49 protein-coding genes and 1 pseudogene (1 of these 50 running past the window's edge) are annotated in these 57,671 nt (G+C 37.1%); 11 read left to right on the forward strand and 39 right to left on the reverse strand.

Features of this window, described 5'->3' with window-relative positions; genetic code table 11:
- The first annotated feature begins 328 nt into the window (after nt 1–328).
- Entirely contained in the window at nt 329–1,510 is a 1,182-nt protein-coding gene (locus SLH51_RS11945; protein ID WP_335961494.1) for a DUF418 domain-containing protein, read from the forward strand.
- Between the two features lie 254 nt (nt 1,511–1,764).
- Here SLH51_RS11945 and SLH51_RS11950 read toward each other — a convergent pair whose 3' ends face one another.
- From SLH51_RS11950 to SLH51_RS12000, 11 genes are all read right to left on the reverse strand, one after another.
- Nucleotides 1,765–2,106 carry an ABC transporter substrate-binding protein gene (locus SLH51_RS11950; RefSeq protein WP_335961573.1) on the reverse strand — a complete coding sequence of 114 codons (342 nt, stop codon included), beginning with the start codon at nt 2,104–2,106 and terminating at the stop codon, nt 1,765–1,767.
- Complete coding sequence (locus tag SLH51_RS11955; RefSeq protein ID WP_335961495.1) at nt 2,049–2,240, reverse strand: hypothetical protein; 192 nt, start codon at nt 2,238–2,240, stop codon at nt 2,049–2,051. The genes SLH51_RS11950 and SLH51_RS11955 overlap by 58 nt, the downstream gene beginning before the upstream one ends.
- Nucleotides 2,241–2,388: 148 nt before the next feature.
- Nucleotides 2,389–3,585, reverse strand: a complete 1,197-nt coding sequence (locus SLH51_RS11960; protein ID WP_335961496.1) for an ornithine--oxo-acid transaminase — start codon at nt 3,583–3,585, stop codon at nt 2,389–2,391.
- 241 nt (nt 3,586–3,826) lie between these two features.
- Nucleotides 3,827–5,206 (reverse strand): YjiH family protein, encoded by a 1,380-nt coding sequence (locus SLH51_RS11965; RefSeq protein WP_335961497.1) that lies wholly within the window; start codon nt 5,204–5,206, stop codon nt 3,827–3,829.
- 58 nt (nt 5,207–5,264) lie between these two features.
- The gene (rocF, locus tag SLH51_RS11970; RefSeq protein ID WP_335961498.1) at nt 5,265–6,170 is read right to left on the reverse strand and encodes an arginase; all 906 of its coding nucleotides are present in this window, start codon (nt 6,168–6,170) and stop codon (nt 5,265–5,267) included.
- Between the two features lie 212 nt (nt 6,171–6,382).
- Complete coding sequence (locus SLH51_RS11975; RefSeq protein ID WP_335961499.1) at nt 6,383–7,333, reverse strand: proline dehydrogenase family protein; 951 nt, start codon at nt 7,331–7,333, stop codon at nt 6,383–6,385.
- A 45-nt stretch (nt 7,334–7,378) separates the two neighbouring features.
- Nucleotides 7,379–8,923, reverse strand: coding sequence for an L-glutamate gamma-semialdehyde dehydrogenase (gene pruA, locus SLH51_RS11980; protein ID WP_335961500.1), 1,545 nt, complete (start codon nt 8,921–8,923; stop codon nt 7,379–7,381).
- Nucleotides 8,924–9,226: 303 nt separating this feature from the next.
- Complete coding sequence (locus SLH51_RS11985; RefSeq protein WP_335961501.1) at nt 9,227–10,222, reverse strand: Gfo/Idh/MocA family protein; 996 nt, start codon at nt 10,220–10,222, stop codon at nt 9,227–9,229.
- 376 nt (nt 10,223–10,598) lie between these two features.
- Nucleotides 10,599–11,771 carry a sporulation protein YhbH gene (yhbH, locus tag SLH51_RS11990; protein WP_335961502.1) on the reverse strand — a complete coding sequence of 391 codons (1,173 nt, stop codon included), beginning with the start codon at nt 11,769–11,771 and terminating at the stop codon, nt 10,599–10,601.
- A 471-nt stretch (nt 11,772–12,242) separates the two neighbouring features.
- Nucleotides 12,243–12,779: a signal peptidase I gene (lepB, locus tag SLH51_RS11995; RefSeq protein ID WP_335961503.1), complete on the reverse strand. Its 537-nt coding sequence runs from the start codon at nt 12,777–12,779 to the stop codon at nt 12,243–12,245.
- Between the two features lie 131 nt (nt 12,780–12,910).
- A complete protein-coding gene (locus SLH51_RS12000) occupies nt 12,911–14,806 on the reverse strand; it encodes a PrkA family serine protein kinase (protein WP_335961504.1) in 1,896 nt (631 codons plus the stop codon).
- A 336-nt stretch (nt 14,807–15,142) separates the two neighbouring features.
- On the opposite strand from SLH51_RS12000, the gene SLH51_RS12005 reads away from it, so the two are divergent.
- Complete coding sequence (locus SLH51_RS12005) at nt 15,143–17,002, forward strand: transglycosylase domain-containing protein (RefSeq protein ID WP_335961505.1); 1,860 nt, start codon at nt 15,143–15,145, stop codon at nt 17,000–17,002.
- Nucleotides 17,003–17,275: 273 nt separating this feature from the next.
- On the opposite strand, the gene SLH51_RS12010 is transcribed toward SLH51_RS12005, so the two are convergent.
- From SLH51_RS12010 to queG, 5 genes are all read right to left on the reverse strand, one after another.
- On the reverse strand, nt 17,276–17,833 hold the full coding sequence (locus SLH51_RS12010; RefSeq protein WP_335961506.1) for a DUF5366 family protein: 558 nt from the start codon (nt 17,831–17,833) through the stop codon (nt 17,276–17,278).
- A 323-nt stretch (nt 17,834–18,156) separates the two neighbouring features.
- Entirely contained in the window at nt 18,157–18,630 is a 474-nt protein-coding gene (gene trmL, locus SLH51_RS12015) for a tRNA (uridine(34)/cytosine(34)/5-carboxymethylaminomethyluridine(34)-2'-O)-methyltransferase TrmL (protein WP_335961507.1), read from the reverse strand.
- A 209-nt stretch (nt 18,631–18,839) separates the two neighbouring features.
- Nucleotides 18,840–19,721: an amidase domain-containing protein gene (locus tag SLH51_RS12020; RefSeq protein ID WP_335961508.1), complete on the reverse strand. Its 882-nt coding sequence runs from the start codon at nt 19,719–19,721 to the stop codon at nt 18,840–18,842.
- 124 nt (nt 19,722–19,845) lie between these two features.
- A complete protein-coding gene (locus tag SLH51_RS12025; protein WP_335961509.1) occupies nt 19,846–20,376 on the reverse strand; it encodes a methylated-DNA--[protein]-cysteine S-methyltransferase in 531 nt (176 codons plus the stop codon).
- A gap of 70 nt (nt 20,377–20,446) precedes the next feature.
- Entirely contained in the window at nt 20,447–21,586 is a 1,140-nt protein-coding gene (gene queG, locus SLH51_RS12030; protein ID WP_335961510.1) for a tRNA epoxyqueuosine(34) reductase QueG, read from the reverse strand.
- Nucleotides 21,587–21,663: 77 nt separating this feature from the next.
- Here queG and SLH51_RS12035 point away from each other — a divergent pair, with 77 nt between their 5' ends.
- Both SLH51_RS12035 and SLH51_RS12040 read left to right on the forward strand, forming a co-directional pair.
- Nucleotides 21,664–22,335 carry a B3/B4 domain-containing protein gene (locus SLH51_RS12035; RefSeq protein WP_335961511.1) on the forward strand — a complete coding sequence of 224 codons (672 nt, stop codon included), beginning with the start codon at nt 21,664–21,666 and terminating at the stop codon, nt 22,333–22,335.
- A gap of 75 nt (nt 22,336–22,410) precedes the next feature.
- Nucleotides 22,411–22,851 (forward strand): Dps family protein, encoded by a 441-nt coding sequence (locus SLH51_RS12040; protein WP_335961512.1) that lies wholly within the window; start codon nt 22,411–22,413, stop codon nt 22,849–22,851.
- A 232-nt stretch (nt 22,852–23,083) separates the two neighbouring features.
- Here SLH51_RS12040 and SLH51_RS12045 read toward each other — a convergent pair whose 3' ends face one another.
- Nucleotides 23,084–23,692, reverse strand: a complete 609-nt coding sequence (locus SLH51_RS12045) for a DUF3298 and DUF4163 domain-containing protein (RefSeq protein WP_335961513.1) — start codon at nt 23,690–23,692, stop codon at nt 23,084–23,086.
- A gap of 104 nt (nt 23,693–23,796) precedes the next feature.
- Nucleotides 23,797–24,303 (reverse strand): ferritin, encoded by a 507-nt coding sequence (locus SLH51_RS12050; RefSeq protein ID WP_335961514.1) that lies wholly within the window; start codon nt 24,301–24,303, stop codon nt 23,797–23,799.
- Nucleotides 24,304–24,489: 186 nt separating this feature from the next.
- Here SLH51_RS12050 and SLH51_RS12055 point away from each other — a divergent pair, with 186 nt between their 5' ends.
- Nucleotides 24,490–25,278: a GNAT family N-acetyltransferase gene (locus SLH51_RS12055; protein ID WP_335961515.1), complete on the forward strand. Its 789-nt coding sequence runs from the start codon at nt 24,490–24,492 to the stop codon at nt 25,276–25,278.
- A 208-nt stretch (nt 25,279–25,486) separates the two neighbouring features.
- Here SLH51_RS12055 and SLH51_RS12060 read toward each other — a convergent pair whose 3' ends face one another.
- The 3 genes from SLH51_RS12060 to SLH51_RS12070 form a co-directional block, all read right to left on the reverse strand.
- On the reverse strand, nt 25,487–27,847 hold the full coding sequence (locus SLH51_RS12060) for an FdhF/YdeP family oxidoreductase (RefSeq protein WP_335961516.1): 2,361 nt from the start codon (nt 27,845–27,847) through the stop codon (nt 25,487–25,489).
- Between the two features lie 160 nt (nt 27,848–28,007).
- The gene (locus tag SLH51_RS12065; RefSeq protein WP_335961517.1) at nt 28,008–28,370 is read right to left on the reverse strand and encodes a Na-translocating system protein MpsC family protein; all 363 of its coding nucleotides are present in this window, start codon (nt 28,368–28,370) and stop codon (nt 28,008–28,010) included.
- A gap of 64 nt (nt 28,371–28,434) precedes the next feature.
- The gene (locus SLH51_RS12070) at nt 28,435–29,679 is read right to left on the reverse strand and encodes an L-lactate MFS transporter (RefSeq protein ID WP_335961518.1); all 1,245 of its coding nucleotides are present in this window, start codon (nt 29,677–29,679) and stop codon (nt 28,435–28,437) included.
- A gap of 556 nt (nt 29,680–30,235) precedes the next feature.
- Here SLH51_RS12070 and fdhD point away from each other — a divergent pair.
- Both fdhD and SLH51_RS12080 read left to right on the forward strand, forming a co-directional pair.
- On the forward strand, nt 30,236–31,027 hold the full coding sequence (fdhD, locus tag SLH51_RS12075; RefSeq protein ID WP_335961519.1) for a formate dehydrogenase accessory sulfurtransferase FdhD: 792 nt from the start codon (nt 30,236–30,238) through the stop codon (nt 31,025–31,027).
- A 57-nt stretch (nt 31,028–31,084) separates the two neighbouring features.
- On the forward strand, nt 31,085–31,315 hold the full coding sequence (locus SLH51_RS12080; protein ID WP_335961520.1) for a hypothetical protein: 231 nt from the start codon (nt 31,085–31,087) through the stop codon (nt 31,313–31,315).
- Between the two features lie 169 nt (nt 31,316–31,484).
- Here SLH51_RS12080 and moaD read toward each other — a convergent pair whose 3' ends face one another.
- The 5 genes from moaD to moaA all read right to left on the reverse strand — a co-directional run bounded on the left by moaD (nt 31,485) and on the right by moaA (nt 35,063).
- Nucleotides 31,485–31,718 (reverse strand): molybdopterin converting factor subunit 1, encoded by a 234-nt coding sequence (gene moaD / locus SLH51_RS12085; RefSeq protein WP_335961521.1) that lies wholly within the window; start codon nt 31,716–31,718, stop codon nt 31,485–31,487.
- Nucleotides 31,711–32,187 (reverse strand): molybdenum cofactor biosynthesis protein MoaE, encoded by a 477-nt coding sequence (locus SLH51_RS12090; RefSeq protein WP_335961522.1) that lies wholly within the window; start codon nt 32,185–32,187, stop codon nt 31,711–31,713. Before SLH51_RS12090 ends, moaD begins: the two co-directional genes overlap by 8 nt.
- Nucleotides 32,168–32,638 (reverse strand): molybdopterin-guanine dinucleotide biosynthesis protein B, encoded by a 471-nt coding sequence (locus SLH51_RS12095; protein ID WP_335961523.1) that lies wholly within the window; start codon nt 32,636–32,638, stop codon nt 32,168–32,170. Before SLH51_RS12095 ends, SLH51_RS12090 begins: the two co-directional genes overlap by 20 nt.
- Before the next feature lie 32 nt (nt 32,639–32,670).
- Nucleotides 32,671–33,951, reverse strand: coding sequence for a molybdopterin molybdotransferase MoeA (locus tag SLH51_RS12100; protein WP_335961524.1), 1,281 nt, complete (start codon nt 33,949–33,951; stop codon nt 32,671–32,673).
- 95 nt (nt 33,952–34,046) lie between these two features.
- Entirely contained in the window at nt 34,047–35,063 is a 1,017-nt protein-coding gene (moaA, locus tag SLH51_RS12105) for a GTP 3',8-cyclase MoaA (protein ID WP_335961525.1), read from the reverse strand.
- A 130-nt stretch (nt 35,064–35,193) separates the two neighbouring features.
- Between moaA and SLH51_RS12110 the strand changes: the two genes are divergently transcribed.
- From SLH51_RS12110 to moaC, 3 genes are read left to right on the forward strand one after another with little or no spacing between them, the layout of a single operon-like run.
- Nucleotides 35,194–35,688: a MogA/MoaB family molybdenum cofactor biosynthesis protein gene (locus tag SLH51_RS12110; protein WP_335961526.1), complete on the forward strand. Its 495-nt coding sequence runs from the start codon at nt 35,194–35,196 to the stop codon at nt 35,686–35,688.
- Nucleotides 35,685–36,278, forward strand: a complete 594-nt coding sequence (mobA, locus tag SLH51_RS12115; protein ID WP_335961527.1) for a molybdenum cofactor guanylyltransferase — start codon at nt 35,685–35,687, stop codon at nt 36,276–36,278. The genes SLH51_RS12110 and mobA overlap by 4 nt, the downstream gene beginning before the upstream one ends.
- Complete coding sequence (moaC, locus tag SLH51_RS12120; RefSeq protein ID WP_335961528.1) at nt 36,275–36,760, forward strand: cyclic pyranopterin monophosphate synthase MoaC; 486 nt, start codon at nt 36,275–36,277, stop codon at nt 36,758–36,760. Before mobA ends, moaC begins: the two co-directional genes overlap by 4 nt.
- Before the next feature lie 252 nt (nt 36,761–37,012).
- Here the strand turns inward: moaC and SLH51_RS12125 are convergent, their stop codons facing one another.
- The 5 genes from SLH51_RS12125 to SLH51_RS12145 all read right to left on the reverse strand — a co-directional run bounded on the left by SLH51_RS12125 (nt 37,013) and on the right by SLH51_RS12145 (nt 43,519).
- Complete coding sequence (locus tag SLH51_RS12125) at nt 37,013–38,542, reverse strand: bifunctional metallophosphatase/5'-nucleotidase (protein ID WP_335961529.1); 1,530 nt, start codon at nt 38,540–38,542, stop codon at nt 37,013–37,015.
- A gap of 806 nt (nt 38,543–39,348) precedes the next feature.
- The gene (locus SLH51_RS12130) at nt 39,349–39,534 is read right to left on the reverse strand and encodes a hypothetical protein (protein ID WP_335961530.1); all 186 of its coding nucleotides are present in this window, start codon (nt 39,532–39,534) and stop codon (nt 39,349–39,351) included.
- Between the two features lie 1,263 nt (nt 39,535–40,797).
- On the reverse strand, nt 40,798–41,676 hold the full coding sequence (locus tag SLH51_RS12135; protein ID WP_335961531.1) for a sugar phosphate isomerase/epimerase family protein: 879 nt from the start codon (nt 41,674–41,676) through the stop codon (nt 40,798–40,800).
- Between the two features lie 87 nt (nt 41,677–41,763).
- Nucleotides 41,764–42,207: a hypothetical protein gene (locus tag SLH51_RS12140; RefSeq protein WP_335961532.1), complete on the reverse strand. Its 444-nt coding sequence runs from the start codon at nt 42,205–42,207 to the stop codon at nt 41,764–41,766.
- Entirely contained in the window at nt 42,164–43,519 is a 1,356-nt protein-coding gene (locus SLH51_RS12145; protein WP_335961533.1) for a glycoside hydrolase family 125 protein, read from the reverse strand. The genes SLH51_RS12140 and SLH51_RS12145 overlap by 44 nt, the downstream gene beginning before the upstream one ends.
- Before the next feature lie 413 nt (nt 43,520–43,932).
- Between SLH51_RS12145 and SLH51_RS24465 the strand changes: the two are divergent.
- A pseudogene (locus SLH51_RS24465) lies at nt 43,933–44,079 on the forward strand (glycoside hydrolase family 38 N-terminal domain-containing protein); the annotation flags it as partial.
- A gap of 507 nt (nt 44,080–44,586) precedes the next feature.
- Here SLH51_RS24465 and SLH51_RS12155 read toward each other — a convergent pair.
- From SLH51_RS12155 to SLH51_RS12190, 8 genes are all read right to left on the reverse strand, one after another.
- Nucleotides 44,587–46,215, reverse strand: coding sequence for an extracellular solute-binding protein (locus SLH51_RS12155; protein ID WP_335961534.1), 1,629 nt, complete (start codon nt 46,213–46,215; stop codon nt 44,587–44,589).
- 83 nt (nt 46,216–46,298) lie between these two features.
- Entirely contained in the window at nt 46,299–47,207 is a 909-nt protein-coding gene (locus tag SLH51_RS12160) for a carbohydrate ABC transporter permease (protein ID WP_335961535.1), read from the reverse strand.
- A gap of 13 nt (nt 47,208–47,220) precedes the next feature.
- Nucleotides 47,221–48,186, reverse strand: coding sequence for an ABC transporter permease (locus SLH51_RS12165; RefSeq protein ID WP_335961536.1), 966 nt, complete (start codon nt 48,184–48,186; stop codon nt 47,221–47,223).
- 289 nt (nt 48,187–48,475) lie between these two features.
- The gene (locus SLH51_RS12170; protein ID WP_335961537.1) at nt 48,476–50,632 is read right to left on the reverse strand and encodes a helix-turn-helix domain-containing protein; all 2,157 of its coding nucleotides are present in this window, start codon (nt 50,630–50,632) and stop codon (nt 48,476–48,478) included.
- Between the two features lie 161 nt (nt 50,633–50,793).
- Nucleotides 50,794–51,465: a YesL family protein gene (locus SLH51_RS12175; RefSeq protein ID WP_335961538.1), complete on the reverse strand. Its 672-nt coding sequence runs from the start codon at nt 51,463–51,465 to the stop codon at nt 50,794–50,796.
- A 465-nt stretch (nt 51,466–51,930) separates the two neighbouring features.
- Nucleotides 51,931–52,614, reverse strand: coding sequence for a copper homeostasis protein CutC (locus SLH51_RS12180; protein ID WP_335961539.1), 684 nt, complete (start codon nt 52,612–52,614; stop codon nt 51,931–51,933).
- A 149-nt stretch (nt 52,615–52,763) separates the two neighbouring features.
- Complete coding sequence (locus SLH51_RS12185) at nt 52,764–55,058, reverse strand: glycoside hydrolase family 3 N-terminal domain-containing protein (protein WP_335961540.1); 2,295 nt, start codon at nt 55,056–55,058, stop codon at nt 52,764–52,766.
- 63 nt (nt 55,059–55,121) lie between these two features.
- Nucleotides 55,122–57,671, reverse strand: the 3' portion of a protein-coding gene (locus SLH51_RS12190) for an alpha-mannosidase (protein ID WP_390183816.1). The gene runs 567 nt beyond the window's last position; 2,550 of the gene's 3,117 nt are visible here — the last part of the coding sequence; its start codon lies beyond the right edge, outside the window; its stop codon occupies nt 55,122–55,124.

Genomic DNA, 57,671 nt, shown 5'->3' on the forward strand with positions numbered 1-57,671 from the left:
AGTCCGGTTCAATACCGTATCCATACCAGCCAATTAGCTGCTTAATATAAAACTCTAACTTTAGGGGGTCACATCAAGATCGATTTTTATCTTTTTCAGTGCCCTCGAAGCAATGAGCGTAGCCGTTGCCTTGTTTTAAAGCCTTCTATGAGTGGGTTTCTCATAGAAGGCGCGCAACCTGCGGAGCCATTGCCACTTCCTTGAGTAACTTTCAAAGGGTTTTTCAGTGACCTCCAAGTACAACGCTTTGTTCCTTTGCAAAATAGTCTTGTGACTTATTTGGAAATCACTTACAATTGTAAAAGAATAGATTGCTAGGAGGTTAGCTATGAATAAGCGCTCAGCTCCTCTAAATGAGGAGAACCGGATTCTCTCACTTGATCTTATGAGGGGTCTTGCTTTACTTGGTATTTTATTAGCTAATAGTTTGCATTTTCAATATGGCCTTTTTCTCATCCCAGACATTCATCATTATTATCCTTTAGGTTGGCTAGATCACATGGCAGAAGGGTTTATTCGTACCTTTGCTACAGCTAGTTTTTATACGCTTTTCTCTTTTCTTTTTGGCTATGGGATGGCCTTTTTAAAGGAACGTCTCGAGCAACAGAACAAGCCATTTAGCTCACTTTACGTTCGCCGAACACTTATTTTGCTTTTTGTCGGCTTGGTTCATGGTACTTTTATTTGGGATGGCGACATTTTATTTGTCTATGCTCTTACTGCCTTTATCCTGTTCTTCTTTTTAAAGTTAAAAGAAAGAGGGTTGCTCATCTGGGCCTTTGTTCTTCTTTTTCTAATGGCTCTTTCCATTGCAAGTCCTGAGGATGAATCAACAGCAGGACTTGAAGATCAGCTAATGAATTACTCGCTTGAAGAAAAAGAAGTACTGACATCTGGGAGTTATTTTGAGGTTGTTTCTTTTCGTCTTATGGCTGACCCACTTGGATTAGGGATTCTCGGTGATGTCATTCTTAATGTAACAGCTATGGTTAGTGTTCTTGGCATGTTTTTACTCGGAGCCTTTGTTGCTCGCAAGAAGTGGCTTCTAGATGTAAGCAAGCATCGAAAACTTTTTATAAGAATATGGTGGATCACGTTACTAGTTGGTTTTCCATGTAAAATTGCCTTCTTGTTTAATGATACGTACGCATATGAAATGCTGCATACAACAATCGGAGGACCACTAGTTGCGATGTTTTATGCTTCTAGTATTGCCCTTCTTGCTTCAAATCCCAAGTGGTTAAAACGCCTTCACCCACTTGCTTATGTAGGACGTTTATCTTTATCGAACTATTTACTGCAATCACTTGTCTTCACTACTTTATTTTATGGATACGGGTTTGGCCTTTTTAACAGGATTGGGATCTTTGGTGGAATGGTTCTTGCTTTTGTTTTCTTTTTCCTTCAAACCATTGCAAGTAGATGGTGGCTTAAACGTTATCATATGGGGTTATTTGAATGGTTCTGGCGTGCAGGAACGTACTTAACGATCCCTAAATTGCGGAGATAAACGAAAAAGTATCTCTAACTCATTAACTCGTTTTCTTGTCAGGCGCTTAACAAATGGAACGGTGTAAAATGAACAACGATAATCTCATAATAAAATCTCATAAACTTTCACTTCTTTAATGAGACTTTTATAATATTCAACTCAAAAAAATAGCGCAATAAGGTCTTCTTAATACAGTTTTTAGCGCGGATTAGTGCTATCTACAACAAAGAACGGTAACAGGTTCATCCCCGTTACCGTTACATGTAACTTCCTTACTGAATGGCAGCTTCTACTTCAGCAATCATTCCAGCTGTTGACGTGATTCCACCACCGGTAATATACCAATAGACTGGATCTAAATAAACAATGTTTCCATTTTCAAAAGCTTGTGTACCTTTAACTAAATCATTTTCTACTGTTTGTTGCCCTGATGATTCGCCACCAACAATTGCCCCACGGTCAACAACAAATAAATATTCTGGATTTTTTTCTGCAATGTATTCAAATGAGATATTTTGTCCATGACTAGAAACTTCAATCGTTTCATCTACAGGTGTTACTCCAAATTCATTATGAAGAATCCCAAATCTTGACCCTGATCCATAAGCACTAATTGCCCCATTATAAGCAACCCAGCAGCTTCACTTGCTGTAGCTTTTTCTTGTAATGAAGTTAATGAATCATCAATTGCGGCCAACTCCAGCTCGGCAACATCTTCTTTCCCGAAAACCTCTGCATCAATGCTCATAAATAAAGTTGTGCAATATCCCTTAGATCATCATAAGCATCTGCCGCTCTTCCTGAAATAATAATTAAATCTGGCTGAAGATCATAAATTTTTTCAAAATCTGACTCAAATAATGTACCCGCATTTTCGCAATCAGACCCGTAAGCGATTACGACTGTGGTTGAAGAACCGTTTTAATTTTTTCAATTGCCCAGTCCAATTCGACCTTTTCGATCACGAGTGGTGGTGCAAAGCGAATCACATGATGATGTGTTTCTTTACACAACAATCCTTCTTCTTTTAATTTCTCACAATATGACCTAGCTGGTACTTTTAACTCAACTCCAATAAACAAGCCTCGTCCTCTTACTTCTTTTATAAGCGGGTTATCAATCTTTTTTAATTGACTTATAAAATATGTTCCTAATTCAAGAGAACGTTCTACTAATTTTTCTTCTTCCATAACACCGAGGGCTGCGATTCCAACCGCACACGCTAATGGATTTCCACCAAATGTTGAACCGTGTGAACCAGGTTCAAATACGCCAAGAATATCGTTGTCTGCAGCAACAATTGAAACCGGAAACACACCTCCACCCAATGCCTTCCCTAAAATATACATATCAGGTTTGACCTTTTCCCAATCACAAGCGAATAGTTTCCCCGTACGTCCTAATCCAACTTGAATTTCATCCGCAATGAATAATATCTTTTCTTGTTGACACAACTCATAAGCTGCCCTAAGAAACCCTTCTGGCGGAATAATTATACCAGCTTCTCCCTGGATTGGTTCAACTAGAAATGCTGCTGTCTTCGGTGTAATTGCTGCTTTTAATGCAGTGATATCACCATATGGAATCAACTTAACCCCCGGTAACATTGGACCAAACCCGCGTTTATATTCCTCATTTGAAGACAGAGAAACGGCGGTCAAGGTTCGACCATGAAAATTGTCTTCACATACGATAATTTCAGATTGATTATCAGGTACGCCCTTACAATCATAAGCCCAACGTCGTGCTGCTTTAACTGCTGTTTCAACTGCTTCCGCTCCTGTATTCATTGGAAGAATCATGTTTTTCCCCGTGAGTGTAGAGACTTTTTCGTAAAATGGAGCCAGATTGTCATTGTGAAAAGCTCTAGAAGTTAAGGTTACTTTGTCGGCTTGTTCTTTTAATGCAGCAACAATTTTCGGATGACAGTGGCCTTGGTTCACTGCAGAATATGCGCTTAACATGTCTAAATAGCGATTTCCTTCAGGGTCTCTTACCCAGACCCCTTTTGCTTCAGAAATGACAACTGGAAGCGGGTGATAATTTTTTGCACCATATTGCTCCGTTTTTGCAATAATTGCTTTCGTGTCCATTCTAACACTTCCTCCCGTTCAAAACCGCCAAGCGGCCTTTTACTTATACATCCGAAAACGCTCACCCAAGATACATACTCTTTCTTTCATAACATGCAAAAATAGTACGAATGTTCACCTATAATTCAATAGGATCACAATATATTTGCAATCTCGCTACCATTAAAGCGTTTACATAAATGTTGAAAATTGGTCCACAAAAGGGTAAGGTTCACCTTCTATGGACACATCTTTTTAATATTTAAAAGATAAGATGAGCAATCAACACAATCACTGGTAAAGTAATAAGTGTTCGTTCAAGAAAAATAATAATCAAATCTGTGAATGTAACTGGCAGCTTTGATGCTAATAGCAGTCCACCCACTTCTGACATATAGATTAATTGTGTGACAGATACACAAGCGATAATAAACCTTGTCATTTCACTCTCTATCCCACTTCCAATAACTGCTGGCAATAACATATCGGCAAATCCAACAACCATCGTCTGGGCAGCAAAAGAAGCTTCAGGCACCTGCATCATTGACAACAGTGGAACAAACGGAGCTCCGAGCACTGCGAATACAGGAGTATATTCTGCGATAATTAATGCAACTGTCCCAAAAGCCATGACAACCGGTAGGACTCCAAACCACATGTCTAAGACGTTTTTCATTCCACCTTTGGCATTGATAAGTAGTCCATTATTTTCATTTGCACGCAGCAAAGCTTTTTTCATCCCTATTTGGAACGAATTCATATGAACTGTTAACATGTCATCATTCTTCTTATGATTCTCTATTATATACGTATCAGCCTTACGTGATAGGGGAGGAATCCTAGGACATATAATAGCAGCAATAAAGCCGGCAATTACAATCGTTACATAATAAGGAACAAATAAATGCTCTAAATTCATATACGTAAGAATGACGATACTAAACGTGATGGAAACAACAGAAAATGTCGTACCGATCACTGCTGCTTCACGTTTAGTATAGTATCCTTCTTCATATTGCTTGTTTGTTAATAAGACACCAATTGTCCCATCCCCCATCCACGAAGCCATGCAATCAATAGATGATCTGCCAGGAAGGGTAAAGATTGGTCTCATGATTTTGTTTAATAATGCACCGACTAACTCCAATAACCCAAAGTTTAATAGCAATGGTAAAAACAACCCGGCAAATAAAAAGATTGAAAATAAAAGTGGAATGAGCTCATACAACATTAAACCACCTGTATCTTCTGAAAATACCCACTCGGGCCCTACTTCTAATAATGTAACAATAGCCAAAGTAAATCCGAGTAACCTAACTATAAGCCATGCAGGATGTACGAGAAACAACCCTTTCATGAACTCATTTTTTAAAATTGCATTAGGCTTTGTTAGTGTAACCACAGTAGACAATGCTGCAACGATCAACATAAGAATCATCGCAATCATAGGTAAAACATCTATGAACAACCCTTCGACTGCCTTTGCCATTATTGCAACTGGAATCGTGATCTCGTCCTTGTACGTTAACGGAACCATAAATATAAATATTCCAAGTAATGAAGGAAGAATAAATCGTAAATAGTCAGCCAAAGATCGACTCTGAACTTCTTCTCTTCTTATTTCTCTATCTTCTATTGCCAAAATTATTCTCCTCCTTAACCAGCAAAAATTATATTATACACGTTTCCGTCATCAATTGTTAGATTAGTTTTTTTCCAAGTAAGGATGCGATTAATTCTGTTGCGATAATAGCTGTTTTATTTTTATTATCTAATATTGGATTCACCTCAACAAACTCAGCTGACGTAATGACCGCAGCTTCAGCTAGCATTTCCATTGCTAAATGACTCTCACGATACGTAACTCCCCCAAGTACCGGTGTTCCAACTCCAGGTGCATCCACTGGATCAATCGCATCTAAATCAAGACTTAAGTGAACACCATCGGTACGGGATGAGAGATATTGAATCGTTTCCTCCATCACTTGAGTCATCCCCTTACGATCGATTTCATGCATCGTAAAGATTTTTATTCCTTTTTTGCTGATTAATTCGCGCTCCCCTTCATCAATCGACCTTGCCCCAATAATCACAATGTTTTCTGGTTTAACTTTAGGCGCATATCCGCCTATTTCTGTTAATAATGGGTGGCCCAAACCTAGATTTATTGCTAAAGACATCCCATGAATGTTTCCAGATGGTGATGTTTCAGCCGTATTTAGATCTACATGGGCATCGTACCAAATAACACCTAACTCTTTATAATGTTTACTTATTCCTGCAATCGATCCTATCCCTATACTGTGATCGCCGCCCAATACTAAAGGAAATCCTCCTTCTGATAGAATCTCATCTAATTCTCTGCAAAGTTCTTCACTTGTTTTTATAATCTCGTGTAAATTTTTTAAGTTTTGTTCACGAATTGTTCCACTTGAAAAACGGTTAATCTTTAAATCCCCGTAATCTTTCACTTTAAACCCTAATCCTTTTAGTTCTTCAATTAAACCAGCATACCTCATTGCACTTGGTCCCATATCTACACCTCGACGAATTTGACCTAAATCCATCGGTACGCCTACGACGGAAATTTGTTTACGCTCCCCCATAATAAATATAACCCCTTTCATTAGTGGTTATCTCAATAATTATTTCATTATATTCAGATCCGTTAACGAAAGATCAGCCTTCATTTTATCTCTTTTTAATGAGTCATCTCATTAGCTTGCTTATACAGTTTCGTTATGTTTAAATGACGATTCTTGTACCTATTTCCCGTTTTGAAAAAGCCGTACCATCTTTGGTTACGACTTTCTTTGTCTTATTTTGAAAAGAAACCCTTTAGCGCAAACGATACATTCTGCGGTCTCTCTGCTAATCTTCGCATAAAGTATCCATACCAATCATTACCAAAAGGGACATAAACCCTCATTGTATAACCTTCTTTTGCAATCCGTTCCTGCATATCTGTACGGAAGCCATAAAGCATTTGGAATTCGAATTGAGATTTGGGAATTTGTTGTTCAATGCAAAACCTCTTTACTTTAGCAATGATTTCGTGATCATGACTTGCTATTGCCGTATAACTACCCGTTAGCAAGTGCTGCTTTATAAGTTTCATATAGTTCTCATCAATTTGTTCTTTTTTTTGATAAGCTACTTCAGGGGCTTCTTTATATGCTCCTTTCACAAGACGCAGCGGAATCCCTTTCAAACTTTCTAAATCTTTTTGTGCACAGTGCAAATAGGCTTGAATTACAGTACCAACATTGTTATATTTTCTTCTAAGCTCTCTAAAAATTTCTAACGTTTGATGATAATGTGCATAATCTTCCATATCAATTCTGATAAAATTATGATTCTTTTTTGCGACCTCTAAAATTCGAAGTATATTCTCCACACATAATTTTCGATCGATATCAAGTCCAAGCTGGGTTAACTTTAGAGATAAATTGCAATTTACACCTGTTGTGGCGATTGCCTCTAAAGTTTCAATGCATATATTAGTAGATTCAATAGCTTCCTCTCTATTTAATACGAATTCTCCTAAATGATCGACTGTGCAAACTAACCCTTTTTCATTAAGCGCTTTCACCACTTTCACTACACTAGCAACAGACACCCCGGCCACCACTTGCGCTGCACCTAACTTTAGTCCCCATCTTTTTGCACTTTTGTTCAATACCTTATTCTTTGATAAATAGAGAAAGAAGTTTTTTGATAACGTTTCAACTAACACAACAGACCCCCCTTGTACCTTTGACCTATACATTGTCAGTAGTTAAAAAAAGAAATATTACCCTTTTTAAACAACCTCTTATAGCTGCTCTGATAGTAATTTAGCCTGTGTAAACAGAAGTAAGTAATCAGGCCCGCCTGCTTTTGAGTCGGTCCCTGACATATTAAAGCCTCCAAAAGGATGGTATCCGACAATGGCACCCGTGCACCCGCGATTAAAATAAAGGTTGCCAACATAAAATTCCTGTTTTGCTTTTTCGATATGGGCACGATTATTGGTGATCACCGCTCCTGTTAAGCCATAATCTGTATTATTAGCTATCTCTAAAGCGTGATCAAATGTTTTCGCCTTACAAAACGCTACAACAGGGCCAAAGATCTCTTCTTGCATTAACCTGGCATGTGCATCGACCCCTGAAAAAATTGTTGGTTCGATGAAATAGCCTTTTGAATTATCTCCCTTCCCACCTGTAACTAACATGCCTTCCTCCTTGCCAATATCAATGTAGCTCATCACTTTATCAAAAGCAGCCTGATCATTTACCGGCCCCATAGACGTATTTTCTATAGGGTCACCTACCGTTAGCTTTTTCGTTAGCTTAATCGCTTTTTCTAACACATCATCATATACATCTTCATGAATAACCGCTCTGGAACATGCTGAACATTTTTGACCTGAAAAACCAAATGCAGATTTCACAATAGACTCAGCTGCTAAGTCAAGGTCAGCTTGATTGTCGACGACAATTGTATCTTTTCCTCCCATTTCAGCTACGACTCGCTTCAACCAAATTTGTCCTTCCTGGACTTTAGCGGCTCTTTCATAAATTCGTATGCCTACCTCTTTTGACCCTGTGAAACTAATAAAGCGTGTTTTAGGATGATCCACTAAATAGTCTCCTACTTCACTGCCGCTACCTGGGATGAAATTAACTACTCCGGCTGGAAGCCCCGCTTCTTCTAATACCTCAATAAACTTTGCTGCAACTACAGGTGTTGTACTTGCCGGTTTTAAAAGAACTGTATTTCCTGCTACAAGTGCCGCTGATGTCATCCCAGCCATAATTGCAAACGCAAAGTTCCAAGGAGAAATGACAACACCTACTCCAAGAGGAATATAGGAAAGACGATTGTTCTCGATTTTCCTGCTTTCAACTGGATATCCTTTTGCGAGTTCAATCATTTGTCGACCATAATATTCTAAGAAGTCAATAGCTTCAGCAGTGTCTGCATCAGCTTCATTCCATGGCTTTCCTGCTTCATAAACAAGATAAGCTGAAAACTCATGTTTACGGCGTCTCACAATTGCCGCTGCTTTAAATAATATTTCTGCACGAACCTCAGGATCCCACTTCTTCCATGTTTGAAACGTTTTATCTGCCACCTGCATTGCTTTTTCAGCTAAGTCTTTGCTTGCCTTAGAAACGGTTCCAACTACCTCAGATATGTTCGCTGGATTAACGGAGATAATTTTTTCTTCGGTTGTAACTTTTTTCCCGCCGATTACTAAATCGTATTCTTTGCCTAACTCTTTTTTCACTTGATTTAATGCTTTCTTAAATTCTTGAACATTTTCCTCAAAACTGAAATCTGTAAAGGGTTCATGTTTGTAAGGGACTGCCATACCAATCGACTCCTTTTCATTCGAAATAAACTACGCTTTTAGTAAAGGAACATAATTATAGGCTTAGAAATAAGCAGGATTTGGTTACACTACGGCCTGTGCAAATGTCACATTCTCCAATCTAAAGGACATACTTTGTGATGAAGTGTCAAAAAGAAAAAAAGGTCTGACTGCTAGCGTACAATTTATGGCGTGTAATAAATCGACCTCCATATATTGTTAGAAACTAGTCAAATCAGACCCTGTTTTACGTCACCTTAATTAAATGCATTACTATTATATATGCGAAACTTTCATACTATATTATAACTTCTTGCCTGCATCTGCCGGATAGCTGATGCCCATTTCTTTTCGAGCTTGCTCAAGAATAGTCGCTGTAGTTAATGATCTTTTATACGAATTAATTGATGATTCAAATTGATTATTAGTTAGTAATGTAATAAATTCCTTTACTTCATAATACATAGAATTACTCTCTTGAGATTGGCTAATATCTTCTACCGTGCCATCTTTATACCTGATTTCTACTTTTTCAGGAGTATGAATTTTATCAATTAGAATGCTACCATTTTCCCCTTGGATTTCAGAAGGAACGTACGAATTGGTAATTTTAGAATACATAATAACGGCATCCATCTCTTCATATTGTAAGATCAAGCTTCCTTCGCCATCTACACCAGTGTCTAGCTTGTAACAACGTCCTGTTATATTATTCGGTTCACCAAACAAAACAACTAGTGGATGAACAGCATAAATACCTATATCCATTAAGGAACCATTTGAAAAACGTGGGTCAAAAGCGTTTAAGACCTCCCCTTTTTTATAGCGATCATATCTAGATGAATATTGACAATAACTCGCAAAGTAGCGTCGAACTTTGCCAATTTTATGTAGGTGATCTTGGATCGTTTTAAAGTTAGGAAGGAAGGTTGTTTTTAGAGCTTCCATTAACAAAACATGATTTTCTCTTGCACATCTAACCATTGCTTCTACTTCTAGTGTATTTGATGCCAATGGTTTTTCACAAAGAACGTGCTTGCCATTTTCCATCATAAGTATTGCTTGATTTGCATGTAACGAATTAGGACTCGCAATATAAACGGCATCGAACTCTTTGCTTTTAGCCATGTCTTCTAAATTGGTAAATGTATGATCGACATTATATTTTTCTGCAAAATCCTTGGCTTGCTTTTCTGTTCTCGAGTAGACGGCTGTTAATGAAAATTCTTCTACCTTCCTAGCAGCTTCAATAAAGCTTTCTGTAATCCAATTTGTTCCGATAATTGCAAAACGTATCATTCTAGATCCCTCCAACTATTTCTGGTGCTTTTTCTTCATTTTTAATAGGTAACATAATCGTCATAGTAGTTCCTACATTTTGTTCAGTTTGAATACGCAACTCAATTATCTTTCAACTGACCATTAAGTTCAGGGCTTGACCCTATTTTTCACCTGCAAACGTTTCACCTCGAAGTATTCTAATTCCTTTTATTATAGCATTTCATTTACTAAGTTGTTTTAATATCGTGGTTGATTGAATATAGCTCACAATTAGTCATTCTCAAATGGTCATCATATTTTAGTCTTGTATAAGTAAAAAAGTAGCACAAAAGAGGATAACTCCAAGGCTATCACCTTGAGGTTATCCTAAAAAGAAACTACAGAGTACTTATCCTTACGCCATCGCTTCCTCTTCTTCTTTCTTAAAAAATGTCTTCATCGCATGATACACGTCGCCTTTTTCTTTTAAAATATGGTGGCGAAAGCGAATATCATCAATGTTTTTATAAGCACTCATAAGAGTGGAGTGGCGGCTGTATTGATTCACTTCGCCATAACCAAACATACTCGAAACATCCATAAGTTTCTCTACTAGTTTTAGACAACGTGCATTATCGGATGTAAGATTATCCCCATCAGAGAAATGGAATGGATAAATATTGTAACGTTTAGGATCATATTTTCCTTCGATCACTTCAAGAGCTTTTCGGTACGCTGATGAACAAATGGTTCCACCGCTTTCTCCTTTTGAAAAGAAGTCTTCTTCCGAGACAACTTTTGCTTCCGTATGATGAGCAATAAATTCAATGTCCACTGTCTCATATTTTGTACGTAAGAAGCGAGTCATCCAAAAGAAGAAACTGCGCGCCATATATTTTTCCCATCTGCCCATCGATCCACTTGTATCCATCATTGCAATCACAACTGCTTTTGATTCTGGCTTCGTTACTTCATTCCATGTTTTAAAACGAAGATCATCGTTATAGATTGGGATTAACCCTGGTCGACCTTCTAGTGCATTTCTTTTTATTGCTGAAAGGATCGTTCTTCGTTTGTCGATATTCCCCATTAGCCCTTTTTTTCGAATGTCATTAAAATCAATGTCTTCAATCAGTATTTCATCTTCTTCTTTCTTTTGGAGATTAGGTAACTCTAACTCTGAGAAAAGCATCTCCTGTAATTCCATAATGGATACTTCGGCTTCCGAATAATCCTCACCAGCTTGATCACCGGGGCCTTTTCCTTTCCCAGGTCCTTGTTGTTTCTGCGCATTGGGGTCTCTTGCTACAACATCCCCAACCTTACTCTCCCCATCTCCTTGACCAACATGTTTATTTTTATCATAGTTATAGCGGATTTTGTATTCATCTAGAGAACGGATCGGAATACGAATCACATCTCGACCGTTTGACATGACAATATTTTCTTCACTTACAAGATCAGGTAAATTCTTTTTTATTGCTTCTTGGACTTTTTCCTGGTGGCGTCTCTGGTCTTGATAACCTTTTCGGTGAAGAGACCAGTTTTCTTGTGACACGACAAATTGACGTTGATTGTTTTTCGTCATGTGATTCCCCTCCCTTTGTATTGTTATCGCATCATTCACATTTACTAAAAGTAAAAACTCATCGTTTTTCACACATTCGAAGAACTTTGCATACTATGGTCTCGAGTCATGTATTGATTTTTTAGCCTCAAATAAAAATGGCTTACTTTATCCTATGCAGACAGGGAGGAGAGTTGCTAATAAATTCTGACAAATCTTGCTTTTTTAAAAGTGGACAAGCAAAAAAAGCGAGCAATCATTCGCTCACCTTAATTTAAAAAATCGCTATATCAATGGTATTACATCTTAATAAATTCTCCTGAAACTTCAATCTGAAAATAACATGTCACAAATAAAAAGACTGTAACATTTTATGACGAGTAATATCAAATAAAGATTTCCTCTTGCTAGTACGAAATCGAGTGTTAGCCATACAGAACTCTATTTTCTGACTACTCATAGACAAATCCCTTTCATACGTCACATGTTTTTCTAACGGATGATACCGACTTCTTGAATTGGCCAGAATCGCCAATCTACTTTCCCTACTATTTGCTCATTAGAAATAAAACCAAGACGACGACTGTCTAAACTATTTGGGCGGTTATCACCTAGGACAAACACATGTCCTAGTGGGACAGCTTCTGGAATGCTAAAGTCATTTGTGTATAATCCCCACTTGTGATCAGCCACTTTTTGTTTTAAAAACGGTTCTTCAACAGCTCTATCATTTATGTACAATATATCATCCTGATAAAATACAACATCTCCGGGAAGACCAATTACTCTTTTTATATAGTCTTCTTCCTCATTTGCATGAAACACAACTAAATCAAATCGGTCTGGTTCTGAAAAGCCATAGCCAATTTTGTTGACGATAAAACGTTCACCATCATAAACACTTGGTGTCATTGACTCACCTTGGACTTCATAGCTTGTAAATAAAAACGTACGAATTAAGATTGCAAAAATAATAGCTATTATAAATGCCTTTCCCCATTCCACCCACTCATCGTTTTTTGTTTCCACATTTTTTCCTCCGGCTAACGTTTTCTTCAATTTACCAAAGATTTGTCATGACCACAAGTAAGAAAGGTTAGAAAGTTGTTACTATCCCCAAAAAAAGCAGCCTCGCTTTCTATGCGAGGCTGCAATGCATTTTATCTGTTTAAGAGACTTCCTACATAACGAAGAAGTTCATTCGCAGATACTGAATTATATCCATGTTCGTCTATTAACCTAGCAATAACGTCATTAACTTTCTTAAGTTGCGACTCATCAGGCGTTTTTGTGGAAGTAGTAATTTTTACAATATCCTTCAAATCAGCAAATAACTTTTTCTGAATTGCTTCGCGCAAGCGCTCATGAGAATTATAATCAAATTTCTTTCCTTTACGTGCATAAGCAGAAATTCGAATTAAAATCTCTTCACGGAACGCTTTTTTAGCGTTTTCTGAAATCCCTATTTGCTCTTCAATTGAACGCATTAACTTTTCATCTGGTGTCATCTCTTCACCAGTTAGAGGATCACGAAGCTTATTTTTGTTACAATATGCCTCGACATTATCAAGATAATTATCCATTAACGTCTTGGCAGATTCATCATAAGAATAGACAAACGCTTTCTGTACTTCTTTCTTTGCGATAGAATCATATTCTTTTCGGGCAACCGAAATAAAGTCCAAGTAACGTTCACGATCTTCTTTTGAAATTGAAGCATGTTCGCTTAACCCTTCTTTAATCGAACGCAGGACATCAAGTGCATTAATAGACGTTAATTGTTTACGAATAATAGCCGACGATATACGATTAATGACGTAACGCGGATCAATTCCGCTCATACCCTCATCTGGATCTTCGTTCTTTAATTCTTCTAGATCTTGAGTGTTGAATCCTTCTACACTTTCTCCATCATATAGACGCATTTTCTTTAAGAGGTCTACTCCCTGTTTTGCAGGCTCTTTCAAGCGAGTTAAAATGGTGAAGATCGCTGCCACTTTTAGGGCATGTGGTGCAATATGCACATGTGAAAGATCACTGTCTTGAATCATTTTCTTATAGATTCTCTCTTCTTCACTCACCTTTAAGTTGTATGGAACTTTCATCACAATAATACGAGAGTGCAAAGCTTCATTCTTTTTATTGGAGATAAATGACTTATACTCGGATTCATTTGTATGAGCTACTATGAGCTCATCCGCACTAATTAAAGCAAATCTACCAGCTTTAAAGTTCCCCTCTTGCGTAAGAGAAAGCAAATGCCATAGAAACTTCTCATCACATTTTAGCATTTCCTGGAACTCCATCATTCCTCGGTTGGCTTTGTTTAATTCTCCATCAAAACGATAGGCTCGTGGATCAGACTCAGAACCATATTCAGCAATCGTAGAGAAATCAATACTACCTGTTAAGTCAGCGATATCTTGAGACTTTGGATCAGATGGACTAAATGTTCCAATCCCAGTACGCTTATCTTCTGAGAAGAAAATCCTTTCAACTAAAACATCTTCAATCCGTCCACCATACTCTTCTTCGACACGCATCATGTTTAACGGCGATAAATTGCCTTCAATTTTGATACCATACTCGTCTTGGAAATCCTTACGTAAATGATTCGGAATTAAATGAAGTGGGTCCTCATGCATTGGACAACCTTTAATAGCAAAAACAGCCCCATTATCCGTTTTAGAGTATTGTTCTAATCCCCTCTTTAACATTGTAACAAGAGTTGATTTCCCCCCACTAACAGGACCCATTAAAAGCAAGATTCGTTTTCTAACATCAAGTCTTTTGGCAGCTGAGTGAAAATATTCCTCTACCAGTTTTTCAAGTGATTCTTCTACTCCATACAGTTGGTCCTTAAAAAAGGAGTATTCCTTTTTCCCATTCGCTTCCTCCACGCCAGCATCTTTAATCATATTATAAACACGGGAGTGAGCGGTTTGTGCAACCCAAGGTTTCTCTTTCAACAGTTCCAAATAGTCAGCAAAAGTTCCTTCCCACTTCAATCGTTCCTCTTCTTCTCTGAAATTTTCGATTTTTTTTAGTATCGTCATTTACTGTACCTCCATCCTCGTGTTCAAGAGCGAGATTAGTAAACCATATGCGAAAAATTAGGTGAACATGCATCCGATTTGAATTTCTTCTTTCAGAATTTGTTACGAAAAGTATTTTTTCCTTTTCTAACAGTCTATTAGCATCGAGCATAGCAAATATTAAAATTTTGATTCCTAATTACTAATAGTGCCCCTCTTTACTATTTTGATAATTTTAACCATTTTTCCCAACACTCTTTAGTCTCTATCCGATTTCACCTCCCTACTGTTTCCAACACCACAAAAACAAATTTGGTGGTACAATAAAAATGAATAAACTGAAATGAGTGTGTACCTATGTTAAGATTAAGTACTGGTTGGATTTTCATTCTTATTATCTTTATTGCATTTTCATTCTTATTATTTAATGTCACAGCTGAGGTGCAAGAAGTTAAGACGATCTCAGATGTTTTAAATGAACGTGCTAACTTAGAGGAAATTGTTATCTCAAAGAATAGTCTGATTTACGACCGAAACGGGGATGTAGTTAGCGAAGTTTTTAGAGACGCTAATCGTATTTATTTACCATATGAAGAAATTCCTTCTGTTATTATTGATGCTTTTATCGCCACAGAAGACCAACGTTTTTTTGAACATAAGGGCTATGATGCCATTGGTATTGGACGTGCGCTTTTACAAAATGCTCGTCAAGATGGCATTGAAGAAGGTGGAAGTACATTAACACAACAGCTAGCACGAAATCTTTTTTTAACTCATGATCAAACGTATAACCGAAAAGTAAGTGAACTATTATACGCTCATGAGCTTGAAAAAAACTATACAAAAGAAGAAATCATTGAACTCTATATAAATACCATTTACTTTAATAACGGATTGTATGGAATTGAGGCAGCGAGTCGGTACTATTTTAATAAACCAAGTGAAAGACTGACGATTGCTGAAGCAGCTTTTTTAAGTGCGGTTCCAAACAACCCATCTCACTACGATCCTATAAATAACAGTGAGCAAACAAAGCTAAGGCAAGAATGGATCTTAACAAAAATGTTCGAAGCATCCTACGTAACAGAAGAGCAATTTGAGGAAGCGCTTGAAGAACCGATTGTTTTGAACGTGAAACAGAAAACGGATTTATATCCTGATTATGTGACGTATATCCATCAAGAATTTAAAGAATTAGTAGCCGAAGCGGAAGGATATAAAGAAAAGATGCTTCAAGCTACATCAGATGCGGAAAGAACAAGCATTGAGCAAGCTTTACAGGAGAGAGTGCGCCAATTACTGGCTTCTGGAATCCATATTGAAACCTCTCTTGATCCTTTCTTGCAAAATTTGGCGGTTAAAGCGATTCACAGACAAGTGCCTGACTCTGATGTACAAGCATCAGCGGTCATGATCGATCATAACAACAATGAAATCGTAGCTATAACGGGTGGGAAGAATCATAAGAAGTTTGATTTTCATAGGGGCTTTCAAAACCCCAGACAACCCGGATCAGCAATTAAACCATTGCTCGTTTACGCCCCTTATCTTGACACATTTAATGTTTCGACCCAAAGTTCGATCAATGCTGACAATGTTTGTTTTGGTGAATATTGTCCTCGCAACTATGGTGGGAGTCAATATGGAATGGTTTCTTTAACAACAGCGTTGAAGCATTCATATAACACTCCTGCAGTCAGCATGTTGGATCAAGTGGGTGTGGATACAGCATTCCAATATGTAGAAAAATTCGGTTTTTCATCGTTGGATCAAAGAGATTATCGTTTGCCTTCAGCCCTTGGCGGATTAACCTATGGAGTGACTCCACTAGAACTAACAAGTGCTTATACAACTTTTGCGAATGATGGAACTTATCATCCCTCTTATGGGATTCGCAGCGTGACTGATCAAGATGGAACGATTCTCTATAGCTGGGAACTTAATTCTGTTGACGTATGGAGTAAAGAAACGAATGACAAAATGCGATCACTTTTATCTGAAGTGTTAAAAAGCGGTACAGCTAGAAGAGCTCAAGTACCAGCGTCCTATTCAGGTGGAAAAACAGGTACAACGAACAATTATTATGATTTGTGGTTTGTTGGACTGACAGATGAGTATACAACTGGTGTATGGGTAGGAAAAGATAAGCAAGCAAGTATTGAGCACCTCAATGACAAAGCACCGCATTTACTCATTTGGCAAGAATTGATGAGATAAAAGACGGCTGTGCCGCCTGTTCTACAACCTCAAAAAAGACCAGAACCCACCATCACTAAAGTGGGTCCTGGTCTTTAATTTCGGCTATTTTCGCAAGGATTGTTGTTATTGAATTTCCAGTACTATAGTGGAATGGAGCGGACACGTTAAGGAAAAGTAACTAAAAAACAACAAAGTATGAAAAGAGGCCACTGAAAAACCTCTTGATAGTTATTCAGGGAAGTAGCAATGGCTCCGCACGTTGCTTAGAGCGAACTGAAAACAGCCTTTATTTTATATCGGCAAGCTTGCCATAAAACTGTTGTAAAGTTTAACAAGGGCAAGGACAATTGCTAACAGAAATGCACTCCAAAAAACAACCTGAAAGACAATAAAGCCAACTAATCCAGCAAGGCTAAAGGTGGAACTTACTTTATAAACAAGAAATACGAAATAACTTAAACTCGCGATGACAAATAGAGCTATGATTACTAACAAATATTGAGCCAAAAGAATTGCTAGGACACTGGCGGCTAAATAAATCCAAGTTCCCATTCTAACTTTATTTAATTCATTTCCTTCTTCATCTTTTGAGAAAAAGAGCATAGACAATTCGATCGTAGTATCAGCTATTAACTTCAATGCTGAGAATACCATAAAGAAAAATAATAGCAATAAAAATAGCAATGTTAGCTTAATACCACTCTCGGAAATAAACTCTCTCATTCCACTGTAAATACCTAAGTCGACTAATTCCCCAAGAATAAAGCCTTGAACAAAAATAGCAAAAGCAAGACTGAACAATAATATTGATATAAGCGGAAAATGACTTGTAATATACCGATTTGACAACTTAAACGTCTCCTATCTTTTTATTGATAACGTTTTATTTCTTGCTACATTCACGTAACTTTCATTTCTTTCTTACTAAGTTTGTTTTATAATGAAGTTATTGCTTTTACAAGGAGGAATAAATATGGGTACTTTGCTCATCCTTGGTGTTAGTATTGTTTTCTTTGTTGCTATTTTCACGGCAGGTTACGAAGACAATCCACACAAGAACTAAGTAAGAACCTCTTTACTACTTAAAAATCGACCATTCTCTTTGGAGGTGGTCGATTTTTTTCTCCACTTTTTCAAGATTGCCCCAAAAGGTTTTCCTAGTGGACAACCTTTTAAGTTAAATTCGGAAACCCTTGTTGACGGATTGCTTCATAGATCACTATTGCAGCCGTATTTGATAAATTGAGTGAACGAATCTTATCCGTTTGTGGAATTCGGAAACATTTCTCTACATTTTTTTCAATAATTTCTTGTGGCAAGCCTGTTGTTTCCCTACCAAAAACAAAGAAATGATCGATTTCATTGTTAGAGTAATCAAAATCACTATAGTTTTTCGTCCCGACAGTTTCTATAAAGTAAAAAGCACCTTCGCTATACGTTTCAAATAACTCTTCGATTGAGTCATAATACCGAATAGCAACACTTGGCCAGTAATCGCAACCAGCTCGTTTTAGCATTTTATCATCTGTTGAAAAACCGAGCGGACGAATTAAATGTAGCGTTGTGTTGGTTCCAGCACATGTTCTAGCAATATTGCCTGTATTAGCTGGAATTTCTGGCTGATAAAGCACGATATGTAACCCCACGTGCATACACCTCTATTTCTAATTAATTCTACGACAAAAATCATTATACCACCTACTTTTAAAAGAAGAAACAACCCCTTTGCAAGGAGCGGAGTCGCTACATCTTTTAAAAGCCTTGAGAGACGTGGGGTTCTTCTCTCAAGGCGAGTAGCGAACGGAGTCATTGCCGACTTTTTTTGGCTATCATTACCATCCCCGACACAAAAATTTTATACAACAATGTGGAAAAATTTATATTTAATATTTGGAGTATATGCCGTTGAATCCTCGTACTTCCAATAACGCATTCGACTATTAGCTGTTTGGGCATTCACAAGTGGTTCATTGTTTGCATCTTTGGCCACGACAATCGTTGTATGTTGCCACGTACCATCACCATCAAAGTCATAGCAAATCACATCACCAGGCTCAAGGTCTGATGCATGTTCCTTTTCCTCCCCCCGTAAGCCACTTTGTGCACCACTCAAATACCAACGCATCGCGTTGGCAACTGACCAGCTAAAACTCCAATTATCAGAACGGAACCACCAACCTTTTGAACGGTTGGGATGCCCTGTCATAGATGCTCCACCAGCATGCAAACATTGCGAGATAAAATTTGTACAGTTATTTGTAAATTTTCGGTAAGCTGGATTATAATCATCCCACCACCTTTCTGCATAACGAACTGCTTCTCTCCTATTGTACGAACGTATTTCTCTGCTATTGTCTATCGTATTTATGTTTCCTTCCATTACAGCCTCACGTTCTACCTCTTTCGGCTCACATTTCATATCATTAACCAGCTCTTCATTGACAAAAACTGCTCTTCTGCTCTCTAGTTCCTCTTCAATATAAAATTGATCTTTTATGCGAATTAAAAATTCAGTTCGCTGCCTGTAATCAATATACTGCTGGTTCTCAAATGTGGAGGTACGAACAACATCTCCTTCTACAAATGAACGGACAATTTCAGCTCCTCTAGCTTTATGCATGTTTACTTTCTTTTCAACGATAGAATCGATAGGTTCCTCCCCTCTTACCTCCTGGATAAATTGCCTGTTTCTTCTTTCGATAAGTTGATGCAAGGATGTTATTACCTTTTCTCTCATTCCGCATTCTCCTTTCTCCTCTATCAACTTATGCTACATAGCTTGTTTCATGACAAGATGACAACAAGAAAAAGGGTGTGTCAAAAGCGGAAATCCCCCCCTTTTGACACACCCTTCTTTATTCCTACGATATTTTTTCAATTGCACCTTCTAAACTTAGCAAAATCTCTTTCTTATCTAATCCTCCACCATATCCTACCATACTGCCATTGCTTCCAATTACACGATGGCAAGGGATAATGATTGGAATTGGGTTTTGGTTATTGGCTCCACCAATTGCTCTAACTGCCTTTGGTGCTCCTATCTTTTGAGCTATTTCTTTATATGATTTTGTTTCTCCATATTCAATCTCTTTCAACGTATTCCACACTTTTTTCTGAAACTCAGTTCCACATAAATCAAGAGGAATATCAAACGTACTTCTTTCACCAGAAAAATAATCTTCTAACTGTTTACAAATAGGCTGCAACGTATCTTTACAGCGAATCACTTCACCTTTTCGTCCTTGTTTTTTTAACCAAGCTTTTAATGAAGCCATACACTTAGTTAATTCTCCAAAATGAATGTGACAAACGCCTTTTTCAGTTGCAACGACGGTAAGAGTGCCTAGGGGACTATTCATTTCATCGACATAATGAGTTAATTGCGTTGTCATATAATCCCTTCCTTCCGATTGTCCAATCTTTTCCTTATCTTACATGACAGAAACAAGATTCGCTCATTTCTTAGTCCTTGTTTTTTAGTAAATCCAGCCCTATTTCGATCTCTCGTAGAACTTTCGTGTCTGTTTCGGTATTTTTCATTTGAATCAACAGGTTTTTCTCTTCTTTACTCCCAATTACTCCAATCGCCCAAGCCGCAGTCCCTCTAATCACTGGTCGTGGATCTTTCTTTAGCAGGGTTATTAACTCTTGTAGTGCCTTTTGATCTTTAAAGTGTGCCAATGCAACAATCGCATTACGCTGAATCGGTTTTTTCCCTCGCCAAGAACCCGATACATGGCCAAACCGTTCTTTAAATTCACGATTGCTCATTGTTAAAAGTGGAATTAATTTAGGTTTTGCAATTTCGGGATCAGGCTCCATTTCTGGATGAAGATGATGATCTTTTCCTTTGTTTTCGGGGCAAACTTGTTGACACGTATCACAACCATATAATCGATTTCCTAGCTTTTTTCGATACTGTTCCGGTAGAAAATCCTTTGTCTGCGTTAAGAATGCGATACATTTTGATGAGTCTAATTGTCCTCCTTGAATTAAAGCTCCTGTCGGACAAGCGTCAACACATTTATTACACGTTCCACATTGTTCAGTTAATGGACTATCTGGTTCAAAAGAAATAGTTGTTACTAGTTCTCCTAAGTAAACATAACTTCCAAATTCGGGTGTAATAATCGCACAATTTTTCCCACTCCAACCTATCCCTGCCCGTTCAGCTACAGCCCGATCTGACAGTTCTCCAGTATCGACCATTGAAATCGTTCTAGCTTCTGGTACTCTCTCTTGTAAAAATTGCTCTAACTTCTTAAGGCGCTCTCGCAAAACATCATGATAATCCCTTCCCCATGATGCTCGGCAGAAAATCCCTCTCCGATCTTCGCGGGTGTTTTTTGGGGGACTTGCCATCTTGGATGGATATGCAAGAGCAATTGATATAATTGTCCTCGCTCCTTGTAACAACTTCTCTGGTTGTACTCGTTTCTCTATATCAGGCTCCTCGAATCCAGACTGAAACCCTAGTTCTTGTTGAGTAAGAAGACGATCTTTTAATTGTAAAAATGGGTCTGCTGATGCAAAACCAATTTTATCGACTCCTATTGTTTTACTGTATGCAATGAGCTCATCTTTTAATTGGGCAAGTGTCATGGTCGATCACCTTTCTTCTTCATTTTCCTACTTATGTGCTACAATAAAATGACAAAATATAGCAGGGAGGGAAAACTATGGTCAATGTATTAATAGATGAATCCATTTCATCTCGTGTACCTACATTTAAAATTGGTGTTATCCACTACCATAATATCGTGATCAGTGACTCACCTCAAATGTTAAAAGGCAGATTACAATTTTTTCAAGAAACATTAAAAGTTGAGTTAGAATCAAGAGAAGTGACTGATTATAAAGGGATTTTGGAATGGCGTCAAACATTTAAATTGTTGCAAATGAATCCTGGAAGATACCGTCCATCACATGAGGCTCTGTTTCGCCGCATAAAAAAAGGACAACCTCTGCCACTTGTCCATTCAGCGGTTGACTTAAACACGTTTTTTTCATTGGAGTATGTCATCCCTTTAGGCATTTATGATTTAGCTCCTATAACTGGAGATGTTACTTTCAGACTTGGTCAAGAAAATGAGTCCTATGAAGGGGTAAATGGACGAGAAAATGATATGTGCGGTAAATTAGTGAGTGCAGACGATCAAGGAGCCTTTGGCAGTCCAATTGTCGATTCCACCAGATCTAAAGTAACAACTGATACAACATCAGCTCTCCACTTTTTTTACCTTTGTCCCTCTATTAATAAAGATGAAGCAAATGAGCTAATCCATGCAGCTGGTACGATGTTTACACAAATTCACGGTGGGAATTTTATCCATAATGTTGTCACTTCTTAGATGAAAAATTTGGTTTATAATATTGGTGAAATGGGAAATAGTAAAGTGAAGATATTTGAAGGAGGTCATTATCAGATGAGTCAAGAAAAAGTATCCATAATACTAAATAAGCAAATTGCCAACTGGAGTGTATTGTTTACAAAGTTACACAACTATCATTGGTATGTCAAAGGGCCAGCATTTTTCACACTTCATGATAAGTTTGAAGAGTTGTATAATGAGGCTGCAATACATATTGACGAATTAGCAGAACGCCTTCTTGCATTAAAAGGTCACCCTGTTGCGACGATGAAAGAATTTCTTGAAACAGCTACTATACAAGAAGCAAGTGGCAATCAAGATGCAGAATCAATGGTAGGTGAACTTGTTGAAGATTTCACTATTCTAATTGATGAATTAAAAGAAGGAATGGAAGCTGCTGATGCACTAGGTGATGAAACAACGGCTGACATGTTACTTGCTATTCATCAATCTTTAGAGAAGCACAACTGGATGTTACGTTCATTTCTTAAATAAAAAAATCGGCTTGCGGTCCTATTCTTAGAAACAATGTGCAATCCGCCGCTTTGTTTTCAGCATCTTCTGAGTGGGTTCCTCAGAAGATGCGCGCGGCGTATCCCCTTTGAGAATGAAACTACCTCTCTGAAATTCCTTAAGCTCTCTTACTTGCCCTCAAATAAACCCTGCAGGCTTCCGTAAACGTCCGCAACTTCCTCATCAAAAAATACGAATCGTTGGTGATTTTCTTTTACGAGATCATTCTACCAAGTGGTCCATCCTCTAAAACGATATCTTGAACATCATATACAGATATCACAAAATAAGGAAATCCATAAACGTAAGGAAGTAATTCGTACAATTGAAAATAAATGATAAGGGCTTTATCTGCAATATAGTAATATTGATTTGGTGCTATCCCTGTAAAATCGGCTATTAAAGGCATATCCCTTGATTTAATTTGCACTCTTATTAGTTCATTAAGACGTTTTTGATAATCACTATTTGGTTTAAACAATTTCTTTAATGAATAAACTTGACCTGTGTTCACATCCATTGTTAAAGAACGTAAGATAGTCGTTCCATGAGCCCCGCCTGAGAAAGAATAATGGCTATTGGTTAAACTTACTATATCCCTCTGATTATTTTTTATTTCAAAGCCACCTGTTATCGTCGTCTGCGGATTTTCCTCATACCCTTGTTTTCGAATCATTGTGTTTACTTGCAACATAATCCGTGCATTTAAGTGCTGTTCAATATTACTATTTTCTAGCCTTGTCAATTCTGGATAATATACATCTAACCGAGGTTGAACAATATGACGTGGGATAATACCAACTGGCAATTGTATTGTATTCATCTTTAAACCTCCTCTCATCAAGATGTATATGCACAACACTCACTAATAAGTTTAAAGCATTAAAAAAAGCGGATGTAACGTATACACGTCCCATCCACTTCTTCTTATTCTCCTTCTGGAGTAAAGCTTCTTTTTGCAAATTCCTCATCTAACATAAAGAATGCATTGCTGTCATTTTCAATCCGTTTTAGCTTTTGAATGATGCTATCAAACAGGTCTTCTTCTTCAACTTGTTCTTCAATGAACCATTTTAAGAAAGACATCGTTGCATGTTCACGATCATCTAACGCTAAATCTGATAAATGATAGATCCTCTTCGTAACTTCTTTCTCTTGTTCCAACGCTTTTTCAAATGCATTTAGAACTGAAGTGAACGAGTTATTCGGCTCGCATAAAGACTTGATTGTTGCTCTTTCGCCAAGTGCATTAATAAAGTTATAGAACTTCATTGCATGAAATCGTTCTTCTTCTGCTTGAACGAGAAAAAAATTAGCAAATCCATCTAAACTTTCCGCAGAACAATAAGCAGCCATTGCCAAATAAGAATGAGCTGCATAAAATTCAAAATTCATTTGCTCATTTAACGCGCGTAACAATTTTTCTTTAACCATAGAAACCCCTCACTTTCTGTACATCCACATTATAGCATTCCCTTATTTACGATGTCTTGAAATAACAATTTCTATTCTTTGTACGATTTCTAGAGATTATTTCGTTTTCTCCGAATCCCTCTACAAAATTCGACATTTTTTTCACTCTGCTCGTGATAGGATTATGGAATATTTGGAGGGATTACGATGATAAGACGGCTAAATGCAGATGACTATATAAGTTGTATGAAATTAGTAAAAGAACGTCCAGCTGAAAATTTATTTATTATTAGTGATATTGAAACATTTGGCTTTGAAGAGGACTTTCAAGAGGTGTGGGGAGACTTTGATGATCAAAATAAACTCCGGGCTATTCTTCTTAATTATGAAGGTAATTTTATCGCTTATAGCTCTGGAGAATTTGATGCTGAAGGCTTTGCACTTACTTTTTCCAATAGTCGAAAAGCAATTATGCTCTCTGGTCTCGACCACATTACATCTGCCATCATTCCCTTTGTGCAAATTCCATTATACAGATCGAGAAAACTATACTATGCAAAGTGTGAATCAACGGCTAAATTGCAATCGGTTTCTACATCCTTAGTAAAACAAGCAAGCATAGAAGATTGCTATCGAATAACTGATTTATACAACCAAATTGATGAATTTGATCGGCCGTCCTCCGCTAATGAACGAATACGTAATATGGAAAAAGGTGTATCAAGAACGTATTTTATCGAAGACAACGAGAAAATTGTTTCAGCCGTTTCTACTACAGCTGAGAATCAATACTCCGCTATGGTCGTTGGCGTATGTACACTTGATACTTATAAAAATAGAGGGTTTGCAACTCAATGTTTACACAAACTTTCTCAAGACTTACTCGGCGAAGGGAAAAGCTTATGCCTTTTTTACGATAACCCAAAAGCAGGGAGAATTTATAAACGTTTGGGATTTGAAGATATGGCCATGTGGACAATGACAATGATCAAGTAATAGTGAATGTCTACTGTTGGCAATATACTTCTTGTAAGTCATCAGGTTTTCGTGATGAGGTCTTTATTCTTTCATTCATGGTTCTGAACTAATATTTTTTCAGTCTGCTAAAACAACAAATAACGAGACGGAAGCCAAGTGTTTGGGTTTCCGTCTCGTTGTAGTTAAATCGCTATCTATTTCAGCAAACTGTCTTCCCTTACTCTACTTACCCTTCAGCTGTCATTTCTAAATCATCAATTCGTTTTTCTAGATATTTCATGTCTTTTCGTGCATTAAAGCGTTCTGTTTTCTCTACCTTTACGGCAACGTTATAACTTGGTATTTTTGCTAATTTTTCATATACCCCTTTAGGTAGTAGGAAGTTTCCTTCTGGGAAGTGCAATTCTAAATTGCCACGTGCAATATCAACAAACCTAGCGTTTCCTGTGAAGACACCATGTTGGTTATATACAACAATCGATTCTCGTTCAGAAATACTTAGATCTTTCGCATCCTCGGCATTCATTAACACATCATACCGATCAGCCTCATTAAATGGATCATATTCACTATAGACCATGGAGTTAAATTGCTTGCCACGTCTTGTCGTCACATAGAAATCCCCAGCTACTTTATTTAAATCTGGAATATCAACAGGGATAAGATTCCCTTTGCCATCTGGAGTTGGACAAATTCCATCCTCGCACAACCATGCTCCACCCCACTGGAAGACATCGCCTTGTTCTTTCAAATGCTGGACACCATCATAATTTGGATTTGCTGCCGCAATTTCATTACGAATCGCTTGACCATCTTTAAAGTCGACTAAATGAGCAACTTCTGGCTTCACCCTTTTTGCCAGATCAATATAAACTTTCCATTCTGAACGAGCTTCTTCAACGATTTGCTTGTTTCCTTCAATTTGTGGAGAGAAATACACCATGCGCTCTGTCGAAGTTGAGGTTCCACCACCATCTTGTTCATAGCGTGTTTTGGCTGGAAGAACAATCACAGCTTCTTTCGCATCAACAAGTGTGGATGTATTAAAAATGATATCTTGGTGGACACGAATCTCGAGCTCTGATAACGCCTTTTCAACGAAAGTCGGATCTGGCATCGTCTCTAAAAAGTTTCCGCCGGATAAATAATACATTTTGATTTTGCGTTCATGGTCATCTGGCAATAAACAATTCTCAAGTGATACTCCAAGTACGTCCCCTTGCCATTTCGGTATGTCAAAATTCCACAGCTTCTCCATCCGCTCAATATTTTTCGGTTCAAAGTCTCCTCCTGGAAGGACAAATGGGTCTGCTCCCATTTCGCCACTTCCTTGAACACTTGAGTGACCACGAATTGGCATCACCCCACAATTTTCTCTTCCTAAAAAGCCACGTAGCAATGCTAGATTTGCAACTTGAGAGATATTATCGGAAGCAAAAGTATGCATCGTTAGTCCGAGTGACCAAACAAATACACCTGATTTGCTGTTAGCAAGTAATTCGGCTAACTCCTCAATTCTCCCTTTCGAAACTCCAGCTGACATCTCTATCTCTTCCCAAGATTGCTCCTGAACTTTTGCCTTTAGCTCTTTATAGCCATTTACATGTTCTTGTACAAACTTGTGATCCACTGCTGCTCCAGGCTTGATTTCCTCCATCTTAAACCAGTGCTTCATAATTCCATGCATAAAGGCAATGTCTCCACCAATGTTGACTTGATAGAAATCATCCGCAAGTTTTGTTCCAAATAAAGCTGATTCCCCAACAGACGGAATCCAGTATTTCTCCATTGATGGTTCACGATATGGATTAATGCAAATAATTTTCGTTCCTTTTCGTTTCGCTGCATACATATACTTTGTTGATACAGGTTGGTTATTTGCTGCTACTGATCCCCAAAAGACAATTACATCTGATCCGATCCAGTCTTTGTAGTTACAGCTTGATGCCCCAATTCCAACTGAGCGTTTCAACGCTGTTTTAGACGGCGAGTGACAAATACGAGATGCATTGTCGATATTATTTGTTCCTAAAAATCTAGCAACCTTTGCCGCTACATAATAAGACTCATTCGTAATTCCTCTTGAAGTTAAGAAAAAACCATAATTTTTCGGATCAAGCTTCTTCATTTTCTTTGCAATCAGATCCATTGCTTCGTCCCATTGGATCCGCGAAAACTTCCTTTCTCCAGGTCTACGGATTAATGGATAAGGAACACGCCCTAACTCCCGTAATTCTGCACTTGAATATTTGCGTAACTCATCAATATCAGCATGAACCATTTCTTCTTTCATTGCCGGCATCGTATTCAGTCGTAACACATTCAATCTGGTCGTACAGACATGAGGTCCGGCTAATGTTTGGTCATACAACCCAGCAACCCCTAATGCACAGCCATCGCACACCCCTTTTGTAATAATATTTTTTGCGTAATTCAAATTATCTTTATTATTCCAAACGACCTTCATCGTTTCACGAATATGTTTTGGTTTTATTTTTCCTAAACCAAATGGAACTTTACTTGCCCAAAGTTTAGGAGCTGGTGTATGAGGTAATTTAATTGGTCCTGTATGTTTTGTTTTACCCATCGTATTCACTCCCTTAGTCTTCTATATTAATAGTTATGATTTATCTTATAAAAAAACCACCGTACTTCCCCATTTTTCATGTGGTCATAACGGTGGTTAGTCTTGAGCAGGATCGCTGCTAAGTGCCAAACCAATATGCAGTTCTACTGTTAGTAAACGATCACTTGGCTGAAAATTTCTGTTCGATGTCTTCATCAAAGACAAAAATGGATATCCCAAAGTCCCGTTCAATATCAATATCAACAAACAAATCTAAAAATTTACATTGCAAAAATTCTTCCATTTCTGCTGGTGGATTTTTACGATACATATCTTTTACCATTTCTGTTCTTGCAGCTTTGAGCATTTGCTTGCCTTCCTCAGCCGTTGCAATGAACTTCTCAACTGGAGAAAGATTCCCTTCCATTTCACATATGGCCCATTTTTTACAAAAGGTTGTACTTATTTTACTTGGACCTTTTCCCATATGCTTCTTACGGAAAGAACGAACTAAATTACTAAATTCTGCTTCATATTTATTCATTTTCATGTACCCTCATTTACTTTAACTTACTAAAAGAGTAGTTTGAGCAACTATAAATGTCAACTTAACTAGCTAATTCTTTTACATCCTTAGCCTCTTTTAATTGCTTATTATCAATACGAATCACGAGTGACACAATCAATGCTGCGATAAACATAAACCCAAAGATATAAAGTGTGCCGGCATAACTGTCGGTCGTCTCACGAATCCAAGATGCTAAAATCGGACCGACTAATCCAGCTAGAGCCCAAGCAGTTAATATATATCCATGAATCGCTCCAAGCTGTTTCGTACCAAACAAGTCGCCAATGTAGGCTGGAATGGATGCAAAGCCACCACCATAACAAGTCAGAATTAAAAATAAGACTGCCTGAAATATAACGGCATGTGTAATACTCGGTAAGGCAAAAAACGAAACAATTTGAATGATAAAAAATGCCGTATACACGTTTGCGCGTCCTAAATAGTCAGAAATCGAAGCCCAGCCAATACGACCCAGCCCATTGAATACGCCCATGACTCCTACCATTGTTGCCGCAGCCGTTGCTGTTAGGCCTGCGATTTCTTGTGCCATTGGTGATGCGACTGATAATATGGCGATCCCGCACGTAATATTGATAAAAAGCATAATCCATAAATACCAGAACCTTCTCGTTTTCACTGCTTCATTCGCTGTTAATTGAGAAAGATCTGTTGCCACTTTCTTGCCAGCGTTTTGCACATTCTCCATATAACCTGCCGGTGGTCGTTCAATATACAAAGCTGAGGCAAGCATTATCACAAAATAAACAATACCTAATGTAAAAAACGTATTAGCAATGCCTACTGAACCAATTAAATTTGCCATAATTGGGCTAGCTATCATCGCTGAGAACCCAAAACCCATAATAGCCAAACCGGTCGCTAACCCACGACGATCCGGGAACCATTTCACTAATGTGGATACTGGCGTAATGTATCCGACACCTAGACCAATGCCGCCTAAAGCTCCATAAGTAAAATATAGTAACCCAATTGACTCCGCATTTATAGCAAAGCCAGATCCGACTAGTCCTATACCAAAAAAGATCGCTGCCACTAATCCTAACTTACGTGGTCCATACTTCTCTACGAAATGCCCCATAAATGCTGCCGATAGTCCTAAAAAGACAATCGCAATACTAAATGTCAGAGAAACTGCACTTAAATCCCAGCCAAGTTGTTCCCTAATCGGGTTTGTAAAAACGCTCCATGCATAAACAGACCCAATTGATATATGAATCCCAACAGCTGCTAATGCAATCAACCAACGATTCTTTGTCTTCCCCATTGCTTCCCTCACGCTCCTCACTTTTTTCTCTAAAAAACAAAAAAATCGACGCTATCTTTTATGGAGAGCCATTCCCCAAAAAAGCACGACGATTAGTCTCAAGCAGGTTTCGCTACTTTCGCACCAATAGTAATCGCTTACACTAAATCAACATTTAAAATCGACGACAGGTTCGCTATCTCAATTCTTAAATGTTACAAATTTATGAATACAGCTACATAATACCTTGTTTCCTCTCAATTTTCAATAAGTTTATACGAAAGTTTCTAGAGCCCACTGAAAAAGGTTGCTTTTTACCTTTTTCAGTGGCCTTGAAGCAATGAGCGTAGCCGTTGCCTTTTTTAAAGCCCGCTATGAGTGGTTTCTCATAGCGGGCGCGCAAAGTGCGGAGCCAGTGCCACTTCCTCGATGGACTTTTTCAGTGGCTCCATTTTCCTCTTTTTCCGTAGCCCTAGTTTCTATGACTCTCATACTTCCACACTTGTCACCCGTAATAGAATGTGTTTAGATGATAAGCATTAAAGACATTTTCTCTTTTATAGAAAGGAGATTCAATATGACTGAAGGGTTAAGCTCGAGTCGATCAATCATTAAGTACGAAAATGATAGCTTTATAGCCTTTGAAGATGAAATTGCCATCGAATTTCCTTTAACAATCTATATCAATCAAAAGGAATTCGCCACAATGGTCTGTAGCCCAAGCGAGCTAGAAGAGATGGTCATTGGCTTTTTAGCGTCGGAAGGGGTTATTCGCTTTAAAAAAGAAATTAAACAGTTAACTCTTGATGCTGACCGCGGATTTGCTTACGTAGAATTACATAAAAAAGAAATAAAAAACCAGCAATATTTTTCAAAGCGATTTATCGGCTCTTGTTGCGGAAAGAGCAGACAGTTCTACTTTCAAAATGATATTCAAACAGCGAAAACATCAATGATTTCATCTACAATAACAGCGAATCAATGCATTCACTTAATGAAAAAAATGCAAGAATCGAGCGTTGTGTTTAAAAATACGGGTGGTGTTCACAATGCAGCTCTTTGCACTTCTGAGGAGATAATTGTTAGTCGTTCCGATATTGGTAGACACAATGCCCTTGATAAGCTTTATGGGTACTCGTTATTAAATGGAATACCCGTTAAAGATAAAATTCTTGTATTTAGTGGGCGAATTTCATCTGAAATCCTAACCAAAGCCGCAAAGATTGGTGTAGGAATCGTTTTATCTAAATCAGCTCCTACTGATCTAGCCATACAACTTGCTGAAGATTTGAATATTACTGCGGTTGGCTTTATTCGAGGATCTACGTTTAATATTTACTCAAAACCTGAAAGAATCATCCTAAATTAGCCAAATGGCACCGATTATATACTATAATTAAAGTAGACATCCCAAGGAGGTAATTCTATGAGCTCATGTAAATTAGATCATCCAGTAACAGATGTAGTAAGCAAACTCGAATCTCAAAAATCATTCCTTCCAGCAGACATTTTTTCACATTGCCAACAATTTATTGAAAGCAGTCCTACTCAACTAGAACTAAATGAACTATTTCACCTGCTAAAAAAATATGATTTGGCTTCCGCAGGAGAACAAATCATCCGTAATAAAAAGTTAAATGAACTCGTAAGCGAATAAAACTATTTCGATCAAATCAATGGAAACACTGGGGCAACAACCTTCCCAGTGTTTTTTTCCTTACTTCAAGCGTAAAAACTTAACCCATTACAGTCATGGAACAATGAATAGCACACCATCATTTTGATTGGTGTGCTATTCATTTCTATATCATGCAATTAAACCTTCCTTATCCTCCACTAACAGGAGGAATAAAAGCAATTGTATCGCCGTCTTTGACTCTGTCTTCTTCTGTAGCATAGCTTTCATTTATCGCTATCATTGTATTGGAAAGCGATGTAAGATTGTATTGTTGGAGTAACCATTCTTTTAATTCGAACACGGTTACTCCTGCTTTATCAACCTTAATCTGATCAACACCGGCCTCTTCTTGGAGTTCAGCAAATAACAATATATTAATCATCTTTTCCCTCCTCGAATTCTGGCTTCCCTTTTGGATAAGGAGTTGTTTCAAGTTGATCACCAATCCACTTTGTTCCATCTTCCCAAAACTCTTTTTTCCAAATTGGAACAATTTGTTTGATTCGCTCCATCGCATATTCATTTGCTTCATACGCTGCTTTTCGATGAGGAGTTGAAACAGCTATGATAACAGCTATCTCTGATATATCTAATATCCCTACTCGATGAGTTATAGCAATCATAGCTCCTGGCCACTTTTCCTCAACTTCTTTTCCAATTTGTTCTAGCATTTTGATTGCCATCGGTTTATAAGCTTGATATTCCAACTTAAGTGTTCTCTTTCCATGCGTTAATTCTCTTACCGTACCAATGAAGGTTGAAATTGCACCACATTCAACTCTCGTAACTTTCGCAACCATTTCTTCGACTGATAAAGGTGTTTCTTGTATGTCAAATAGATGTTGATTCATTATCATCACTCAATTTCTGTAAAATAAATTCAACGTAACTAGCTTGATCCTCTAGAGAAAAGATAGGAAAACCGAATTTCATCACCGGCAAAGGCTTCCACGTAATGGCACATAGGATATTACTCACCTCATGTAAAAGAGCAATATCCTTCTCATCGCGTAACAACACAACCTTAGAATACCGTTCTTTTTTAAATCCTTCAACAAAGATTATATCCGGGGAAAAGTGTTCATATAGTTTTAGCAGTTTACCTAGCGACCAAGATTGGTTTTTACTATGTATTTGCAAAGAGCCGCCACCTTCAACAGCTGTAATCGTTGCTCCTGCCTTTTGGTGACGTTGACTATCTTTTATTTCAATTTCATTTTTTTGTGCAACTGAGTGACCGTGATGTTTAATTGATGCAACAAGCCATCCTTGATCAGCGCTTTTCTTAATCAAATTCTCCATCAACGTCGTCTTCCCGCTATTCTGATAGCCTACTACCTGTAAGATGGGACAATATTGTTCCAAGGCCATTCACTTCCTTGATGATCTTCTAACAACAACACATCAACTAACATTCCTTTTTCATATCCTCTTGTTCCTCCAGGTAATAAAAGCAAACAATCTGCCCCTCCTAACGAACTAACAATACCCGATTTATCAACACCTGAAGGAGAAGCAACTAATTGAGTTTCAACATAATCAAGTCTTGCTCGTACGAATCTCATAAATGGATTAGGCTTAGGGAAATCAACTCCTAGTGTTGCTTTTACTTTTTGAAGATGTGGAAACTGATTGTATAGAGTACGACGTAACATTGGACGCACAAACAGCTCAAATCCAACATAGCAAGCAGATGGATTGCCTGATAATCCATAGATCATTTTATTATCGTATTTTGCAACCGTCGTTACACTTCCTGGTCTCATTGCTACTTTGTTAAAGAAAACAGTGGCACCTAATTCATGTAAAATAGCTGGAACATAATCATAATCGCCTACGGATACTCCACCTGTTGTAATTAGCATATCTACTTGAGCCAACGCCTCTTTGGTTGCACTCAGACAAGTGTCAAAATCGTCATCTAATTTACCAAAATACTCAGCTTGCCCACCAGCTCTCTCTATTTGTGCCATAATCATATAAGCATTTGAATTACGTATTTTCCCTGGTGCAAGCGGCTCATCGATATTTAATAATTCACTCCCTGTTGCAATGACACCTATGATTGGCTTTTTCGTGACAGTGACTTCATGATAACCAAACGTTGCGAGTAGTGCTACAATGCCAGGGTTGATTTGAGTCCCTTTGTTCACTAAAATAGACCCTTTTTGCGTATCCTCGCCTTGATAAGATATATTATCGCCTTTTTTAAACATACGTTTGATTAAAATCTCTTTCTCGCTTATTTCCTTTGTTAATTCAAGCATGACAACCGCATCGCATCCAGCTGGAATCTGGGCACCTGTCATGATTCTTACGACTTGAAATGGTTCGACAACACCGGTAAAGACTGAGCCGGCCCCAATTTCCCCTACTACTTCAAATCGCACAGGTTGATCTGAATTTGCTTCTTTTGTATCTATCGAGCGAATGGCAAACCCATCGTACGGGGAACGATCAAATGAAGGAACATCATGAGACGCTACTAAGTCCTCCGCTAGAAATCTTCCATATGCCTCTTCAATAGAGACCTTCTCTGTCTTTGGATACACATCATTTTCAATTACTTTTCTGACAGCTTCTTCAACCGGGATCGGCTTACGCTTCTCTACCATAGCTCACACTCCATTTTGAAATATTTCGACAATACTTACCCTATGATTCCATATAATAGCGAAATAATGCAAGAGGGAACCCCTCTTGCACTATCCTACCCACCGATATATGACATTTCAATTTTTTTTCGATTCTTAACTGTTTCTTCCGTCCGTTCTTCTGAATACTTATCCGTACGGTTACTCCAAATTCCATTTACTTTCTTCTTGATATCGTTATCTGATACACCTGATCTGATAAAGTCACGTAAATCATATCCTTCTTCAGCAAATAAGCAAGTATAAAGCTTGCCGTCTGCTGAGATTCTTGCCCGTGTGCAATTTCCACAAAACGTATCAGATACAGATGAAATAATTCCAATTTCTGTATTTGTCCCTTTGTATCGATACCTTGATGCTACTTCTCCTAAATAGTCTCTCTCAACTGCTTCAATTGGTGCAATGGTTGATACTTTTTCAAGGAGTTCTTTTTTCGTCACAACTTGAGAGAAATCCCATCCATTTGTTTGTCCAACATCCATAAATTCAATAAACCGTAATGTGATGTTTTGTTCTTTGCAATACTTAGCTAATTTTACAACTTCGCCTTCATTTACACCTTTTCTCACAACCATGTTAATTTTCACTTCGAGACCTGCTGCTCTAGCAGCTTCTATTCCCTTTAATACAACAGACGATGATACTTTTCTTCCATTCATTTTTTGGAAAATTTCCGTATCTAATGCATCCAAACTAACATTTACACGCATAAGTCCCGCTTCTTTCAATGCAGTTGCCTGTTTTACTAAATGAACTCCATTTGTTGTTAAAGCAATATCTTCTATTCCATCAATTGATGATAACTGTTTTATTAAGTTTGGGACATTTTTCCTTAGCAATGGCTCTCCGCCTGTTAATCGGATTTTCTTCACACCTAATGTTGTAAACTGCCTCACTAACCTTTCGATTTCATCAAATGAAAGCAATTCTTCTTCTCTCATAAACACGTAATCTTCGCCAAAAACTTCTGCAGGCATGCAGTAGGAACAGCGGAAATTACACTTGTCCATTATTGATATACGCAGATCTTGCAATGGTCGCAAGTACTTATCGTTAACTGAATCGATTTCCATGCATATTCCTCCTTTTTTACTCGTCCTTCATCGTACATCGGCGATTATTGGCTCTTCTTTAAAAAGCTGTTACTATTAAGTAAGATATAATTAATCATTCTAACATAAAAAAAGAAGGTGAATGACTAGAATGCATAATATAAATACTACCAAAAGTGTAACTGTTGCTATCTTAACGATTTCTGACACGAGAAACAAAGAAGATGACCGCAGTGGGCAGACGATTGAAACCCTTTTACAATCAAAAAACCATGCGATTCTTGAATACGAAATCGTTATAGATGAGAAATCTATGATTCAGGATAAGATAAAGACATGGTCAGACCAGGTTGACATACAAGCAATTATTTTAAACGGTGGAACTGGTTTCTCTCCACGAGATGTGACATATGAAGCTGTATCTTCTCTATTGGATAAACAAATGGATGGCTTTGGCGAACTGTTTCGAATGCTAAGTTATGAAGAGATTGGTCCTAAAGCTTTATTTAGTAGGGCAGTCGCTGGAAGTATAGGAAATACTGCTATTTATGCATTGCCGGGCTCAACAAACGCTGTTCGACTAGCTATGGAAAAATTAATTTTACCTACTATGCCTCATTTTGCAGAAGAATTAGTAAAGAAATGACGGTAGCAGGAGTTGTATTAGCAGGAGGAAAATCGTCACGTTATGGGAAACCAAAAATGTTTGAGAAATATAATAACATCCCTTTCTATCAACATAGTCTTAATGCCTTACTAAATGCCGGGGTAACATCAACATACATAGTCACCAACGATCTTTTGGCATCACAATTTCTTCAAACAAACACAAAGGTCTTAATCGAGACACTTCCTCATAATGGTCCATTGTATGCAATAACCTTTGCAATGGAATCTATTGGTGATTGTGAGTGGTTTTTCATTCTAGCGGCTGACATACCATTTGTCACCCCATCATTTATCAAATCATTATTGGAACATACTAATAATGAGTCCATTGATGCAGTTATTCCGATCACAGAAAAAAACGAACAACCATTGCTAGCGATTTATCACCGTCGATGCTTACCGTATGCCAACGAACTCCTAGCAAACAACAAAAAAAGTATGCGACCATTATTAAAAGTTGTAAACACAAAATATGTTCACTATTCACGTGACTGTAAAGACTTTACAAATATAAATTATCAAACAGACTGGAAACTTGATAATGGAAATGGAGAAACAGAACTATGAGTGAATTTTCCCACTGGAATGAAAAAGGACGACCCAAAATGGTTGACATTTCACAAAAGGATAGCACAAAACGAACAGCCATTGCGCAAAGTTCGATTCTTTTAAAACAGGAATTATATGATGCGATTCAAAATGCCCAAATTAAAAAAGGAGACCCCCTCCAAGTGGCGCAAATAGCTGGAATCATGGCTGCGAAAAAGACATCTGACATTATTCCTATGTGCCATCCTATTCAAATTACAGGTGTTGATTTCCATTTTGAATACCAAGAAAGAAACAACGGATTTGAGCTCATTATTCAAGCTGAAGTCTCTTGTAAAGGGAATACTGGAGTTGAAATGGAAGCATTAACCGCCGTAACAGCCGCCGCCTTAACATTTTACGATATGTGCAAAGCAGTCGATAAAAGCATGGTCATTAAAGAGACCTTTTTATTAAGAAAAACAGGTGGCAAAAACGGAGATTATGTTGCGCAGAAATAAATGAGGATCTGATGGGTGACTCTTATCTTGTGCATCTCAAACAGCTTCTTCTGTTTGAGTCGTTCCAATTGGACCAGAATCCATTAGTATAACTAACTTACAATATACTTCAAAAAAAATCCCTCTGCCTAAACAGAGGGATTCACCATACACCTTAATATAGGTAGCATCTCAACAAAAGGGACATCTAGTTCGAATAACATAATCACTTCGAAATTAATCTGATAATAAACCTGCTTTCTTTTCTTTTATTTACTCAGCTCTTCTAATCAAGATACGCCCTTCATCTTCATAATCAATTGAACCTTTTTCTTTCATGATTTGTTCAGCATAAATGATTAATGCATTCGCAAGATTTCCAGCTGCAGGTAAAATAACTTCCCCTTCAAAATGATACCCGTCCCCTCCACTCGCAAGATAACTATTCGTAATAACATGATACGTCTCATCTAAATCAATTGCCTTACCATCAACCTCTAACAAACTATCGACATACTGGCCCTTATCATTTGTGAAAATTGTGTAATGCAAGCCTGATGTTTGCAAGTCAATTTGGTTGCCTCGTTTAAATGAAAATTCAATTACATTTTTAATTGCTTGGCCTGTCATTTTAAATTCAACTGAATCATTTTGAAAAGGCTCAACCGTATAAATGTCACCACTCGTTATCTCTCCAGGTTCAATGCTATTACGGATTCCCCCATTATTCGTTAAGGCAATATCAGAGCCTGTCATATGACGCATCGCATCTGTCCAAAAGTTGCCTAGCGGTACATCTCGTTCATTTCGTCCTACACGTGTCAGCCCAGTTTTTGTATTTCCAATCACTTTCTGTAATGTAGTAGCCATCTCGTCAATGTATTGCTCTACCATGGCTTGAATCTCTTCATCTCTTTCTTGCAGTTCCTCCACCGATTGCAATCGTCCATCAATATTCACAATTTTTCGAGATTTACGATCTATATCAATTGTAATGTCACCAATATATAACCCATTTGCTCCTGCTTGGGCAATTGCTGTATGATTGATCGTTTCTGGATTCTCTATTACCGTATGTGAATGCCCCCCGATAATGACGTCAAACAAATTATATTGCTTGGCAATCATACGGTCAGCTTGAATTCCCACATGTGTTAAGCCAATGAACACATCAACCTCGTCTCGTAAAAATGAATATTTCTCAATTGTTTCCTTAAGATCTAGAAATTCTAATCCTTCTATACTTGCCGGTGCCGTTGATGGAGGGGATTGTGTCAAGCCAAGAACACCGACAGTCAGTTCTTCCAATTCGAAAATGACATATGGCTTAGGCTGTTGAATCGGAGTTGTCTTGTCCACTACAATCGTATTTGCACTTAACCAAGGAAAATTTGATAAATCTTTTGCAGCAGCTGTATGCTCCTGCCCATAATCAAAATCGTGATTTCCCATCGTAACTGCATTTAATTCAAGCTTATTTAATAGCTCAATGATAGGAGTCCCCTGCTGAAGATCAACTACAGGGTCACCACTAAACAAGTCTCCAGCATTTAAATGAAGAAAATAATCATTTTTCTTTCTTTCTGTTTCAATATAGGTGGCAATATAGGCAAAGTCACCAATTGATGCATGAATATCATTTAAATGTAGAATTTTTAATGATATCGTCTCATCACGCTGCTCGTTTTTACTCACTTGCTCACTCTCTGATAAAGCTGCGCAACCGAAAAGACCTAATACAAACAAAAGTAAAATTCCGAGTCTCAAACACCTGATACTTGTCCATGTACATTGTATATTCACCGTTAACTTCTCCCTTGGAAACGTTAGATTCTTTGTTTATTTTCACCATTGTTTGTATACATAAAACAAAATAAAATAAATTCGTTGCTTTACTACTATATACTTGAATGAATTTTTAAGGATGTGACTTAAGATATAACAAAGCTGTAAGTCCTTTTTTCGAACATATATATAAAGCCACAAAAACAAAAGAAGCCACCTAAGCTTAAACCCAGGTGCCTTCTCTATTAAGAACTATTGTGTTACATAGTTACGCTTCGTTGCCAAGTACAGGTTACGTCCTAACCTTTCTGAGACTAAGCTTTTTCTTCAAAATTACTTTTGTTCTAAATAACCTTCTAATCTTTCAAGTAGTTTATAAGGACGTACTTTGAATGCTTCATACGGGATGCAATGCCCTTTCATTGCATCCACTCACTGTGACATTCTGTTTTTTTGGGATGGTATTCTCCTGTAGAAGTCAAGAAGTCTTGTCGATTGTCTAAGTAGATTTTGCCTACCTTTAACAACTTCTTTTCTGTTCGCTTGTGCATTTCATCATTTCTAACCCGTTCTTCTATTTAAAAACTCTTCATAGCTAGGGTACTCCCACAAAACTATGATTTCATCTTGAGCTCTGTTACCCAGCGCCCTATTAATTTTGCTCCGTTTTTTAGTTGAACAGGCAACAAATATTCATGAAAAAAAATTATCAAAGGTACTTGCTTTATCTACTAGAACTTTATAAGTTTCTCTTCTATATAACATTTACGCCCTCTCTTCATCAAGAGTACACTGTATTTCTCCTTCATAAACACAAAAAATGCCTAACTGGCGCCATGAACTAACTTTCGATAATCAATACAGCATTTTGTGCATCCATTCCACGAAAATAACATCAACTGCTTATCCGAACAACTAGGACATAGTAGTTGCTCACAATAGGGACATTCCTTCCCGTTACTATATCCTCTTTGTAAATTTCCACAATCAACACAACGTTTTACCGCCATATCTAAATCCTCCTTTAGTCGGGAATCCTCCACTTTAACCGTTCTAAATGATGAGTATTTCTAGATAAATTATATGGACATGAATAATTGATTAGACCGTCTTTAAAAAATATTATAATCCTTATTTTTACAGATGCTTATTTTCATAAAAATTAACCACCCTCCACAACGGACGGTGGTTAAACTACTTTAACGTTTTCTACTTTTCAATAACCACAAAGTACAAATCAACAAATTACATTTTGTAAGCCAAGCTTCTATATTGGCTTAAGGGAATTCGCAAATCAAAAAACGCCCCTCCGAAAAAGGACGTTGTTTATCTGAGGATGTTGCGAAAAATGTTTAGTAAATAAGAAAAATCTACTAATTGAAATATGCGCAATTACCCACTTATCATAAGTCCAATAAACCCAATAAGAACTCCAGCAATTCCACCGATTACTAACGATCTTAGTCGAATAAAGTCAAGCATCATCTGCCTTTCCCCCTCCGCATAAGTGTTAACACTACTATTGCTATATTCCGACTATAGCCTTTATTCAGGTAATTGCAAATGCAAAAACTAGCATTGGATACTCTTACCTGAAAGTTGATATTCCATAAACTTTTATATAATTTCCTTCTGCATTATATCGAAATTCATTTCTCTATCATTACAATCGCAACTTCTCCGCCTCAATCTGACAATACCAACATTCACAATGCAGACACTCTAGTTGTTATCGTGATCATGAGTTCCCTCTTCGGCGTAATCTTGGCAATTATTACAGTTAGCCATCGAATCCCTCCTTATTGCGAATATATGGACAAAGGGTAACGATTAGACCAAATCTACGGAACTTTCATCCGACATAAATGTAATCACCGTGGAAATCACCTCGTACAAATAAATTAAAAGTAAGGCAATATTCGAGATTCGTTATCAATTGAAGCACGAAAGAAGAGATATTTCTAGGAAGACGACTGCAAAGGTCGCTGGAATGAATCTACTAGGAACGTCAGGAGGTGTATATGCCATGACAAATCTATTCGCCTATTACGTAGTTATTAAGTTTAGTCGATGTCCATGCTGCGGAACGACTGATATTGTTCGTAATCGCCGTAATACCTTGTTGCACTGCTCCTCTCATCTGTAGAGCATCTACAACCGTTCCAAAATTTCATACAAATGACTTTTTTTACTTCTTTAATTGCAGGAACAAACCGAACCGAGTATGTTATTTGCAAGATGCCTCTTATAATAAATTATTGTTCCTACATTCGTTAGGCTTGTGCTTCCTGCCAAAAACGTCTAAGATTATCCATTCCAACCTTACAAGCTTCACGGCATTCTTCCATACCTTCAAATTCCAATGTAATAAACCCATCATATCCTGAGTCTTTAATGAGCTTTATAATTTTTCGAATTTCTATATCACCGTGTCCCACAATTGCTCCCCTTAGAAAGTTTCCATTTGATGTTTCAAACCATTTTCCAGCACCTGGATGGGCATCATATGGCCGGAAGTAGAAATCTTTGAAGTGGACTAGTGATGCATATGGAAGATTTTTCTTAACCCCAATGATAGGATCCTCATCTACACACATAAAGTTTCCAATATCTAGTGTAGTTTTAAAGTTAGGTCTATCAACAGCATTTAGGACCCGTTGAACTCGGTCGCTATGCTGGACTGCCATACCGTGATTCTCAATCGTTGTAGTAATCCCAAATTGCGCCGCATAATCAGCGATCCGACGGCTTCCTTCAATAATCTGCGGTAAACTATTTTCAAAGTAATCGATTGTTCTTTTTTCTGGAGGTAGTGTAAAAGCTGTTACATCATGTCTCATGTGTTTTATATCCATTCTGGCTAATAAATCAACATGTTGTTTTACCCGTTCTACTTCTTCCTCGAATTTTTCCTCAGAGTACTGAACAAAGTTAGCAGGCATAGAGTAGTTGGATAATTCTATTCCTACTTCCTTTGCTTTATCACAAACAGCGTCTGCTAATCTCAAATTGTCAACTAGACTAAATCCATATGGAACAATCTCCATATGTTCTCCTCCATTGTCCCCAATCCACTGTACAACGTCTAACACATCCATTTCACCTGCTTTGATTGCATCCAATAAACTATACGTACTTATTCCTAGTTTCATTTTTTCCCCCTATTAAATAATAGTTTTTTACCTTAGATGTGCAGTAACACATCGAATACCCAACGAATCAATTGAAATCGTCGCCTTTTAGTCAATAAAAAGAATATCTAAAATCCTTGAGGCAGCTATTTTCCATTCTCCATCCTCTTTTTTGAATGTGTGAGAGTTCCATGTTATATGATTTCTAAATGCTTCATCTCCATCTGTGAAAATCACTCTTGCCATTTGTTCAGCTTCAAGGACAATCGTATCTTCCTTTTCTTTTACTAACTCTGTATTTACCAATTCATAACTAATATCAAAGTCTTGAAAAAAATGTTCTGCTTCTTGACTTGTATCATCTCTAGAACTCTCCACTAAAGTATTGAGATAGCCTTCTAAATCTTTTGCTTCAAGGTATTTTAAGTTATCCTCTAATACTTGCTTTACTTCTTGAAAGGCCTGTTCATTATTTATTTCTATTTCGCCTGAACATCCCGCTAAAATGCTAAAGATTAAACCTATTAATACTATTTTCAATTGGAATATCATTGGTCTTCCCTACCTTCGAAATTGGACTTTCCTTAACGAACGTATTTGTCAAGCTTAGTACAAATTCACTAAACATAGAATTTGCCCATGAAAACCAAGGCCTTGTAAATTGCATAGGATCATCAACATTAAATCCTTCATGCATCAAATTAGTCTTGGCATCAGTATTTTTAAATAGACGAAGAATCTCTTGTTTCTCTTCTAGCGTAACCGCAGTCAACCCTTGGACAGCTAGTGAAATGTGCCAAATAAACCGTTCAGGTGTATGAGGGCTGCCAATCCCTTTTGCTATTTTTCCTTCATAATAAAATGGATTTTCATTACTCAAAATAAACTTTCTCGTATTCTGGTAAATAGAATCATCGACAGCACAGTAGCCGAGATAAGGTATTGATAACAAACTAGGTACATTAGCATCATCCATTAAATTGTGATTACCCAAACCATCAGTTTCATAGGCATAAACCGTCCCATATTCCGGATGTTCTACCGTTCCATATTTTTGAATCCCTTGATCTATTTCCTTCGCTAAAACCAATGCTTCCTTAGCAAGCTTAGAATCCTGAATTACTTGTTCAAAAACTTCCACCACATACTCTAGAACTACAACTGCAAACATATTTGACGGAATTAAATAACCATACTGGCAAGCATCATCACTCGGTCTGAAGCCGCTCCAAGTCATTCCTGTGTATCTAACAGGCGCACCTTTGCCACCATGGGATAACGTATCTTGAGCTGGACAATTCTCTCTCTCAAAATGATAATTTGACCGCTCAGCATGATATTGTTCCCTTTTCCATGTACGGATGATCTTATTTACTGCTTCAATAAAAGTGTTATTAAACTGGGAAGTCCTCCCCGTCGCTTTCCAAAATAAATAAGCCAACTGGATGGGATAGCACAGAGAGTCAATTTCATATTTGCGTTCCCATATCAGATCAGTCATTTCAGTCTTATCTTCGTGGTATCGATTTCCATTTGCTTCTTCATTAAAGGCGTTAGCGTATGGGTCATGATTTAAAAAAAGGAATTGTTTTTGAATAACCCCTTGAATCAGATCAGCTATAGCTTCATCTTGTTCAGCCAGTAGCAAATAAGGTCTAACCTGTGCAGCAGAATCTCTTAACCACATTGCTGGTATATCACCGGTAATTACAAATGTTGTACCATCCTCTTTGTGCCGGATAGTTGTTTCATAAGTATTTGAAAAGCAATTCTCAAACATCGTTTGAACTTTTTCATCATTCGCAAAAGAGGTTTTCACTTCATCAATTAAGGATTTCATTGATACAGGTATTTTATTTTGCATATTTCCAACGTCCTTTTCTATTAATCTCATAATTTTACAGTCTTTAATGTGACATACAAGTTAGATTACTAGTGGATTCATAAGTTAAAAACGAGTAATTAGGCGAACGATCCTCAGCATGTAAACTAGTTTGTTTCGTTGACCATGGTATTTGTTATTGATAGGCATCTTTGTATGCATCAAGCTCATGTTTTCCACCTTGATGCGGAACTATTCGATAGGAAACCGTATGTTCCCCAAGACATTGTGCTTCCGGAGTTGGAAAGTACCCCCAATCACCTAGCTCACCAAAACCTTTTCAGTTTTTCTTTCTGCTCTGGACAAACTTGTAAATAACCATCTAAAATGATCGTTTGCCCATCAAGGTGAAAACTTTTGAAATTTGTGTTTGTTTCTAAGGTTTCTAAAAAGGTATGTTAGTTGGGACCAAATTTATTCGCGATGAGTTTGGGAAAGAGAGTGAGTATTTATGGCTTCCTGATGTATTTGGATAAAGTTGCGCATTACCGCAAATCTTGAAGAAGTCTGGCTTTAAAACTTTCATGATAAAAAAATTAGCTGGAGTCAAGTAGTTGTAATAGTGGTTTGTATTTCACTGCCATCAATGCCTCTTCACATAAATGTATCATGCGGCATGCGGTTGAAATTGACGTACAAGTGACTCACTGAAGGGATATTACAATCTGCCTCTAACCACATTCCACCTCACTTCCCAGACCATTCATCTGGTACCGTCACTTTGATGACAGCCAGGCATATAAATCTCGTCCTTGCCATCGATCTCAGATGCTTACAGTTCTGCTATCATCGTTATGTTTAGGTGGATGAGTACCAATGTCGGCACCTTTATCTATAATAAAGCTCCAACCGGATAATTGAATTCTGTCACGGTATCGGAAGTTTGATAGTTCCCGAATTCTGCTTTGATTTTTTCCTCTACTAGGAACAAAATACTTCACCTCAAATTTTTACTTTGTATTATGAAACGATGGCTCGCAATAGACCTTTTCAGGTTAATACGAGCCATCTATTTTTCTATATTTTAAGAATGTATTTACTAAGCCTTATTAATTCGACGCCCAACGATCATATGCGTCTTGATGAATTTGAACGTATTCTTCCACATTCATCCGTTCAATTGTGCTCACATAATCATCCCATTTAGATAGCGGTTCTACACCAGTAATAAATCTTGCTTCCATTTGCTCCACATATGAACGTAAATCAACCTCGATAGTGTTTACACTATCTTGCTCCTCATCAGTAAGATATACAAGTGGAAATGGTGTTTCTGCATAAGGGTCAACTTTAGCTTGAGTTTCTGCTTCGATGAATAAATCAAATTCAGATCTTGGAGCTCCATCAACTAAATCTACTAACATTGGTACTGGAATACCGTAAGCAGGAGTTAATGTACCACGGTAATCTTCACTACTAGGATACTCGGAAGGAACTTCTAAGAATATACGCTCTCCGCCTTCCCCTTCTTCCCAAAGATATCCTTCAGGTCCTTGGTCAAAGAAGTCTCTACCTTCTTTAGAATAGAGATAATCAACCCATCTCATTGACGCATCCGGATGTTCATTGTTGCTTGTTATAGAGAAAGAACCTCTACTAATTCCAGGGTTACCTGGTAGTACTATTTCTGGTGAAATAGGACTAGTTAATGGATGGAACATTGGATTGTTAAGGGCTTCCTCTTCCGTCTGACCAGTAGTAAAGAAAGAGAACCAATCTGGGAATAACCCTAGTCTGTTTTCCTGACCTTTAGCCTTCTTCTGTTCATCTGATTGTGAGAATGTTTCTGGATCCAACAATCCTTCTGCATAGAGTTTATTCATATACGTTAAATATTCTTTATAGTTTTCCGACATTGGAGCATACCTTACTGTTCCATCAACATCTTCAATTCCCCATGCTTTCATACCGAATGCAGCTAAGAACCAAGTACGGCTACTATTCATTTGAACATCAATTAAAGGAATTGTGTCATCTTCACCAGTACCATTCGGATCTTCCGTCTTAAAACGCACTAATAGATCATATAATTCATCAGTCGTCTTAGGAACTTCCTCCACACCTAAAGCATCAAGCCATGCACCATTGTACCAAAGCGGTCCTGCAGGCCAAGCAGATGTTGGGTGCTGGTTAATTACTGGTAAGGAATATATATGGCCGTCAATTGTTGTAATAGACCTTTGAATTTCTGGGTTTTCATCCATTAGTGCTTGAAAATTAGGTGCATATTCAGCAATTAGATCTTCAAGTGGGATTAATACACCTTGCTGACCATAGTCTACTTCCATACCTGGTGTTAAGTTACCAGTACCTGCTGCAAAAATAATGTCAGCTACATCTCCACTTGCAAACACTAAGTTTAATCTCGTTTGGAAATCACTTATTGGAGGGGTAATATAATCAAACTGAATATTTGTCATTTCAGAATACTGCTGCAAGGTAGGCATATCTTTCCATTCTGCCATCCCAGTACCTGGTGCCATCAGTGACAATGTTATTTCTTCATCTACAATTGGATATCCTTCTTTGTTTACTACTCCGGCCTCTTCAGATGATGGTTCATTAGATTGTTCACTATCCCCTTCGTTTACTTCACTGCCTGTATCATTTGAATTACAAGCAACTAGAATAGAAAATAACAAAATAGCAGATAACATTAACATGAGCCTCTTTTTCATTTTCAAACTCCTCTCACTTTTAATAGAATATAGATTAATTAACTACAACTTTATTGCACCACCTCCCTTACAGAGATTTGATCTTACCCTTTCAATGATCCAATCATAACCCCTTTTACAAAGTAGCGCTGTAAGAATGGGTAAGCGATTATAATTGGCAATGAAGAAACGATCATCACACCATACTTAATAATTGCTGACAGTTGCTGTTGACTATGAAGAAATTGTGCCATTTCTCCTGTCATATTCATATTGTTTGAAGACATTTCCTGTAATACAAGAATCTCTCTTAAAACTAACTGCAGTGGATATAAGCTACGGTCTGATAAATAAATCATCGCATTGAAGTAGCCATTCCAGTGTCCCACTCCATAGAATAGAGCCATAACAGCAATAATTGGCGCAGACAAAGGTAATATAATTTTCACAAACAGTTTAAAGTTAGAAGCTCCATCAATGATCGCAGCTTCCTCTAGTCCTCTTGGTATGGTGGACTGGAAGAATACACGTGCAATAATGATATTCCATAATGCAGCAGCGTTTGGCAATACCATTGCCCAAATTGTATCAATCATTCCTAAGTTTCTTACAACTAAGTATGTGGGAATCAATCCACCGTCAATGAACATTGTAATGACAAACATAATCATAAAAAAGGAACGTCCATAGAAATCTCTACGTGCTAACGCATATGCAGCTGGAATTGTAACGGCCAAGTTTATTAATGTACCAAATGCGGTGTAAAAAATGGTCATCATATACCCACGCCATATGGAATCATTATTGAAAATAACTCGGTACCCTTCAAATGTAATATCTTTTGGAAATAACCACATTTGTCCTGAATTTACAGCCGTTGGATTGCTAATAGAAGCACTCATTATATAAATTAGCGGGTAAAGTACAATAAGCAACGCACAAGTAAGACACATGTACACAAAAACTTTAAAAACCTTATCTATTCTACTTTCATTAATATGATTTAAATCCATATCTGCACCTCCCTTACCATAAGCTTGTTTCACTTGTCTTTCTAGCTAAATAGTTTACAGTGATCAGTAATATAGCATTGATTACAGCATTGAATAATCCTACGGCTGCAGCAAAACTATATTGAGCCTCTAATAAACCAGCTTGATAAACAAATGTTGCAATAACATTAGATGATTCGAGGTTTAATGGGTTTTGTAACAATAGTATTTTCTCAAAACCCATTGCCATTATTGTGCCTAGGTTTAAGATTAGTAAAATAATCATTGTAGGGACAATTGCCGGTATATTAATATGCCGTATCCGTTGAAAGCGAGTAGCTCCATCTACAACTGCTGCTTCATGTTGTTGTGGATCAACAGATGATAGTGCAGCTAGATAAATAATCGTCCCCCACCCAGTACTTTGCCATACTCCAGATAATACATAGACTGTTTTAAACCACTTCGGATCACTCATAAATGCAATCGGTTCAAACCCTAAAAATTGAATTAAATGGTTAATGATACCAGTTGTTGGTGATAAAAAGGCAATAATCATCCCCGATATAACAACTACTGAAATGAAATGAGGTGCATAAGTAACTGTTTGAACAGTTCTTTTATATATTCCATCTTTTGCTTCATTTAATAATAATGCTAATATGATAGGTAATGGAAAACCTACTATTAATTCATAGATACTAATTCCTAATGTATTTTGTATTAAGTCCCAAAAATAATAAGAATTAAAAAACCTTTCAAAGTGCTTAAAACCAACCCATTCGCTCCCTAGAAAACCTAATGTAGGAACGTAATCTTTAAATGCAATCTGGATCCCGTACATTGGAACATATTTAAAAATAAAGAAATATAGAAATGCTGGTAAGATTAATACATACAGTTGCCAATTTTGAAGAATTTTTCTGTTTTTCCTTTTTTTCAGTTCCGGTTTTACTGAGCTATTTATTTTCCCTTTTTGTAAAGATGTTCCCGAACTCATTCATTCCCCTCCCTTTAAAAAAATTCAATATCATGTAACTGCTTACATGATAGACTTTTCAGAAAATAACGACAATATGTTGTTTTTATTCATTATTGTCCTACTCAATAATAGTTCATTAATCTTCTTATAGGTTAAAGGTTTCTGCATTACCAACTATGTAAAACTTTTTTTATATGTAATACTTTACATTGCAATAAACTCTTGTTTTAAATGGCTTTTTACTGTAATTCACTTGTAAAATTCAACCTAAAAAGGAGTGAATTGTAGTTGACAATTCACTCCTTTCTTAACTATTTAAGTCTCGATACCGCCCTGGTGTAACCCCAACTTCATTCTTGAACTTTCTAGTAAAGTTAGCTACATCCTTATATCCTACATCAACAACAATTTCTTTTATAGGTTTATCTGTTGTTTTAAGTTGTCTTTTCACTTCCTCCATACGGAGCTGTTGTACATATTGTTTAAAATTAACACCTGACTGGTCTTTAATGAAACGGCTAATATATGAAACAGAGAGCTGGAACTCTATAGCAATTTTTTCTAACGATAATTCAAACAAATGGTAATTCGCTTTAATATACTTCATAATATCGTTCCTAAGTTTTATGTTATGACTTTCCTTATTGTTGTCTACTTTTTTACAAGTTTCTACGACTAATAAGTTGAGGTGTTTATGCAACTGCTCAATTCTGTCAAAGTCAACCATTTTTCTAAAAGTATCTCCCGGTGTAGTTAAACCCAATTCTGAAATTGTCTTTACAACTGTATTTATTATATCGAAACATACTGCTTTCAAAACATGAATCGAGAGATCACTAGAAGCTAGATTTTCAAATAATTGCAACAAAGTCTCTTCTGCAACATCTTTATCCCCTTGTTTAATACTTTGTACAAGTTTCATTTGCTCTTCTTTTGGATACCCTAAAGAATGTTCTACCTCTGTACTTATCTCTTTAAAATGAATAATACTTCCTTTTGGATAATAATATTTATATTCTAACGTAGCTAATGCTTCTATATATGATCTATTAATTCTACTCTTATTAGAGTATACTTCCCCAACTCCAATAATTGGTTCTAAATCTGTTTCATTTTGGATAAATTGTTGGATTTTCTGAATCACTTGATTCTGTTGCTTGTTTACATCTACTACTATTTTATCCATCGTAACAACTAGCACGACTGCGTCACTATAAAGTAAATCTATTCCTTGGGCTGAAACCGACTCTAATGAAATATCACTTAATAAATTGAATATGTTGTCTCTTTCTCCGATAGTCTCTTCACTGAAACTGCCATTTTCAAAATATACAATTACAACAAAGTAATTGCCGTCCTTCATTTCTATATTCAATAGCTTTGCTAATGAATTAATCTCGCCTTCATCCTTATAATCACCTTTTAACATTTTTGTCATAAATTGATCTTTGGCAAATGGATGTTGTTTATCAATGGTTTTATTCATAACTTCTTGATCTTCAAAAACTGTACTAATAGTTTTTCTAATTCTATCTAGTTCATTTTCTCCATCTACTTTAATGTATTCTTTTTTACTAACAGAGTTAACTAAATTGAGAATAGGCTTGTACTGATTTTTCCCAAAGACAATTGATAATACGAATCCTATTATTAACATAACTAATAACAGTAAAACGATTAATATGTTCGTATCACTAAGCCGTTCAAAAAATTGATTCGCATCCATTAAGGTAATAAAGGTCCAACCTGTTATCTGTGATCTTACCGTCACAAGAGAATAGTCCTTCCCGTTAACTTCAATACTTTCTACACCAAATTCTCCTTCATCCCAAGAGCTTAAATTCAAGCTTTCACTAGTAACTGTAAAGTCATTAACAGAGGATGCAATAATCTGATCATTCTCATTTAATACATAAGCATTTCCTTTGAAATCACCTAAAATAGTATTCATAAAGTCAGTTATACTAGACTCCCTAATGAAGAATAATACTGTACCATAAGGTCTTGTATTATTGCGAGAAATAGGATAAAAATACGCAATAATACTTTCTTCATCATTTCCATTCCCTACTATCTCATCCACCGGTTTCGTAAAAGGTAAATTAGTCTTCAAATCTTTTAAAAACACTTCCTGATCCCAGTCTTCAAAACTATATTTGTTCTGCATTAAAGTATTGACTGTATAAGAACCAGATGATGAGTATAAGTTCTCTTGCTGATGATAATAAATAAATACTTCTTCAATAATTGAGCTATTTGCTTTATACTTTTTTAGTTCTTCAATCCCTTCCCTGCTGTAATACCCGTGGCTTATCTTGGATGGCGTTAATCTGGGATCAAAGGAAATTCGTGCCGCTAATGTCTCTAGCTCTTTCATTCTTTCAATTGTAATGTTTTCAACTTGTTCTAATTTATTTATATTTGACTGTTCAATTTCATCTCGTAAACTAGATACTGAGCTCATATAAATTACCGTGCTCATAATAAGAAAAGGTACTAAAAAAACAAATAGATATGAAAAAATATATCTATACAATAATTTGGATTTCAGCCAACTAAGCAACCTCTTCTCACTCCTTTACTAGCAATAACCGACTAAATAAGCTGAGCAATGTCACTTTCGTATTACTTATTTATTCTATTACCTTCTGGTGAAATCTCTAGTTGTTCGTTAGATAATTTATCCTTTTTTTCTTCAGCACCTAAACAGGCTCTGTAACTAAACCATACAAGTGGATAAAAAATAAGAGAAGTCCCCATAAATAAAAAAAGAATCGGCAGGACGTTAAATAAAAATGAAAGTAAAAAAAGACTAATAATCATCGCAATTGTTTCAAATGGACGAGCAATTGCAATTAAAAAGGATTGTATAAAATAATAGAAAAATTTAAGTTCATACCGGGCAAAAATAGTAAAAAAGTAAAGGAAAGTTATTAAATATAAAAATGAAATAATTAATAAAAAAGCATGAAAATAAAAAGATTGAATGAACTGTTGTGATATTTGATAATCTCCGTATAAAAACAGTCCAAACCCAATCAATATAGCCCCTAGCCCATTCGATTTCATAAATTGTTTCTTATATACAGAATAAAAATTTTTGAATATTGGTATATTCAAGTCTTCATCAAACCACTTATGTATAACGGAAACCAATGCAGCAGTTGCCGGCGAAATACCAAATACTACCAGTCCTACTAACGTAAATGCAATCCAAAGAAAATGAAGATACATGATTTTGGCCAACCAATTTCCTAGATCATACAGCCATTTAAAAATACCATTTAAATTTACCATTTCCTCCTCCTTCACTAACAAGCACAGTACTAGATTTTTCTTTAAGCGTTTTTTAGATAATTTAATTTTTTTCAAACACGCTTCCTATCCCGAGTTGACTGCCTATATTTTTGGTAACGCTTTCATTAAGAATATAAAAATAGTATACCATAAACTGACAAAAAAATTTCTTTTTCTCTGATTCTATTTAGTCTTATCCGTCCACCAATTTATTTCAAAAAAAAATGCTGTTTTCGCATATATTGTTGTTTTTATAGATTAGGTGAAAGAGCCGCGTTCGTTCCATTGCGCTCCAGCCACTCGCACCCGCAAGGAGGTGCCGAGCCTCCTCGGCTATACGCCTGTGGGGTCTCGCCCCTACCTCTATATCCCGCAGGAGTCGAGTGACTTCCGCTCCATTTCACTAAGAGGAATAGCATATTCCGAAGCAACAACCTTTACGAAAACAGCAAAAAAACAGAACGCTCATCCCATTCCCGTCTTGATATACTCAATAGATTTCGGATCTATGGGTCTCTTAAAATCGTTGCCAATCCTTGCACCTGAGCCAACGTGGTATTCTGTCGCACGAATCTTCTCATGAATTAATTGGAAGGTTGAAGGATTTATCCCGGACCCTGGCATAACGATCGGACCATTTCCCTCCTTCTCCTCATCTAGCAACTTTTTAATTACTGTTAACCCATTCATAGCTTGTTGGCTCCCCCCAGATGTTAATACTCTTTTTATTTGAGAATATTTACATAGCTTCTTATAAATTTCTAATGGGTTAACGGCAGCATCAATTGCACGATGGAAAGTAATTGGCAAGGGATATGCTCTTTTATTCACCTCATCAACTAACTCTTCATCTAAGTCTTTAAATTGATCAAGAGCTCCAAAGACGATACCTAAACATCCTTCTTCTTTACTAGCAGTAATAGTCCTAAAGATTTCTTTGCTATCCTTTTCATTATAGAAAAAGCTCTTTGCATGAGGTCTAACCATGACAAAAACAGGAATAGAAACAGCAGAGCACACTTGTGTTATTGTCGATATATCGGGAGTTAATCCTCCGTACTCGATTGCGGAAACTAATTCTAGGCGATCTGCACCAGCTTGCTCTGCTATAATGGCATCGTCTTTATTTTGTACAATCACTTCAAGCATTTTCTTTAGTCTCCTTTATAACAATCTAGTATGATTCGAAGGCCGCTGAAAAAGGTACGTTTTTCACCTTTTCCAGTGGCCTTTAAGCAATGAGCGGAAACGTTGCTACTTCCTCGAATCTGCTAAAAAGAACTTTTTCAGTGGTCTTATTATTCGTCCTCTATTAGTAATTGCGTTTCAAGAGTTTCTTCGGAATTCTTTCCTGCAAATAACTTTACATTGCCAGGTTCAATAACAAATTCCATGTTATTATTCCAAATCGATAGATCATCTTTCTTCAAGGATAATGATACCGACTTACTCTCATTCGGATCTAACCACACTTTCGCAAACCCTTTTAACTCTTTTACTCTTCTTGTTACAGATGCTTCTAGATCTTTAATGTATAGCTGTATCACTTCTGCTCCTGCAATATCACCAACATTTTTCACATCAATAGAAACTTCAACATGGCCATCATTTTGAAGAAATGAACGGTTAATTTTAGACTTTGAAAGTCTAAAGTTAGTATACTCAAAAGTTGTATAGCTAAGCCCAAAGCCAAAAGGATATAATGGATCTGCTGGTGTATCTATATAGTGGATTTTTCTCCCTTGATCTTTGTAATTATAATAAACAGGAAGTTGTGAACTTGATCTTGGCAAAGAAACAGAAAGTTTTCCACTTGGATTAACATCTCCAAACAATATTTCTGCAATTGCCCTACCACCTTCTTGACCAGGATACCACCCACATAAAATGGCTTCACAGAAATCAGCTATTCCTGTTAGTGCATGCGGCCTACCTTGAATTAGAACAGCTACTATTTTGGTCCCCGTAGCTGAGATTTCTTTAACTAGCTCTTCTTGCATGCCTCCTAAAGATAAATCAGCAAGGTCAACACCTTCTCCACAATCCATATCACTTGGATTGTCCGTTACAATCGCTGCACCATTATTATCGAAGGAAATATCAAAGTTTCTCATACTGCTTCCACCAATTGCAACAATAGCAACATCGGCCATCTTTGCTGCTTGTATTGCCTCGTTAAAGCCCTCTCTAGAATTACCTCTCACACTACAGCCTTTTGCATACGTTACTTCAGAATGACTTAACTGGCAAATGCCATCAAGGATCGTTGTTCCTCTGCTCTCTCTTTGTATTGCAGTATAATCTCCTAATTGATTATAAATTTCATCTGCATTAGGGCCAATTACAGCCATTTTCTTTAATTCTTTTGATAGTGGCAGGATATTAGATTGATTTTTTAGCAATACTACAGATTCTCTTGCAACTTGAAGGTTTTTTTGTTGAAAAGTAACGTTTCCAACCACCTTGCCAGGTAATTCTTCATCTGTAAAAGGGTTGTCAAACAAGCCTAACGAAAATTTGAGTCTCAGGATTCTTTTTACCGCCCTGTCAATATACGATTCACTAGTAATCCCTTCTCTTACAGCATCTTCTAATCTTGTAAAGGAAGTATCCCATAAACTTAAGTCTACTCCCGCTTCTAGTGCCATCGCAGCAGCTCGTTCATAGCTTCCAGCTTGCATGAGCAGGCGGTCAACTGCAACACCATCTGCCATTACAACTCCTTCAAATCCCCATTCATCACGTAATATATCTGATAATAATTTAGAATTTGCATGGCAAGGTATTCCGTCAATCTCATTATAAGCAGCCATACATCCAAGAGCCCCAGCATTTACTCCCGCTCTCATTCCAAGCAAATGTATTTCACGCAATTCCCGTTCACCGATATTTGCAGGAGCAGCATTCCTTCCTCCTTCTCCCGCTCCCTGTGCACAAAAATGCTTTAATATAGCAGCAACTTTATTGTGCAGGTTTTCCGGTGACTTTCCTTGCAATCCATAAACAACAGATTCCGTCATTTTTGCAGCTAAATAAGGATCTTCACTGAAGCACTCTTCAGATCTTCCCCATCTAGGCTCCCGTAAAATATCTAATGTTGAAATTAGCCCCAGGTGTGCACCTCGCGAACGGATTTCTTCAGCGACAAGGCCATACACTTCTTCCATTAACTTAGGGTTCCAAGTAGATCCGACTCCTATATTAGTTGGAATCATCGTTCCATCTAATGCTTGATGACCATGCGGGCATTCCTCGGAAAATAAGAGCGGTATACCCAATCTTGTATTAGTTATGATGTATCGCTGAATCTCATTTGTTACTACTGCACTATCTTTGGTTGGAATTCCATTTTCATATGTAACCGCAGACCATGGATCTGAGCGGAACAGACCATAGAGAGCCCCCATACCATCACCAAAAGCTACTTGTTCCTTAAACTCGTCTGTCAATTCAATACCCTTATCTGTTTTTTTATAGGCATTCCAACCGTGCATTTTTTGATTTAATTGACCAACCTTTTCCTTTAGTGTCATTTGAGATAATAAATCTTCTACTCTTTCGTCAATAGATAACGATTTATCTTTATAGTTCATTTCCAACACTCATTTCTACAAATGGTAAATTAAATTTCAACTCATATTAGGTAATAGGAAAAACTACTTTTTACTTATTATTCGTATTGTTTTCACTTCAAAAGGTTTAAAAACTGTAGTAAGCGTATTATTTTTTATTGGTAAAACCACCGCTTCTTCTTCTAATAAATTTGTTTCCTCGACGGTGTCTACAGGAATGTGGAAGGAGATGTTTACTTCTTCTTTACTGCCGCTAGATTCATAGAACCTTAGGATCAGACCTTTTCCATCCTCCGACGGTTTACATGTATCTAAAACAACATGATCTGATGTAACTTCTATAAAGCTTTGTTTGCTATTTAAACTGCCACTATGTTCATTTGTTATATAAGCTAATACAGGATTATTTAACTCATACCCTTGTTTTACTACTCCTCCATCAACCCAGTTCCCAATGTGTGGATACAGAGAATAAGTAAAAGTATGGGACCCCTGATCTGCATTTGGGTCTGGCCACTTAGGAGCTCGTAATAATGACAACCTAAGAACATTCCCTTTTACGTCATATCCATATTTACAATCATTTAACAAGCTAACACCGTATTTCCCTTCAGATAAATCAGCAAAACGATGACCACAAACCTCAAATTGTGCTCTTTCCCACGTTGTATTGGAATGGTTTGCCCTCTCAATGGCACCGAAAGGTATTTCATATGTTGCTTTATTAGTTATGACATCTACCGGAAATGCCACCTTCAGAAGTTTATGATCTTCTTTCCATTCCACGTTCGTTTTAAAGTCAATTCTTTGGGAATGATGATAGAAGAATATATCTTGTTTAATAGATGAATTAGACAGTTTCCATTCAAAACGTATAATGTCCTTTATAGCGCCTTTATCAACCACTTGAACAGAAATAAGCTTTGGATTATCTGCCGGTTGGTCCTCAAATTGTGGATCTATATCCCAAGCATCCCAATAGGTAGGCTTATCATGAAATAATTGAAATTGATTAGCTATCTCCCCCTCTTTTATCACTTCCCGATTTGCCTTTTTATCATAAAGCCCGCAAATTTCTCCAGCTGAGTTCCATTTAATTTTATAGTTTTCCGTTTCCCAGCTTTCATTAAATATTGGAGAAGAAGGTTGACCAGTAGCCTGTTGAGGTTTTAGCCAAATTGTACAGTAGCCTAATTTAGGGATATCTGGAATAAATACAGCAAGTTCAATTTGGTTATCCTCTAATTGACGAATATCACTCTTTAATAATCGGCCATTCTCATCAAATGCATTTAATTCTAACAGTTCATTACCGCCAACGATGTTTACTGTTTCTGACCTTACCCATGAAAGGCTATTAAAAATAAGTACGGGTATTCCATCACCGGTTGTATCAATTTGGTTTGCTAACGATTCGATCGCGTGATTTTTTACATTCTCTCCAATACTGAAAATTTCCTTATAATCTTCATTTGATTTTTCATATACTTCAGGTATTGAAGTACCTGGGATAATATCATGGAATTGGTTTAATAGGAGTTTCTTCCATCCATCTTGAAGATTTGTTGTCAAATTTTCATCATTAGATAAACTTCCCCAAACCTCTGCTTCTCTATATAGTATTTCAGCTTTACGGTTCATCCTTTTATTATGTGCATGTGTTGTGTAGGTACCACGGTGTAATTCAAGATATAAATCACCATTCCACGTAGGAAGTTTAGGATTTGCTTTCTTGATCCCATCAAAAAAATCATGTGCCGTACTAAAGACAGCTGAAGGTAAACCAGGAAGGCTTTGAGATCTTTTTACATATTCAATCATTTCTCTCGTCACGCCTCCCCCTCCATCACCGTGACCATAGAGAAGCATTTGTTCAGGATATTCTGTCTTCTGTTTATAACTATCCCAATGTTCCTTTATTTCTTTCGGATGAGTGTATTCATTAACACCATGGTTTAAATAGGATAATATACTTGTACCATCTATTCCTACCCAGTTAAAAAGATCATACGGAAACTGATTTGTATCATTCCAGTTCATCTTTGTAGTCATAAAGTATTCCATTCCTGCTTTTTTCAGCAATTGTGGTAAAGAAGCACAATATCCGAAAGTATCTGGTAACCATTCAATTCGTGGTTTCACGTTGAATTCATCTTTATAAAATTGCATTCCGTATAAAAGTTGCCGTACTAAAGATTCCCCTGATGGAATATTTAAATCTGGTTCTACCCACATCCCTCCAACAACTTCCCACCGTCCAGACGAAATGTGCTCTTTCACCCTTTCATAAATATCTGGGTAATATTCTTTAATAAACGCATAAGCTTGAGGTTGACTTTGTGCGTATCCAAATTCACTATACTCATCTAATAATGTACTCATTGTTGAAAAAGTACGGCTGCACTTTCTAACTGCTTCTTTTAATGGCCATAGCCATGCTAAATCTATATGTGATTGACCAACCATATGGATTTTCCCTTGTGAGTATCCCTCTGTACCCTTTAACTTGTCTATTAAAGTATCTTCAATGGATCTCACCCATAAATCATCTTGCAACTTTATAGGATTTTCATTGTATACAATTTTGCTAATTTCAGTTAATGAACGAACAATTTTAGATTTTTCTAAATCTCC

It is taken from the genome of Halalkalibacter kiskunsagensis, from assembly GCF_037027555.1.
GTDB lineage: Bacteria > Bacillota > Bacilli > Bacillales > Bacillaceae_D > Halalkalibacter > Halalkalibacter kiskunsagensis.

Coding starts and splice junctions, on each gene's coding strand:
- SLH51_RS11945 (WP_335961494.1), top strand. CDS start 329: ATGAATAAGCGCTCAGCTCCTCTAAATGAGGAGAACCGGATTCTCTCA.
- SLH51_RS11955 (WP_335961495.1), bottom strand. CDS start 2,240: ATGAGCATTGATGCAGAGGTTTTCGGGAAAGAAGATGTTGCCGAGCTG.
- SLH51_RS11960 (WP_335961496.1), bottom strand. CDS start 3,585: ATGGACACGAAAGCAATTATTGCAAAAACGGAGCAATATGGTGCAAAA.
- rocF (WP_335961498.1), bottom strand. CDS start 6,170: ATGGGGGAGCGTAAACAAATTTCCGTCGTAGGCGTACCGATGGATTTA.
- SLH51_RS11975 (WP_335961499.1), bottom strand. CDS start 7,333: ATGTATAGGTCAAAGGTACAAGGGGGGTCTGTTGTGTTAGTTGAAACG.
- pruA (WP_335961500.1), bottom strand. CDS start 8,923: ATGGCAGTCCCTTACAAACATGAACCCTTTACAGATTTCAGTTTTGAG.
- SLH51_RS11985 (WP_335961501.1), bottom strand. CDS start 10,222: ATGATACGTTTTGCAATTATCGGAACAAATTGGATTACAGAAAGCTTT.
- yhbH (WP_335961502.1), bottom strand. CDS start 11,771: ATGACGAAAAACAATCAACGTCAATTTGTCGTGTCACAAGAAAACTGG.
- SLH51_RS12000 (WP_335961504.1), bottom strand. CDS start 14,806: ATGACGATACTAAAAAAAATCGAAAATTTCAGAGAAGAAGAGGAACGA.
- SLH51_RS12005 (WP_335961505.1), top strand. CDS start 15,143: ATGTTAAGATTAAGTACTGGTTGGATTTTCATTCTTATTATCTTTATT.
- SLH51_RS12020 (WP_335961508.1), bottom strand. CDS start 19,721: ATGAGAGAAAAGGTAATAACATCCTTGCATCAACTTATCGAAAGAAGA.
- SLH51_RS12025 (WP_335961509.1), bottom strand. CDS start 20,376: ATGACAACGCAATTAACTCATTATGTCGATGAAATGAATAGTCCCCTA.
- queG (WP_335961510.1), bottom strand. CDS start 21,586: ATGACACTTGCCCAATTAAAAGATGAGCTCATTGCATACAGTAAAACA.
- SLH51_RS12035 (WP_335961511.1), top strand. CDS start 21,664: ATGGTCAATGTATTAATAGATGAATCCATTTCATCTCGTGTACCTACA.
- SLH51_RS12040 (WP_335961512.1), top strand. CDS start 22,411: ATGAGTCAAGAAAAAGTATCCATAATACTAAATAAGCAAATTGCCAAC.
- SLH51_RS12045 (WP_335961513.1), bottom strand. CDS start 23,692: ATGAATACAATACAATTGCCAGTTGGTATTATCCCACGTCATATTGTT.
- SLH51_RS12050 (WP_335961514.1), bottom strand. CDS start 24,303: ATGGTTAAAGAAAAATTGTTACGCGCGTTAAATGAGCAAATGAATTTT.
- SLH51_RS12055 (WP_335961515.1), top strand. CDS start 24,490: ATGATAAGACGGCTAAATGCAGATGACTATATAAGTTGTATGAAATTA.
- SLH51_RS12060 (WP_335961516.1), bottom strand. CDS start 27,847: ATGGGTAAAACAAAACATACAGGACCAATTAAATTACCTCATACACCA.
- SLH51_RS12065 (WP_335961517.1), bottom strand. CDS start 28,370: ATGAATAAATATGAAGCAGAATTTAGTAATTTAGTTCGTTCTTTCCGT.
- SLH51_RS12070 (WP_335961518.1), bottom strand. CDS start 29,679: ATGGGGAAGACAAAGAATCGTTGGTTGATTGCATTAGCAGCTGTTGGG.
- fdhD (WP_335961519.1), top strand. CDS start 30,236: ATGACTGAAGGGTTAAGCTCGAGTCGATCAATCATTAAGTACGAAAAT.
- SLH51_RS12080 (WP_335961520.1), top strand. CDS start 31,085: ATGAGCTCATGTAAATTAGATCATCCAGTAACAGATGTAGTAAGCAAA.
- moaD (WP_335961521.1), bottom strand. CDS start 31,718: ATGATTAATATATTGTTATTTGCTGAACTCCAAGAAGAGGCCGGTGTT.
- SLH51_RS12090 (WP_335961522.1), bottom strand. CDS start 32,187: ATGAATCAACATCTATTTGACATACAAGAAACACCTTTATCAGTCGAA.
- SLH51_RS12095 (WP_335961523.1), bottom strand. CDS start 32,638: ATGGAGAATTTGATTAAGAAAAGCGCTGATCAAGGATGGCTTGTTGCA.
- SLH51_RS12100 (WP_335961524.1), bottom strand. CDS start 33,951: ATGGTAGAGAAGCGTAAGCCGATCCCGGTTGAAGAAGCTGTCAGAAAA.
- moaA (WP_335961525.1), bottom strand. CDS start 35,063: ATGGAAATCGATTCAGTTAACGATAAGTACTTGCGACCATTGCAAGAT.
- SLH51_RS12110 (WP_335961526.1), top strand. CDS start 35,194: ATGCATAATATAAATACTACCAAAAGTGTAACTGTTGCTATCTTAACG.
- mobA (WP_335961527.1), top strand. CDS start 35,685: ATGACGGTAGCAGGAGTTGTATTAGCAGGAGGAAAATCGTCACGTTAT.
- moaC (WP_335961528.1), top strand. CDS start 36,275: ATGAGTGAATTTTCCCACTGGAATGAAAAAGGACGACCCAAAATGGTT.
- SLH51_RS12130 (WP_335961530.1), bottom strand. CDS start 39,534: ATGGCGGTAAAACGTTGTGTTGATTGTGGAAATTTACAAAGAGGATAT.
- SLH51_RS12135 (WP_335961531.1), bottom strand. CDS start 41,676: ATGAAACTAGGAATAAGTACGTATAGTTTATTGGATGCAATCAAAGCA.
- SLH51_RS12140 (WP_335961532.1), bottom strand. CDS start 42,207: ATGATATTCCAATTGAAAATAGTATTAATAGGTTTAATCTTTAGCATT.
- SLH51_RS12145 (WP_335961533.1), bottom strand. CDS start 43,519: ATGCAAAATAAAATACCTGTATCAATGAAATCCTTAATTGATGAAGTG.
- SLH51_RS12155 (WP_335961534.1), bottom strand. CDS start 46,215: ATGAAAAAGAGGCTCATGTTAATGTTATCTGCTATTTTGTTATTTTCT.
- SLH51_RS12160 (WP_335961535.1), bottom strand. CDS start 47,207: ATGGATTTAAATCATATTAATGAAAGTAGAATAGATAAGGTTTTTAAA.
- SLH51_RS12165 (WP_335961536.1), bottom strand. CDS start 48,186: ATGAGTTCGGGAACATCTTTACAAAAAGGGAAAATAAATAGCTCAGTA.
- SLH51_RS12170 (WP_335961537.1), bottom strand. CDS start 50,632: ATGAGCTCAGTATCTAGTTTACGAGATGAAATTGAACAGTCAAATATA.
- SLH51_RS12175 (WP_335961538.1), bottom strand. CDS start 51,465: ATGGTAAATTTAAATGGTATTTTTAAATGGCTGTATGATCTAGGAAAT.
- SLH51_RS12180 (WP_335961539.1), bottom strand. CDS start 52,614: ATGCTTGAAGTGATTGTACAAAATAAAGACGATGCCATTATAGCAGAG.
- SLH51_RS12185 (WP_335961540.1), bottom strand. CDS start 55,058: ATGAACTATAAAGATAAATCGTTATCTATTGACGAAAGAGTAGAAGAT.